At 58.4% G+C, this 55732-nt stretch carries 56 protein-coding genes, 1 tRNA gene, 1 pseudogene and 1 riboswitch (1 of these 59 cut by a window edge); of the genes and pseudogenes, 31 read left to right on the top strand and 27 right to left on the bottom strand.

Translation table 11 applies throughout. The features are described from left to right. Positions 1–545, top strand: partial view of a phosphoribosylamine--glycine ligase gene (purD, locus tag ACR0ES_RS08730; protein WP_480870304.1) — the 3' portion only. The gene continues 724 nt to the left of window position 1, outside the view; the window shows 545 of its 1269 coding nt (coding positions 725–1269); the start codon falls outside the window, past its left edge; its stop codon occupies positions 543–545. Positions 546–680: 135 nt separating this feature from the next. Here purD and ACR0ES_RS08725 read toward each other — a convergent pair whose 3' ends face one another. Together ACR0ES_RS08725 and ACR0ES_RS08720 are read right to left on the bottom strand one after the other, a co-directional pair. Then, the gene (locus ACR0ES_RS08725) at positions 681–1424 is read right to left on the bottom strand and encodes an FG-GAP repeat domain-containing protein (RefSeq protein WP_480870301.1); all 744 of its coding nucleotides are present in this window, start codon (positions 1422–1424) and stop codon (positions 681–683) included. After that, positions 1424–1747 (bottom strand): 2Fe-2S iron-sulfur cluster-binding protein, encoded by a 324-nt coding sequence (locus tag ACR0ES_RS08720; RefSeq protein WP_209504265.1) that lies wholly within the window; start codon positions 1745–1747, stop codon positions 1424–1426. The genes ACR0ES_RS08725 and ACR0ES_RS08720 overlap by 1 nt, the downstream gene beginning before the upstream one ends. Before the next feature lie 127 nt (positions 1748–1874). Between ACR0ES_RS08720 and ACR0ES_RS08715 the strand changes: the two genes are divergently transcribed. Both ACR0ES_RS08715 and ACR0ES_RS08710 read left to right on the top strand, forming a co-directional pair. Beyond that, on the top strand, positions 1875–2246 hold the full coding sequence (locus tag ACR0ES_RS08715) for an OB-fold nucleic acid binding domain-containing protein (RefSeq protein WP_209595858.1): 372 nt from the start codon (positions 1875–1877) through the stop codon (positions 2244–2246). Positions 2247–2487: 241 nt separating this feature from the next. Further along, positions 2488–2985, top strand: a complete 498-nt coding sequence (locus ACR0ES_RS08710) for a hypothetical protein (protein WP_480773581.1) — start codon at positions 2488–2490, stop codon at positions 2983–2985. Positions 2986–3196: 211 nt separating this feature from the next. Here the strand turns inward: ACR0ES_RS08710 and ACR0ES_RS08705 are convergent, their stop codons facing one another. Further along, positions 3197–4075: a LysR substrate-binding domain-containing protein gene (locus tag ACR0ES_RS08705; RefSeq protein ID WP_480537492.1), complete on the bottom strand. Its 879-nt coding sequence runs from the start codon at positions 4073–4075 to the stop codon at positions 3197–3199. A 98-nt stretch (positions 4076–4173) separates the two neighbouring features. On the opposite strand from ACR0ES_RS08705, the gene ACR0ES_RS08700 reads away from it, so the two are divergent. Both ACR0ES_RS08700 and ACR0ES_RS08695 read left to right on the top strand, forming a co-directional pair. After that, positions 4174–4878 carry an SDR family oxidoreductase gene (locus ACR0ES_RS08700; protein ID WP_480537491.1) on the top strand — a complete coding sequence of 235 codons (705 nt, stop codon included), beginning with the start codon at positions 4174–4176 and terminating at the stop codon, positions 4876–4878. After that, positions 4868–5119, top strand: a complete 252-nt coding sequence (locus tag ACR0ES_RS08695) for a DUF6552 family protein (RefSeq protein ID WP_480508603.1) — start codon at positions 4868–4870, stop codon at positions 5117–5119. Before ACR0ES_RS08700 ends, ACR0ES_RS08695 begins: the two co-directional genes overlap by 11 nt. A 68-nt stretch (positions 5120–5187) precedes the next feature. Here the strand turns inward: ACR0ES_RS08695 and ACR0ES_RS08690 are convergent, their stop codons facing one another. Next, positions 5188–5886, bottom strand: coding sequence for a glutathione S-transferase N-terminal domain-containing protein (locus ACR0ES_RS08690; RefSeq protein WP_480493443.1), 699 nt, complete (start codon positions 5884–5886; stop codon positions 5188–5190). Between the two features lie 123 nt (positions 5887–6009). Continuing rightward, positions 6010–6087, top strand: a riboswitch (SAM riboswitch). Between the two features lie 61 nt (positions 6088–6148). Between ACR0ES_RS08690 and metZ the strand changes: the two genes are divergently transcribed. The 5 genes from metZ to ACR0ES_RS08665 all read left to right on the top strand — a co-directional run bounded on the left by metZ (position 6149) and on the right by ACR0ES_RS08665 (position 12692). After that, positions 6149–7339 (top strand): O-succinylhomoserine sulfhydrylase, encoded by a 1191-nt coding sequence (metZ, locus tag ACR0ES_RS08685; RefSeq protein WP_480557305.1) that lies wholly within the window; start codon positions 6149–6151, stop codon positions 7337–7339. A gap of 245 nt (positions 7340–7584) precedes the next feature. Then, complete coding sequence (folE2, locus tag ACR0ES_RS08680; RefSeq protein ID WP_480481445.1) at positions 7585–8688, top strand: GTP cyclohydrolase FolE2; 1104 nt, start codon at positions 7585–7587, stop codon at positions 8686–8688. 283 nt (positions 8689–8971) lie between these two features. Next, positions 8972–9610 carry a hypothetical protein gene (locus ACR0ES_RS08675; protein WP_480870298.1) on the top strand — a complete coding sequence of 213 codons (639 nt, stop codon included), beginning with the start codon at positions 8972–8974 and terminating at the stop codon, positions 9608–9610. Between the two features lie 59 nt (positions 9611–9669). Continuing rightward, on the top strand, positions 9670–11118 hold the full coding sequence (locus ACR0ES_RS08670; RefSeq protein ID WP_480870295.1) for a TrkH family potassium uptake protein: 1449 nt from the start codon (positions 9670–9672) through the stop codon (positions 11116–11118). Continuing rightward, on the top strand, positions 11118–12692 hold the full coding sequence (locus tag ACR0ES_RS08665) for a thiamine pyrophosphate-binding protein (protein WP_480870292.1): 1575 nt from the start codon (positions 11118–11120) through the stop codon (positions 12690–12692). The genes ACR0ES_RS08670 and ACR0ES_RS08665 overlap by 1 nt, the downstream gene beginning before the upstream one ends. Before the next feature lie 70 nt (positions 12693–12762). Here the strand turns inward: ACR0ES_RS08665 and ACR0ES_RS08660 are convergent, their stop codons facing one another. Further along, the gene (locus tag ACR0ES_RS08660; protein ID WP_480870289.1) at positions 12763–14502 is read right to left on the bottom strand and encodes a serine protease; all 1740 of its coding nucleotides are present in this window, start codon (positions 14500–14502) and stop codon (positions 12763–12765) included. A gap of 207 nt (positions 14503–14709) precedes the next feature. On the opposite strand from ACR0ES_RS08660, the gene ACR0ES_RS08655 reads away from it, so the two are divergent. After that, complete coding sequence (locus ACR0ES_RS08655) at positions 14710–15642, top strand: glycine--tRNA ligase subunit alpha (protein WP_267363360.1); 933 nt, start codon at positions 14710–14712, stop codon at positions 15640–15642. A 5-nt stretch (positions 15643–15647) separates the two neighbouring features. On the opposite strand, the gene ACR0ES_RS08650 is transcribed toward ACR0ES_RS08655, so the two are convergent. After that, entirely contained in the window at positions 15648–16280 is a 633-nt protein-coding gene (locus ACR0ES_RS08650) for a MarC family protein (protein ID WP_480870286.1), read from the bottom strand. Between the two features lie 78 nt (positions 16281–16358). On the opposite strand from ACR0ES_RS08650, the gene ACR0ES_RS08645 reads away from it, so the two are divergent. The 9 genes from ACR0ES_RS08645 to glmM all read left to right on the top strand — a co-directional run bounded on the left by ACR0ES_RS08645 (position 16359) and on the right by glmM (position 28631). Beyond that, complete coding sequence (locus ACR0ES_RS08645; protein ID WP_480831787.1) at positions 16359–16880, top strand: DUF6446 family protein; 522 nt, start codon at positions 16359–16361, stop codon at positions 16878–16880. Then, on the top strand, positions 16856–18103 hold the full coding sequence (gltS, locus tag ACR0ES_RS08640) for a sodium/glutamate symporter (protein WP_480870284.1): 1248 nt from the start codon (positions 16856–16858) through the stop codon (positions 18101–18103). Before ACR0ES_RS08645 ends, gltS begins: the two co-directional genes overlap by 25 nt. A 9-nt stretch (positions 18104–18112) precedes the next feature. Next, positions 18113–20332, top strand: coding sequence for a glycine--tRNA ligase subunit beta (gene glyS, locus ACR0ES_RS08635; RefSeq protein WP_480870281.1), 2220 nt, complete (start codon positions 18113–18115; stop codon positions 20330–20332). Between the two features lie 89 nt (positions 20333–20421). Continuing rightward, positions 20422–22962, top strand: a complete 2541-nt coding sequence (locus ACR0ES_RS08630) for a putative PEP-binding protein (RefSeq protein WP_480537580.1) — start codon at positions 20422–20424, stop codon at positions 22960–22962. Positions 22963–23149: 187 nt separating this feature from the next. Further along, positions 23150–23791 (top strand): cell wall hydrolase, encoded by a 642-nt coding sequence (locus ACR0ES_RS08625; protein ID WP_480485995.1) that lies wholly within the window; start codon positions 23150–23152, stop codon positions 23789–23791. A 73-nt stretch (positions 23792–23864) separates the two neighbouring features. Beyond that, positions 23865–25238, top strand: coding sequence for a multicopper oxidase family protein (locus ACR0ES_RS08620; protein WP_480870278.1), 1374 nt, complete (start codon positions 23865–23867; stop codon positions 25236–25238). Positions 25239–25338: 100 nt separating this feature from the next. Beyond that, positions 25339–26259 (top strand): dihydroneopterin aldolase, encoded by a 921-nt coding sequence (locus ACR0ES_RS08615; RefSeq protein WP_480870275.1) that lies wholly within the window; start codon positions 25339–25341, stop codon positions 26257–26259. Next, a complete protein-coding gene (folP, locus tag ACR0ES_RS08610) occupies positions 26256–27254 on the top strand; it encodes a dihydropteroate synthase (protein WP_480870272.1) in 999 nt (332 codons plus the stop codon). Before ACR0ES_RS08615 ends, folP begins: the two co-directional genes overlap by 4 nt. Positions 27255–27287: 33 nt before the next feature. Further along, entirely contained in the window at positions 27288–28631 is a 1344-nt protein-coding gene (glmM, locus tag ACR0ES_RS08605) for a phosphoglucosamine mutase (RefSeq protein ID WP_480485988.1), read from the top strand. On the opposite strand, the gene ACR0ES_RS08600 is transcribed toward glmM, so the two are convergent. Continuing rightward, positions 28628–29530 (bottom strand): DMT family transporter, encoded by a 903-nt coding sequence (locus tag ACR0ES_RS08600; protein WP_480481417.1) that lies wholly within the window; start codon positions 29528–29530, stop codon positions 28628–28630. The genes glmM and ACR0ES_RS08600 overlap by 4 nt on opposite strands. Positions 29531–29608: 78 nt before the next feature. Here ACR0ES_RS08600 and ACR0ES_RS08595 point away from each other — a divergent pair, with 78 nt between their 5' ends. Beyond that, on the top strand, positions 29609–29920 hold the full coding sequence (locus ACR0ES_RS08595; RefSeq protein ID WP_480870269.1) for an ArsR/SmtB family transcription factor: 312 nt from the start codon (positions 29609–29611) through the stop codon (positions 29918–29920). Further along, positions 29917–30372 carry an SRPBCC domain-containing protein gene (locus ACR0ES_RS08590; RefSeq protein ID WP_480537592.1) on the top strand — a complete coding sequence of 152 codons (456 nt, stop codon included), beginning with the start codon at positions 29917–29919 and terminating at the stop codon, positions 30370–30372. Before ACR0ES_RS08595 ends, ACR0ES_RS08590 begins: the two co-directional genes overlap by 4 nt. 46 nt (positions 30373–30418) lie before the next feature. Here the strand turns inward: ACR0ES_RS08590 and ilvC are convergent, their stop codons facing one another. Continuing rightward, positions 30419–31441 (bottom strand): ketol-acid reductoisomerase, encoded by a 1023-nt coding sequence (ilvC, locus tag ACR0ES_RS08585; RefSeq protein ID WP_209504241.1) that lies wholly within the window; start codon positions 31439–31441, stop codon positions 30419–30421. Between the two features lie 131 nt (positions 31442–31572). Here ilvC and ACR0ES_RS08580 point away from each other — a divergent pair, with 131 nt between their 5' ends. Both ACR0ES_RS08580 and ACR0ES_RS08575 read left to right on the top strand, forming a co-directional pair. Further along, positions 31573–32028 carry an Lrp/AsnC family transcriptional regulator gene (locus ACR0ES_RS08580; protein ID WP_267363387.1) on the top strand — a complete coding sequence of 152 codons (456 nt, stop codon included), beginning with the start codon at positions 31573–31575 and terminating at the stop codon, positions 32026–32028. Then, entirely contained in the window at positions 32025–32483 is a 459-nt protein-coding gene (locus tag ACR0ES_RS08575; RefSeq protein WP_209504239.1) for an Lrp/AsnC family transcriptional regulator, read from the top strand. Before ACR0ES_RS08580 ends, ACR0ES_RS08575 begins: the two co-directional genes overlap by 4 nt. Positions 32484–32489: 6 nt before the next feature. Here the strand turns inward: ACR0ES_RS08575 and ACR0ES_RS08570 are convergent, their stop codons facing one another. Beyond that, the gene (locus tag ACR0ES_RS08570) at positions 32490–33191 is read right to left on the bottom strand and encodes a GntR family transcriptional regulator (protein WP_209595877.1); all 702 of its coding nucleotides are present in this window, start codon (positions 33189–33191) and stop codon (positions 32490–32492) included. A gap of 230 nt (positions 33192–33421) precedes the next feature. Between ACR0ES_RS08570 and ACR0ES_RS08565 the strand changes: the two genes are divergently transcribed. Beyond that, the gene (locus tag ACR0ES_RS08565) at positions 33422–34549 is read left to right on the top strand and encodes an aminotransferase class V-fold PLP-dependent enzyme (protein WP_480773613.1); all 1128 of its coding nucleotides are present in this window, start codon (positions 33422–33424) and stop codon (positions 34547–34549) included. 12 nt (positions 34550–34561) lie between these two features. On the opposite strand, the gene ACR0ES_RS08560 is transcribed toward ACR0ES_RS08565, so the two are convergent. The 3 genes from ACR0ES_RS08560 to ACR0ES_RS08550 all read right to left on the bottom strand — a co-directional run bounded on the left by ACR0ES_RS08560 (position 34562) and on the right by ACR0ES_RS08550 (position 36812). Further along, complete coding sequence (locus ACR0ES_RS08560) at positions 34562–35758, bottom strand: UbiH/UbiF family hydroxylase (RefSeq protein WP_480870266.1); 1197 nt, start codon at positions 35756–35758, stop codon at positions 34562–34564. Between the two features lie 74 nt (positions 35759–35832). After that, positions 35833–36081 carry a hypothetical protein gene (locus ACR0ES_RS08555; protein ID WP_209504235.1) on the bottom strand — a complete coding sequence of 83 codons (249 nt, stop codon included), beginning with the start codon at positions 36079–36081 and terminating at the stop codon, positions 35833–35835. An 86-nt stretch (positions 36082–36167) separates the two neighbouring features. Continuing rightward, on the bottom strand, positions 36168–36812 hold the full coding sequence (locus ACR0ES_RS08550) for a pyrimidine 5'-nucleotidase (RefSeq protein ID WP_480476564.1): 645 nt from the start codon (positions 36810–36812) through the stop codon (positions 36168–36170). Positions 36813–36912: 100 nt separating this feature from the next. Between ACR0ES_RS08550 and ACR0ES_RS08545 the strand changes: the two genes are divergently transcribed. Continuing rightward, on the top strand, positions 36913–37560 hold the full coding sequence (locus tag ACR0ES_RS08545; RefSeq protein WP_267363400.1) for a GntR family transcriptional regulator: 648 nt from the start codon (positions 36913–36915) through the stop codon (positions 37558–37560). A 3-nt stretch (positions 37561–37563) separates the two neighbouring features. On the opposite strand, the gene ACR0ES_RS08540 is transcribed toward ACR0ES_RS08545, so the two are convergent. Together ACR0ES_RS08540 and carA are read right to left on the bottom strand one after the other, a co-directional pair. After that, entirely contained in the window at positions 37564–39441 is a 1878-nt protein-coding gene (locus tag ACR0ES_RS08540) for a glycosyltransferase (protein ID WP_480870263.1), read from the bottom strand. An 81-nt stretch (positions 39442–39522) separates the two neighbouring features. Beyond that, positions 39523–40689, bottom strand: a complete 1167-nt coding sequence (gene carA / locus ACR0ES_RS08535; protein WP_480870261.1) for a glutamine-hydrolyzing carbamoyl-phosphate synthase small subunit — start codon at positions 40687–40689, stop codon at positions 39523–39525. A gap of 183 nt (positions 40690–40872) precedes the next feature. Here carA and ACR0ES_RS08530 point away from each other — a divergent pair, with 183 nt between their 5' ends. Further along, positions 40873–41358 (top strand): GatB/YqeY domain-containing protein, encoded by a 486-nt coding sequence (locus ACR0ES_RS08530; RefSeq protein ID WP_267366166.1) that lies wholly within the window; start codon positions 40873–40875, stop codon positions 41356–41358. 21 nt (positions 41359–41379) lie between these two features. Here ACR0ES_RS08530 and ACR0ES_RS08525 read toward each other — a convergent pair whose 3' ends face one another. The 4 genes from ACR0ES_RS08525 to ACR0ES_RS08510 all read right to left on the bottom strand — a co-directional run bounded on the left by ACR0ES_RS08525 (position 41380) and on the right by ACR0ES_RS08510 (position 45994). Next, a complete protein-coding gene (locus ACR0ES_RS08525; RefSeq protein WP_209504230.1) occupies positions 41380–41871 on the bottom strand; it encodes a DUF2244 domain-containing protein in 492 nt (163 codons plus the stop codon). Positions 41872–41915: 44 nt separating this feature from the next. Further along, positions 41916–42515 carry a DsbA family protein gene (locus ACR0ES_RS08520; protein WP_480773599.1) on the bottom strand — a complete coding sequence of 200 codons (600 nt, stop codon included), beginning with the start codon at positions 42513–42515 and terminating at the stop codon, positions 41916–41918. A gap of 122 nt (positions 42516–42637) precedes the next feature. Beyond that, a complete protein-coding gene (gene ctaD, locus ACR0ES_RS08515) occupies positions 42638–44296 on the bottom strand; it encodes a cytochrome c oxidase subunit I (RefSeq protein WP_267366169.1) in 1659 nt (552 codons plus the stop codon). Positions 44297–44755: 459 nt separating this feature from the next. Beyond that, complete coding sequence (locus ACR0ES_RS08510; RefSeq protein WP_480481396.1) at positions 44756–45994, bottom strand: metal-dependent hydrolase family protein; 1239 nt, start codon at positions 45992–45994, stop codon at positions 44756–44758. 561 nt (positions 45995–46555) lie between these two features. Here ACR0ES_RS08510 and ACR0ES_RS08505 point away from each other — a divergent pair. Continuing rightward, positions 46556–46969, top strand: a complete 414-nt coding sequence (locus ACR0ES_RS08505) for an HIT family protein (protein ID WP_480537602.1) — start codon at positions 46556–46558, stop codon at positions 46967–46969. Positions 46970–47472: 503 nt separating this feature from the next. Here the strand turns inward: ACR0ES_RS08505 and lipB are convergent. Beyond that, positions 47473–48129: a lipoyl(octanoyl) transferase LipB gene (gene lipB / locus ACR0ES_RS08500; protein ID WP_480870258.1), complete on the bottom strand. Its 657-nt coding sequence runs from the start codon at positions 48127–48129 to the stop codon at positions 47473–47475. Between the two features lie 41 nt (positions 48130–48170). After that, positions 48171–48830 (bottom strand): DsbA family oxidoreductase, encoded by a 660-nt coding sequence (locus ACR0ES_RS08495; RefSeq protein ID WP_480485965.1) that lies wholly within the window; start codon positions 48828–48830, stop codon positions 48171–48173. Between the two features lie 141 nt (positions 48831–48971). Here ACR0ES_RS08495 and ACR0ES_RS08490 point away from each other — a divergent pair. Both ACR0ES_RS08490 and ACR0ES_RS08485 read left to right on the top strand, forming a co-directional pair. Continuing rightward, positions 48972–49058: transfer RNA gene (locus tag ACR0ES_RS08490), tRNA-Leu, on the top strand. Positions 49059–49281: 223 nt separating this feature from the next. Next, positions 49282–49707, top strand: coding sequence for a hypothetical protein (locus tag ACR0ES_RS08485; protein ID WP_480773601.1), 426 nt, complete (start codon positions 49282–49284; stop codon positions 49705–49707). Here the strand turns inward: ACR0ES_RS08485 and ACR0ES_RS08480 are convergent. The 4 genes and pseudogenes from ACR0ES_RS08480 to ACR0ES_RS08465 all read right to left on the bottom strand — a co-directional run. Further along, a pseudogene (locus tag ACR0ES_RS08480) lies at positions 49609–50580 on the bottom strand (recombinase family protein); the annotation flags it as partial. The gene ACR0ES_RS08485 and the pseudogene ACR0ES_RS08480 sit on opposite strands and share 99 nt — an antisense overlap. After that, positions 50568–50840, bottom strand: a complete 273-nt coding sequence (locus ACR0ES_RS08475) for a hypothetical protein (protein ID WP_480773602.1) — start codon at positions 50838–50840, stop codon at positions 50568–50570. The gene ACR0ES_RS08475 and the pseudogene ACR0ES_RS08480, both read right to left, overlap by 13 nt. 257 nt (positions 50841–51097) lie before the next feature. Beyond that, positions 51098–51394, bottom strand: coding sequence for a type II toxin-antitoxin system RelE/ParE family toxin (locus tag ACR0ES_RS08470; RefSeq protein ID WP_480773603.1), 297 nt, complete (start codon positions 51392–51394; stop codon positions 51098–51100). Beyond that, the gene (locus tag ACR0ES_RS08465) at positions 51391–51642 is read right to left on the bottom strand and encodes a type II toxin-antitoxin system ParD family antitoxin (protein WP_480773604.1); all 252 of its coding nucleotides are present in this window, start codon (positions 51640–51642) and stop codon (positions 51391–51393) included. Before ACR0ES_RS08465 ends, ACR0ES_RS08470 begins: the two co-directional genes overlap by 4 nt. Before the next feature lie 64 nt (positions 51643–51706). Here ACR0ES_RS08465 and ACR0ES_RS08460 point away from each other — a divergent pair, with 64 nt between their 5' ends. Continuing rightward, positions 51707–52426 carry a hypothetical protein gene (locus ACR0ES_RS08460; RefSeq protein WP_480773605.1) on the top strand — a complete coding sequence of 240 codons (720 nt, stop codon included), beginning with the start codon at positions 51707–51709 and terminating at the stop codon, positions 52424–52426. A gap of 53 nt (positions 52427–52479) precedes the next feature. On the opposite strand, the gene ACR0ES_RS08455 is transcribed toward ACR0ES_RS08460, so the two are convergent. The 3 genes from ACR0ES_RS08455 to ACR0ES_RS08445 form a co-directional block, all read right to left on the bottom strand. After that, entirely contained in the window at positions 52480–53634 is a 1155-nt protein-coding gene (locus ACR0ES_RS08455) for a hypothetical protein (protein WP_480773606.1), read from the bottom strand. Next, positions 53631–54608, bottom strand: coding sequence for a hypothetical protein (locus tag ACR0ES_RS08450; RefSeq protein WP_480870255.1), 978 nt, complete (start codon positions 54606–54608; stop codon positions 53631–53633). The genes ACR0ES_RS08455 and ACR0ES_RS08450 overlap by 4 nt, the downstream gene beginning before the upstream one ends. 243 nt (positions 54609–54851) lie before the next feature. Further along, entirely contained in the window at positions 54852–55619 is a 768-nt protein-coding gene (locus ACR0ES_RS08445) for a hypothetical protein (protein ID WP_480870252.1), read from the bottom strand. Between the last annotated feature and the right edge of the window lie 113 nt (positions 55620–55732).

The raw sequence follows: 55732 nt of genomic DNA, 5'->3' as shown, positions 1-55732 counted from the left end.
CGCGTGCGATGGAAGAGATCGTGCGCCCCACCATTGCCGAGATGAAGCGCCGGGGCACGCCGTTTCAGGGAATTCTCTATGCAGGGCTGATGATCAAGGACGGCCAGCCGCGCCTTGTGGAATATAACGTCCGTTTTGGGGATCCGGAATGTCAGGTCCTGATGATGCGTCTGGGCGCGCAGGCGATGGACCTGTTGCATGCCACCGCCGAAGGGCGGCTGGGCGAAATGCGGGTCAACTGGGCCGATGATCACGCGATAACGGTCGTGATGGCGGCCAAAGGTTATCCGGGAACCTACGAGAAGGGCACGGTCATCAAAGGGTTGGACGGCTTGCCCGAGGACAGCAGCAATATGGTGTTTCATGCGGGCACAAGCGAGGCTGCGGGGCAGGTGCAGGCCGTCGGCGGGCGCGTTCTGAACGTGACCGCGCGCGGAAAAACGCTGCAAGAGGCGCGCGACCGGGCGTACCAGATGGTTGATGCCGTGGATTGGCCTGAAGGGTTCTATCGCAGCGATATCGGCTGGCGCGCTTTGGAGGGATGATCGGGCAGGGGGCTTTGCCCCCTCGGCCTTGCGGCCTCCCGGCACTGCGCGGGTTCGCGGTCGAAATCGTCCGCTGGACGATTTCTTTTCAACCACTCACCCTCCAGGATATTTTTGGCCAGATGAAGAGGCTGATCAGCACTTCAGGGCTGATGTGAGATTGTCGCGCTGTTTGAGCGGGCGCAAGTCCGTCAGGTGCCAGCCATCCTGATAGGAAACACGGATGATCCGCGACCAGTCGGCGCTGGCGAGGATCATTTCGGGATGGTCGCCACAGCTCCTCAGGCCGCCGGAAATGAAATCCTCACCGATCTTGTGGTTGGTCAGGCCGGGCAGAGCAGCGATTTCGGTCAGTCCACCATCTTTGAAGCGCCAGATTCGCAGGGTTTTGGCCAGGTGGGGGCGGTCGATATAGGCGATCTCGATATTGCCGTCACCATCCAGATCAGCAGCACCGACCGGGGCGAGCCAGCGGAAACGTGCGCCGATATGAGGAGTGGCCGCTATTTTTTCGCCAGCGGCGTTGTAGATCGCAAGCTGAGCGCCTGTTGTGTCCTGCGTTTCGACGACAACTGCTTCAACCGCGCCGTCCCTGTCGATGTCTGCCAGACGCGGCGCGAGGTCTTCGAATACACGGTCCTGTGGCAGGCGAACCGTTACGACTGTGTCATTGACCACAAGTTCCAGCGCGCCGTATTCGATATTGTCACCCAAAACGCCATGCGCGTATCGCGTGGTTGGTTCCGCGAAGCGGGCGTCGGTGATGGTATCCGCCGCGACGGCGATTGGCAGCGCGCACCACAGGCCAAAAGGGAGCAAAGCGCTGCGCACCCGACATTGCCACAGGCGGGCGGGCTGACGCGGCGCTTTGTTGGGCATCAGATCTGCTTTTCAGGCATCTGGACAATCAGGCCGTCCAGCGCGTCGGTCACCTTGATCTGACAGGTCAGGCGCGAGCGGGCCGGGTCGGGCTCATAGGCGAAATCCAGCATGTCCTCTTCCATGTCGTCCTTGGCCGGGATTTTCTCGACCCAGTCGGGGTGAACATAGACATGGCAGGTCGAGCAGGCGCAGGCACCGCCGCAATCGGCCTCGATGCCGGGAATGTTGTTGTCACGGGCCCCTTCCATGACGGTCAGTCCGTTGGCGACCTCGACAGTGTGCTCGGTACCGCCATGCTCGACATAGGTGATCTTTGCCATTGCGTGCGTCTTCCTTTTGCGATGTTCGAAACCTTCCTTAGTGAAGGGAGTTAGGTGTTTCCAGCCTCATTTGCGACTCCTTACGCCGTGTCTGGACTTTCCTGTATTTTGTTCTATTTTTGTTCTCATGCTTGTTGCCCCTTTTCACCACGCGGTTTCAAACCGGAACTGGCCGCGACCGCCGTCCTGTCTGCCCTCCGCCCAGCTGGAGGCCCCGCCCGAAGGGGCGCGTGTGGCCGTGGCCGGGCTGGTGATCCTGCGGCAGCGGCCGGGGACGGCCAAAGGCGTGATCTTTCTGACGCTTGAGGATGAGACCGGGATCGTCAACGTGGTGGTCTGGCGCAAAATCTACGAACGCTTCCGCCGTGCGGTGATCTCGGGGCGGTTGCTGAAGGTGACAGGCCGGATGCAGCGGGCGCATTCGGTGACCCATGTGATCGCGGAAGAGATCGAGGATATCTCGGACATGCTGGACCTGCTGGTGCAGGGGCAGGGTTAGGTCTGTCGTGCGGATCAATCCAACATTGTTCGTCACAGTGCCACAAACCCGCGCCTGGAGAGCGGGGCGATATGTTTTCTTTGCCTCAAATGTGTGTTTAAGGCGCTTTTCCGCCACTTGAACGCGGGATGGTCGACTCTCCGGCGCCGGGCGCGTAGTGACACGCATCTTTGCGCATCGGCTTGCGTCAAAGCTCGGGCCGGATTGCGCATCACTCAACGTCTTTTCAGAGTCAGTTCGGATGCCCAACGCAACACACCAAGGATCGCTCGAAAAAACCGTCTCACGGGACGAAAGCCGGATTTCCGACCGTCTGGCAGAGCTCTCGGAACTCACACGTTCTGCGGGGTATGTTCACACCGCCCGAATGATTGATGAGGCGTTAAGCGCTTATTCCTTTGAACGCAGGCAGGTTGAGACTGCAAAAAAGCTTCGGTCGGAGTTGCAGCAACTCAAGCGGATTGAAGTGTCGCGCTCGTCTGACGAAACGGATCGAAAGCCGCATTTGGTTCCGAACTTTCGGTCCCGGCGGTCGGCAAAACCCGATGGTATGCTTTTCGACGGGGCCGAGCGTTCTGACGGCGCAGCCCAGAAAGCCGGAGCGAACAAAGGGCAGGCCGCATTTGTCCTGACAACCCGGATGCGTGTTGACGGGCGGAACGTTGCAAGGCTGCGCAATGGGCACTGGACAGGTATTTCCATGTCTTTCCCCGCGGAACCTGAATTCCAGTTTCGCTGACAGGTCGCCCCACGCCAAGGATTCTCCGCCGGGGGCGTTGCAGGGCCGGATGCAGAGGGCGCATTTGGTAACCCATGCGATCGCGGCAAGGATCGAGGATATGCCGGGGATACAGGATGTGTTGGTGTGGGGGAGAGGGTTAGTCCGCTTAGCGGGACCTTACTGCCATTCGTCCCAATGATTTGAATGACCGCTCATGGTTCCAATGTAGTCAGGCATCTTCGGCTGAGCGCGCCGTTAGCCATGTCACGACATTGACGACCGATTCATTGGTTTTGGCGGTTCGTGGCATGAGGACATAGAAATCATTTCCGCTCGCGTCCCAAGCTGCACCAACCTCGATCAAACGTCGGGCTTCAAGGTCATTAGCCACCAGAAACCGGCTTACCAACGCCAAACCTTGCCCGGCGATTGCTGCATCGACCGCAAGGGAGGTTTGGCTCAGACGAAGGTGACGAGGAGACTGGTCCCGTACGCCTAAATGCGCAAGATAGCTGGGCCATAGGTCATGGGTATCATGGACCTTCGGCTGGTTGGCGAGGTTTTCTGGGTCAAGATGAGCCTCACCTTTGGCCGCAAACTTTGGCGCGGCGACAGCGATTAGCGACTGCTTGAACAAGAGCGTTACGTCCAGCGATGCGCCAAATGGCGGCGATCCCTGGCGCACTGCAAGGTCTATCCCGTCGCTGTGGAAGCTGGAAACTCTTTCGGTCGCCATAATCCGCAAATCGATATCCGGGTGCGCTGCGGTGAAGTCCGGTAGGTTGGGGATCAGCCATTTCGCAGCAAAGGTCGGTGTGACACTGATAAGAACTTTATTCGGCTCTGGTTTCAGTTCGGCAGTTGCGGCTCGAAGGTCTACGAACACTCCGGCAATGCGGTTGTGATAGCTGCGCCCGACTGGCGTAAAAGCCAAGCCTTTCGGCACCCTTTCAAACAAGACCACATCAAGATGCGCTTCGAGCTGGCGTACCTGTTGTGCAACGGCCCCTTGCGTAACGCCCAATTCATCGGCGGCTGAGCGGAAGCTGAGGCGGCGACCGGCTGCATCGAACGCACGCAAACTGTTGAGCGGGGGAAGTTCGGTCATTTTTCAATAGTAATTCTACTGTCATGCAACATCAATTCTGAATCGAATTTCACCAAAAAAATAACCATGTATGGTTCAATCAAGAAAGGATACTCGACATGACAGTAGAAAAAGTAGCTTTGATCACGGCTGGCGGCAGCGGCATGGGCGCGGATGCAGCCCGCAAATTGGCAGAAGATGGGTTCAAAGTCGGCATCCTGTCCTCGTCCGGCAAGGGTGAGGCGCTCGGCGGAGAACTCGGCGGCTTTGGCGTGACTGGCTCTAACCTTGATGGAGAAGCGCTGAACGCTCTGGTCGAGGGTGCGAAGGATCGTTGGGGCCGTATCGATGTCTTGGTGAACTCTGCTGGCCACGGACCGAAAGGACCGGTTCTCGAAATCAGCGACGACGATTGGCATCAAGGGATGGAAGTCTACCTGATGAACGTGATCCGTCCGACAAGGCTTGTCACACCCACAATGCAGGCGCAGCGCGGCGGGGCGATCATCAACATCTCAACCTTTGCGGCATTTGAACCTGACCCTCTTTTCCCAACGTCGGGGGTCTTCCGGGCCGGGCTTGCTGCATTCACGAAACTCTATTCGGATAAATATGCGTCCGAGAACATTCGCATGAACAACGTCCTTCCGGGATTCATAGACAGTCTGCCCGAAACCGATGACCGCAAAGCGCGTATTCCCATGGGGCGCTACGGTTTCGCTTCGGAGGTGTCTTCTCTCATTTCGTGGCTCGCCTCGAATCATGGTGGCTACATGACAGGACAAAACTTGCGTCTCGACGGAGGATTGACACGTGCAGTCTGATACCTTGGCGCTCGCGTCATCGCGCGAGCGCCTTGTCTTCGCGGTCAAGTGGGGCGCATCCGCAGTTCAGATCATGGGATACACCGCGACCGGGTTTGGCTGGACACCATGGAACCTCTACCTGTTTCTTGTCGGAGTCGTGGGTTGGTTCGCCGTCGGCGCTCTATGGAATGACAAGGCGCTCATGCTGGTCCACCTTGTCGCGCTAGGCGCAATGATTGCAGGTATGGCAAGCGGCTGACACAAAAGAGCGGTCATTAGTGCGTCTTGCAGCATCGGTCAAAGAGGGCTCAAAGCAGCCCATAAGTCTTACCGCTTGAACAAAACGCTCTGCGCCTGCTTGTCCCGGTGATCCCCTCGCAACTCGGCATACAACGCGCGTCCGGCCTGAACGGCTGGGCGGGCGCTGACGGTCTCCAGCCAGCGGGCAAAGTGCGGCTTGTCCTCCAGCACCTGCTGCTGGCCTTCCCACAGGCTGGCCCAGCCCCAGATCGACATGTCGGCGATGGAATAGAAATCGCCCGCGACATACTCGTTTTCGGCCAGCCGCCGGTCCAGTACGCCGTAAAGGCGCGCGACCTCGGCGCGGTAGCGGTCCTTGGCATAGGGCAGGTCCTGTGGCGGGTCCAGTTGCGGGGCGTATTTCAGGAAGTGATGCGCCTGACCCGCCATCGGGCCAACGCCTCCCATCTGCCACATCAGCCATTCCTCGACCGCGATCCGGTCGCGCTCGGTCCTGCCATAGAACCGCCCGGTCTTGCGGGCCAGATACATCAGGATCGCGCCGCTTTCGAAAACCGAAATAGGTGCGCCGTCCGGCCCGTCGGGATCGACGATGGCGGGCATCCGGTTGTTGGGCGCGATCTTCAGGAACCCGGGGTCGAACTGGTCACCCTTGCCGATATTGATCAGATGGGTGGTGTAGGGCAGCTCCATCTCTTCCAAGGCGATGGAAACTTTCCAGCCATTCGGCGTCGGCCAGAAATACAGATCAATCGGGTCAGCCATGTGTTCTCCTGATGTTGACGGGGATCATGCGGGTTTCTGCCGGTTCGGCAAGTACCGCTTACGAAAGCGTGACCGAACCGCAGGCCGGGCTTGACCGAGAACCGCCCGAGGCGTATTGCGATCCTGAAGCTACGTGGCGATTTGTTACCGGATTGCGGGCCACGCTAAACAACACCGCTAAAAGGTCAGGATGAAAGACCCCTTTCGCTTGGCCGCGTCTGGGGTTTTTTGTTTGCCTCCACCCGAGGCTGAAAGGATTGAGATGAGCGAGAACTGGAACAAACGCACCCAAGCCGTCCATGGCGGCATCCGTCGCAGCCAGTATAACGAGGTGAGCGAGGCGATTTTTCTGACGCAGGGTTTCGTCTACGAAAACGCTGAACAGGCCGAGGCCCGGTTTCTGGAATGTGGCCCGGACGAGTTCATCTATGCCCGTTACGGCAACCCGACCGTGTCCATGTTCGAGCAGCGCATCGCGGCGCTGGAAGGCGGCGAAGATGCGTTTGCGACGGCCTCGGGTATGGCCGCCGTCAACGGCGCGCTGACCTCGATGCTGAAGGCCGGGGACCATGTCGTTTCGGCCAAGGCGCTGTTCGGCTCGTGCCTCTATATCCTTGAAAACATCCTGAGCCGCTATGGCGTGGACGTGACCTTTGTTGACGGCACCGATCTGGAACAGTGGAAGGCTGCGATCCGCCCGGACACCAAGGCCGTTTTCTTTGAATCCATGTCGAACCCCACGCTTGAGGTGATCGATATCGCCGCCGTGGCCGATCTGGCCCATGCGGTCGGAGCCGTTGTCGTGGTGGACAACGTGTTCTCGACCCCGGTGTTCTCGCGCGCGATCCAGCAGGGTGCGGATGTGGTCGTCTATTCAGCGACCAAGCATATCGATGGGCAGGGCCGTGCGCTGGGCGGTGTGATCATCGGAACCAAGGACTTCATCCGAGGAACCGTTGAACCCTATCTTAAGCATACCGGCGGCGCGCTGAGCCCGTTCAATGCGTGGATCATGCTCAAGGGTCTTGAGACGATGGCGCTGCGGGTCAATGCTCAAGCCGAAAGCGCGCAAAAGATTGCCGAGGCGCTGGAAGGGCACCCGGCGCTGGAACGTACACTTTACCCCGGTTTGAAAACCCATGCCCAGAACGCACTGGTTCAGACCCAACTGGGCGGCAAGGGCGGAACCGTGTTGTCGCTGGACATCAAGGGCGGCAAGGATGCGGCTTTCGCCTTCCTGAATGCGATGACCATCCCGGTGATTTCGAACAATCTGGGCGATGCCAAATCCATCGCGACACACCCGGCGACAACAACGCACCAGCGTCTCAGCGACGCGCAGAAGGACCAGCTGGGCATTACACCGGGCCTGATCCGCTTTTCCGTCGGGCTTGAGGATGCCGGTGACTTGCTGGCCGACCTTCGGCAAGCGCTGGAAGCCTCGCAGAAATAAACCAAAGCCCCCCGCGTCCTTTTTGTACTGGGGGGCAGGCTGCGTGCCTAAGCGGCCACTTTGTTTCGGGCGGCAGCCAGGCGTGCCGCCCGCTGTTCCCACCTTCAAAAGGCGCTAACTGTTGCAAGATGACGGTTTTGCGCCGGATTTTTCAATCCGGGCTGCTATTGCCGACGTATCGGGTTAGACTGGTATTAGACCATCAGTCATATATAGTCCGACGACCAACCAAGGAACCGCCGCTGATGAACGTTCACCCGCGTGACATTGATGAAAAACCGGATCGGGACAAGGCTGCCGAGGCTTTGAACGTTCTGCGGCAATGGGCCAAATCTGCTTCGGAAGCCGAGATAAACCAGCTTGACCCGGCTGTGGCCCGGCTGCTGCCCGGTTTGGCAGCGGGCAACTATCCGCCTTTTTCGCGCGCCTACCCCGATGACTTTACCGTCGATGCGGCGTACCGCGCATCCTTGCCGGATTTGCAGAACGGCCCGTCCAGCCTGATCCGTGGGGCCAAACAGCAGATCCAACATGTGGGTATTTCGAACTTCCGCCTGCCGATCCGGTTCCACCGGAAAGAGGGCGAAGACCTGACGCTGGAAACCTCGATCACCGGCACGGTCAGCCTTGAGGCCGAGAAAAAGGGCATCAACATGTCCCGGATCATGCGGTCTTTCTACAAACATGCGGAACGGACGTTCAGCTTTGAGGTTATGGAATCCGCTCTGGACGATTACATGTCCGATCTGGACAGCTTCGACGCCCGTATCCAGATGCGCTTTTCCTACCCGGACAGGATCAAAAGCCTGCGCTCGGGCCTTGAAGGCTACCAGTATTACGACATCGCGCTGGAACTGGTCGAACAGAACGGTGTGCGTCAGAAGATCATGCACCTTGACTATGTCTATTCCTCGACCTGCCCCTGTTCGCTGGAACTCAGCGAACATGCCCGGTCGATGCGTGGTCAGCTGGCGACGCCGCATTCGCAGCGCTCCGTCGCGCGGATTTCGGTTGTCGTGGATTGCGATGCGGATTGCCTGTGGTTTGAAGACCTGATTGCGCTGTGCCGCCGTGCGGTTCCGACGGAAACGCAGGTCATGGTGAAGCGCGAAGATGAACAGGCTTTTGCCGAATTGAACGCAGCTAATCCGATCTTCGTCGAAGATGCCGCGCGCCTGTTTTGTGCCGAGTTGCTGGCAGATCATCACGTCGGTGATTTTCGCGTTGTCGCAAGCCATCAGGAAAGCCTGCACAGCCATGACGCCGTGTCGATTCTGACCGAAGGCCCAACCTTCGCCGCGTCCAGCCTTGACCCGAAACTGTTCACGACCCTGTTTCACGTTGGCTGAACGTCTCGGGTAAGTGGCTAGAATTTAATCAGAGATTTACCTGATCGGCGCTCATTCGCCGCAGCGCAGCAAAAATGCTGCAATTGCGTGAAGAACTCCTGTATCCTGACGGGGAATGCAGCTTCGGCACACCGGCGCGCTCAATGGTGTGTCACCCGAAAGGAAGCCGAGACGTGAGACGCCTTGGACTGCAAGACCCCAACCTCCGCCCGGACCCCCCGAGCGGGCAGGGCGCTTTACCCTTACTTTTCTGGCTGCATCGTTTTCACAGGAGATCTATGGAATGAATCCGATTACCCAACCGCTGGAGCTTCAGGCCGCGGCTATACGCATGGCTGGCTATGCGATCGTCAACCAGATCAAGATTGCACAGATCATGACCCGTTCGGCGCTTGAACTGCCGATGGTGCCGGTCCACGCCCTGCATCTGGCAGCATCAGCACCGGGTCCAGTGGTGGAAGCTCCGGCGGAAAAACCGGCGGCCAAACCCAAACCTGCCGTGGCGCGTGCGAAACGCTTGCCGGTGAAATCATCAACGGCCAAGAAAAAGCTGGCCCGCAAACCTGCGCCGGCCAAGCCGGTAGCCAAACCTGTTGAGTTTTCAGCCAGTCCGCGGCCCACGGCGGCACCCCCGGCGGCAGCCAAACCGACACCAGCGGTTAGTGATGAAAAAGCAGTGAAGCCTGTTGAATCCGCGGCGACACCTGCGACCGAAAGCGTGTCGCCCGTAACGCCCAAGCCCACCCCTGCGACACCGGCGGCTGTTCAGGCAGCGCAGGTCAAGCCGACACAGGCCGATCCTGCCCCGGCCAAGGTGCAGGCGAAACCAGCCCCGGAGACGGAACCGCGCAAACCGCAGGCGCGAAAATCACGCGCCCCGTCAAAACCGCCTGTGATGCCCGGAACAGATGTCAAAAACTGACGGGTAAACCGGGATCATCTGCTTGACACGGTCGAGTTGGCACGCCAACCCTGCGCGTCATGATGGATCTTCGCCCGGTCGGATATGTGATTGGCTTGCTGGTCGCCATTCTTGGGGCGACCATGCTGCTGCCTATGCTCGCGGACCTGATCGAGGGGCGCGGCGAATGGCCGGTATTTCTGGAAAGCGCCATTATCACGACGCTGACCGGGACCGTTCTGGCGATGAGCTGCTCGAACGGTGTGGGCGAAGGGCTGACCATCCGCCAGACCTTCCTGTTGACAACCGGTGTTTGGGCGGCGTTGCCCCTGTTTGGGGCAATTCCGTTTCTGTTCGGTGAAACCGAGCTGCGCTTTGTCGATGCGTATTTCGAGGCGATGTCCGGCCTGACAACAACAGGTTCAACGGTGATTTCCGGGTTGGATACCCTGCCGCAGGGGCTATTGCTGTGGCGTGGTATCCTGCAATGGCTGGGGGGTATCGGGATCATCGTTGTCGCCATGGTGTTCCTGCCCGAACTGCGTGTCGGCGGCATGCAGATCTTCCGCTCGGAAGGCTTTGAAACAATGGGTAAAATCCTGCCTCGCGCGCAAGAGATCGCGGGTCAGATTTCGCTCATCTATGTTTTCCTGACACTGGTTTGCGCGCTGGTTTACGCCGGTCTGGGAATGAACTTTTTCGATGCGCTGGTACATGCGTTGACAACGCTTTCGACCGGTGGGTTCTCGAACTATGACGCTTCGTTCGGAACCTTCTCAGGCCCCGCTGAATATGCGGCGTCGGTGTTCATGATTTTGGCGGCGCTTCCTTTTGTGCGCTATGTCCAGCTGGCAAACGGCCATACAGCGTCCCTGTGGAAAGACAGTCAAATTCGCGCGTTTCTGGCGACCATTCTGGTTCTGGTCATCATCATGTCGATTTTCCTGACAACGGTCTTTCCGCATCACTGGGAACAGGCGTTTCGGGAATCTCTGTTCAACATCACCTCGATCATCTCGGGCACCGGCTATGCCAGTGTCGATTACATGGGCTGGGGCAGCTTTCCGATCATGATGTTCTTCCTGATCGGCCTGATTGGCGGCTGCGCAGGATCGACCGCATGTTCGATCAAGATATTCCGCTACCAGCTGCTGTTTGCCTCGATCAAAAGCCAGATCAAACGGATCAGGTCTCCGCATGGCGTGTTCGTGCCGCTCTACGATGGGCGGCCCGTGGGGCAGGGTGTTCTGACCTCGGTGATGAGCTTTTTCATGTTCTTTGTCCTGTCGATGGGCGTGCTGTCCTGGGCGCTGGCGCTGACAGGTCTGGACTTCATCACAGCCGTTTCCGGGGCGGCGACCGCGCTGGCCAATGTTGGTCCCGGTCTGGGCGATCAGATCGGACCAGCGGGCAATTTTGCAAATCTCAACGACACCGCCAAATGGTTGCTGACAATCGGGATGCTGGTCGGGCGGCTCGAGCTGTTGGCCGTTTACGCGATCTTCACCGTTCAATTCTGGAGAGGCTGATGAAAAGACCCCTTGGCGCGCAGATTTCGCATATGCTCAAGGATCGTGGCGTGGACGTGATTTTCGGCATACCCGGCGTTCACAATCAGGAAATGTACCGCGGCATCGAAGAGGCTGGCATTCAACATGTTCTGGCCCGGCACGAACAGGGGGCGGGGTTCATGGCCGATGGGTATGCCCGCGCAACCGGCAAGCCGGGGGTTGCCTATGTGATCACCGGACCCGGCCTGTGCAACATCATGACGCCAATCGGGCAGGCCTTCAGCGACTCGGTGCCAATGCTGGTGGTGTCGTCCTGCCTTGATGAAACACTGGCCCTGCGCGGCCAGTTGCACCAGATGAAGGACCAGTGTCTTGCGGCCGGAACCGTTGCCGACTGGTCGGCACAGGCCAACTCGGCCGAGGCCGCCTATGCGCTGGTCGAACGCGCCTTTGAAGAATTCGAGCTGTTGCGCCCGCGTCCCAAGCATATTCAGGTGACTATCGCGCAGTTGCAGGCCGAGGCTGACCCGGCACCTTTCCCCAACCAGCCCGCGTTGCGCACCAAGGCGTTGCCGCCTGACGTATCGCCTGTTGTCTCGATGCTGAACCTTGCGCACAGGCCGCTGTTCATTCTGGGGGGCGGTTGCAAATCCAGCGACTGGCGGCAGATTCTGACGCAGCTAGGGGCTGCCTGCTTTACCACTTATGCAGGGCGCGGGTTGCCGGGCGCAAACTATCCGCTGGACTTCGGCGCATCCCTGCCGCGCCCTGGCAGCGCCGAGGTTATCGCTTCGGCGGACCTGGTCATCGCGGTCGGCGCAGAACTGGGCGAGGTCGATCTGTGGCGCAGCGACCTTGGGCATTCGGCAACATTGATCCGGGTTGACCTTGATCCCGAAGTCCTGTCCGACCACCATCGCGCCGCGATCAAACTGCAAACTGACAGCGAAAGCTTTGCCCGCGCTTTGTGGCAGGCGACCGAAAACCTGAAACCGGCAACCGGCTGGTCGCCCGACGAAATATCCGAAACCCGCGCCCGGTGGCGGGCCGAGGTGGATGCCGAACGGCCCGGAATTGTAGCAGTGGCCGATGCGCTGCGCGCGGCGATGCCCGCTGATACCATGATCTATTCCGACATGACCCAATTCGCCTATGTCGCGAAAGAGGTGTGGGACATGGCCTATCCGCATCACTGGCACCATCCCACCGGGTTCGGAACGCTGGGCTATGGTTTGCCGGCCGGAATTGGCGGCGCGGTGGCGCGGCGCGGCAAACCAACGGCGGTTATCGCCGGGGATTACGGGTTCCACTATACGATGCAGGAACTGGGTGTTGCGGTCGAACTGGGTTTGTCGCTGCCGATCATCCTGTGGGACAATGGCAAGCTGAAAGAAATCGAAGACAGCATGGTCCGCAGCCAGATCGCGCCAAATGCGGTGGTGGCGCATAACCCGGATTTCTGCAAACTGGCCGAGGCTTTTGGCGCGCGCGCCTCAGCCCCTTCATCTCTGGCTGAGATGCAGAGCGCAGTTCGCGCGGCTTTCGATGCACCTGTCCCGACCTTGATCCACATGACCCCGGACATTCTGTAAAAAAAAGAAGCGCCGCAAGTTCATGCGGCGCTTTGGTGTTTCAATGTCTGGTTTCAATATCTGCGCGGGCTCAGTCCCAGCAGTGCACCAGAACCGTCATTCCGGTCGCGCGCCGGTTCAGCTCGTTGGGGGAAATCCGGGTGGTTTCCTCGCTCGACTGACCGGAAACACCGGCTTTCGTCAGGATTTCTGTCAACCGCTCGACCGTTGCCGCAAGGCTGACTGACGCGGGCAGGGTGCGCCCCTCGGACGGTGTGGGCAGCAGCATGCCAACCACGTTGCCGCTGTCGTTGAAGACCGGCCCGCCCGCATCGCCGGGCTGTGCGTTCAGCGCCAGCCGTTTGACACCCGTCTCGCCGTTCAGGCCACGGATATCCGCGATTTGGCCGTAGGTCAGCGTCGGTGCGCCCAAAGCCCCCTGGTAGGAAAAGCCGGATACGGCCACTTCGGACTGGATGCGCGGTTGGGTGGTGCTGAAAGCAGCCACACTCATAGGGGCAAGAGCTTTTGCAGGACGCAGAACCGAAACACCAAGCTCCGGGTCCGTCAGCGCCAGCTGAACCTCCTGATCCCCTTCCAGAGTGATCCGGGTGCAGCTTTCGGCGGCTTCGGACACCGTCAGAACCGTGCCGTCCGCACCAGCGAAAAAGCCCGACCGCGACAGCCGCGGCTTGCGGATCTGAAGACCCGAGACCAGATCGATGCGCTGTTCCGCATCCGCACCGGCGGCGGCATCCAGAACCGCGTCCGTTGTGCTCAGGCTGGTCGCCATCGCAGCCAGAACACGCAGGCGGCGCGCCTCGTCCCCTTCGGGCCAGACCAGCGTAAAGCCCTTGATCATTCCATCGGCCAACCGCGCCTGCGTGAATGAAACGATCCCATTGCCGCGCCCTTCAAGGGTAAACTGGTCGCGGCCAAGCTCACGCGGGCCGTTCAGCGGAACAATTTCAAGCGACTGCATCACCTGGTAAAGGGCGCGCAGCGTGTTCTTGTCACCCTCCTGACTGATCAAAAGGGCCTGGGCGTTCAGATCCGAGGCGCTTTTGAAATGTACGAACGGAGCTTCATAGCGGTCAAAGCTGACTGTACCCAACGGCATGTCCAGCGCAATTCCGGCCGCGTCGTCGGAATACCGGTCCATCCCGGCCGAGATCAGCGGCGCGTTGTATTCATCCATCAGGGCCTTGCGCTGCACCGTGGTCAGAACGCCCGTCGCCTCATAGCCGTTGAACCGCTGCCAATCGCCCATCGACCGGCGGGTTCCCTGGCCGAAAGCGCCATCGATGGTCGAATTATAGAAACCCGCCGCCTGAAGGGCCGTTTGCAGGTCTTTCCGTTCCTGCGCGGTCAAAAGGCGCTCGGATTGCAGCGCCTGTGCGCGGGTTTCATCCGCAACCTGTGGGGTCGTAACCGCCACGGGTTCTTCCGCCTGTGCTGCCGGTTCCGTTGGCGCGCTTACGACGTCGCGGTTTACCGCGTTTTCGCCGACGGGCCAGAATTGCTGCCCCAACGCGCTTGAAAACGCGACAAAGCTGTCACGCGGGATCTGCCCCTCGGCCCGGTATACGCGCAAAACCTGCTCGGCATCGCCGCGCGAATAGGGGCCAATGACGATGGCATACCAGCCACTGTTCAGCCGAAACCCGTTCACATCGGGCAGGGTGCTGGCATAGGCTTGCGCCCGGTCCTGCGCTTCGCGCAGCGAGGGCTGCGCCTCGACCTGAACCCAGACGCCGGGGTCTTGTTGTGCGGTCGCGGCGCGCAGGCCGACCAGAAGAAACAAAAGAATTGCTGAAAATACGCGTGTCATTGTCTGCCCGTGTTATGCGGTGTTTGTACTGAGGTGCAGAATACGCGATTTCATTTGCCAAATACCATGCTGAGAATGTGGGGAATTTGTGGTGTGGCCGCGCAGATACAGCCACAGCCCAAAGCCCCGTTGACGCCCCTCGGCCCCTTGCATAGGAAGGGCCAAACCGACCGGAACCGGGCGCACGGGGCGCCCAGAGGGAATGTCATGACCGAACCGACCAGCGCACCGCGTTCATTTCAGGAAATCATCCTCAGGCTTCAGTCCTACTGGGCCTCGAAAGGCTGTGCGATTCTGCAACCCTATGACATGGAGGTCGGGGCAGGGACGTTCCATCCCGCAACCACCTTGCGGGCGCTGGGATCCAAGGCATGGGCCGCAGCCTATGTTCAGCCGTCGCGCCGGCCCACGGATGGGCGTTATGGCGAAAACCCCAACCGGCTTCAGCATTACTACCAGTATCAGGTGCTGATCAAACCCAGCCCTCCGGATTTGCAGGAGCTGTATCTGGGCAGCCTTCAGGCCATCGGCATCGACATGGACCTGCACGACATCCGCTTTGTCGAAGACGATTGGGAAAGCCCCACACTGGGCGCATGGGGGCTTGGCTGGGAGGTTTGGTGTGACGGAATGGAAGTCAGCCAGTTCACCTATTTCCAGCAGGTCGGCGGCCATGACTGCACGCCTGTCTCGGGCGAGCTGACTTATGGTCTCGAGCGTCTGGCCATGTATGTGCTGGGCATCGACCACGTAATGGACATGCCGTTCAACGATCCGCAATCGCCCAGCCCACTGAAATACGGCGATATCTTCAAGCAGACGGAAGAGGAATACGCCCGCTGGAACTTTGACGTGGCCAATACCGAGGTTCTGTTGCGCCATTTCGAAGAGGCCGAGGCTGAATGCGCCACTATCCTGGCGCAGGCGCATGACGATCCGAAAACTGGCAAGCGCATCATCATGGCGCACCCGGCTTATGACCAATGCATCAAGGCGTCACACATCTTCAACCTGCTGGATGCGCGGGGCGTGATCTCGGTCACCGAACGACAGGCCTATATCGGACGCGTGCGGGCGCTGGCCAAGCAATGCGCGGATGCCTTTGTGCAGACCGAGGCCGCCGGGTTCAGCGCCGGATGAGGCGATCAGGCCAGCCCCGGCAACAGGGCTTTCAGGCCGTCCGCGATCATGCTGACGGCGATAGCCGCCAGAATCATCCCCATAAAGCGGCTCATGATCACGCGCGCGGTGTCGGACAGGCGTTGGGCCAGCCAGGCCGCGTTCCAGAACGTGATCAGAAGCAGGCCAACAACGGCAAGGAATACGCCTGCATAAACAATGGCTTCTATGGGCTTCTTGATCTGGTGTGCATACAGGATCAGCGTGGTGATGGTACCGGGGCCTACCAGAATTGGAAAGGCCAGCGGATAAAAGGCGACGGTGTCGGCTTCGGGGTAAGCGTCCTTCTCCCCCTTCGTCCCGTGATGAGAGGTGCTTTCGTGCCCGTTCAGCATGTTCAGACCGATCATCATGACAACCAGACCACCGGCGACGCGCAGATGATTGACGCTGATGCCAAAAAGGCCAAGCGCCTGACTGCCGACCAGGGCAAAGGCACCGCCAAGGATCAGGCAGTAGATCACGGTTTTGACCGCAATCTTGCGCTGTTCGGCGGCAGACAGGTCCTGAGTGACGCTCAGAAACACCGGCAGGTTGGTGACCGGGTTCATGATCGCAAACAATGCGCCGAAAAATCCGACGGCAAGGGTGGATTCCATCGTGTAGACCTCGTTTCTGCCTGTTCCCCGATGAAACCTGTCCCATTTTACAAGAACTTGAAAGAGGCGGCCTGAAAGATGACGGGAAAACTGCTGGCAATTCTTCTGCTGCTGTCGGCCATCGTGGCAGGCGTCGGCATGTATTATCTACAGGTCTACGGCTATTATTATGAGGTCGAACCGCAACCGGGGCAGGACGTTGCCCTGATGACGGATGCAGGCGGTGTGCCGGAACCCATCGCCTATTCCGGGTTTCAGGCAATCGACGCCGACAGTTCGCCTATCCGGTATCGCGCCTGTTTCGAGACCGAATTGTCGCCGGACCAGATGGCTGGATACGTGCCTGTCGAAAACTCCGAACCCCTGACCGCACCGGGATGGTTTGATTGCTACGATGCGGTGTCTTTGGCGGAAGCGCTTGAATCCGGGCAGGCGCGGGCGTTCATGGGGGTGAAGAACATCCATTTCGGTGTCGACCGGATTGTGGCGATCACCGCGGATGGCAAGGGCTATGTCTGGCATGCGTTGAACAATTGCGGTGAAAAAGCCTATGACGGTACCGTCGTGGGCGAGGAATGTCCACCGCGCCCGGAAAACTGAAGGAGCAGACCGTGGGCCATGTCATAGAAATCCCCGATTTCCTGACGGCCACTCTGGGGTTTGCGGTCTATCTGATCGGGGCCGAGATCAACGCACGTGTGACAACCCTGCGCAATTTCAACATCCCCGAACCCGTAACAGGGGGCCTGCTGGCCTCGCTGGTGGTTCTGACGCTCTATCTGGTCTTCGGGATCGAACTGTCCTTTGGCTTGACAGCCCGCGATTTCCTGCTGGTCCTGTTTTTTGCCGGGATCGGCCTGAACGCCCGTCTGTCTGACCTCATTGCGGGCGGTAAGCCGTTAATCTTGCTTTTGATTCTCACTCTGGCGACGATTATCTTTCAGAATGTGATTGGCGCGGCTGGGGCGGTGATCTTCGGCTATCCCGCACAGGCCGGTGTGTTGTTCGGATCGGCCGCTCTGATCGGTGGGCACGGTACGGCAATCGCATGGGCGCCGGACGTGGCGCAGGCAACGGGCCTTGACGGCGCGACCGAACTGGGTGTGGCCGTCGCCACCCTTGGATTGGTGCTTGCCGCGCTGGTTGGCGGCCCGATTGCGCGCCTGCTGGTCGAACGGCGCGGCCTGACGCCTGACCGCCCCGACGAAGAACACAGCATCGGATTGCCGGATGAGCATGACGGGCACACCGCAAACATCGATCATCTGACCGTCATGCGCGTCTTGCTGCACCTGAACCTGGCGATCATCTCGGGATATGCGCTGAATGAATCAATTGCCGCCGCCGGGCTGAAACTGCCGCTGTTCGTGCCCTGCCTGATCATGGGCATCGTGATCGCCAATCTGCGGGACGCGCTGTTTCCCGGCGCTCCGAAAGTGTCGCGCACACCATCGCTGGCGCTGATTTCGGAATTTGCGCTGGGCGCGTTTCTGGCAATGTCGCTGATGAGCCTGCAACTCTGGACCATTGCGCAGCTTGGCATGGCCATTGCCGTGATCATGACAGCGCAGACGGTGTTCGCGGTGCTGTTCGTCCTCTGGGTGCTGTTCCCGGTCATGGGGTCCAACTATCGCGCTGCTGTACTGGCCGCCGGGTTTGGCGGCTTTGCGTTGGGGGCCACACCCACCGCAATCGCAAATATGACAGCCGTGACCAAGCGATATGGCCCATCGCCTATTGCCTTTATCGTGCTGCCCCTTGTATCCGCCTTCTTTGTGGATATCGCCAATGCCATCGTCATTCAGACGATCGTCAATTTCTAAGGACCGACAATGCCCGACCTGCTGATCGAACTGTTCTCCGAAGAGATCCCCGCACGGATGCAAGCCCGTGCCGGCGAGGATCTGAAAAAGCGGATTACCGATGGTCTGGTCGAGGCCGGTTTGACCTATGCAAACGCAGCCGCTCTGACCACGCCCCGCCGCCTGACGCTGGCGGTCGAAGGGCTGCTGGCGAAAAGCCCCACCATCCGGGAAGAACGCAAGGGCCCAAAGGTCGGCGCGCCCGACAAGGCAATCGAAGGGTTCCTGCGCGGCGCGGGCCTGACCCGTGATCAGCTGGAAGAACGCGAAACGCCCAAGGGGGCCATCTATTTCGCCACCATCGAAAAGGCCGGTCGCCCCGCGGCCGAGATCATTGCCGAAGTGCTCGAAACCACCATCCGCAATTTCCCTTGGCCAAAATCCATGCGCTGGGGCAGTGGCAGCTTGCGCTGGGTGCGCCCGCTGCATTCGATCCTGTGCATTCTGACGGATGAGGCCGGGGCGCAGGTCGTGCCAATGGATGTCGATGGCATTTCGTCCGGCGACACCACAGCAGGCCACCGCTTTATGGCGCCCAACCGGTTTTCGGTCACGTCTTTTGACGATTACGCGGCCAAGCTGAAGCGGGCTTTTGTCGTCCTGTCCCCCGAGGAACGCGCCCGGCACATCTGGAACGACGCCCAGAACATGGCCTTTGCCGCCGGTCTTGAACTGGTCGAAGATCAGGGCCTGCTGGCCGAGGTCGCCGGTCTGGTCGAATGGCCGGTTGTCCTGATGGGGCGGATCGACGACGAATTCCTCGACCTGCCACCCGAGGTGCTGCAAACCTCGATGAAAGAACACCAAAAGTTCTTCTCGGTCCGCAATCCCAAAACGGGCCGGATTGAACGGTTCGTCACTGTTGCGAACCGCGAAACCGCTGACAATGGCGCGACCATTCTGGCGGGCAATCAGAAAGTGCTGTCGGCCCGTCTGGCCGATGCCAAGTTCTTTTGGGAAAATGACCTGCGCATTGCCAAATCGGACATTGCACAATGGACCCGCGCGCTGGAAAACGTCACCTTCCACAACAAACTGGGAACGCAGGCCGACCGGATCGGGCGCATCGCCGCCCTGGCCCGCGAACTGGCCCCAGTGACCGGAGCTGATGCCGATCAGGCTGAAAAATCCGCGCGCCTGGCCAAGGCCGACCTCAGCTCGGAAATGGTCTACGAATTCCCCGAACTTCAGGGCCTTATGGGGCGGTATTACATCAAAGCGGCAGGTGAAGATGCCGCCGTGGCTGCTGTCGCGCAAGAGCACTACTCGCCTTTGGGGCCGTCGGATGATGTGCCCACGGCTCCGCTGTCGGTGACCGTTGCATTGGCCGACAAGCTGGACACGCTGGCGGGGTTCTGGGCGATTGATGAAAAGCCTACCGGCTCGAAAGACCCGTTTGCCCTGCGCCGTGCGGCACTTGGGGTTATCCGGTTGGTGCTCGACAATGACCTGCGCCTGCATCTGGATCGGTTTTTCGACGGACAGCTGCTGCGTGCTGAAAGCGCTGCAAACGAGGCGCTGGCGGCGGAAAACGTTGACGAACTTTTAGAAGAAATCGCAGATCACGGCGTGTTTGGCGCAGCCTTCCAGACTGTCAAGGAAAGGCTGGGCGAAGTGTCGGGCGCCGATTTCCTGAGCCTTGAAAAGAAGATCCCCGACGCATCCGACGATCTCCTCTCCTTCTTCCACGACCGCCTCAAGGTCTTCCTCCGCGACGAAGGCATCCGTCACGACGTCATTGACGCCTGTATCGCGATGGACGGCAATGATGACCTCAATCTGCTGGTCAAACGCGCCCGCGCGCTGAACGCGGTGATCGCGACTGAAGATGGCGAAAACCTTGTGCAGGGTTTCAAGCGCGCAAACAACATCCTGACCCAGGCCGAGGAAAAGGATGGGGTGGAATATTCCTATGGTGCGGATGTGAAATTCGCCGAAACCGACAGCGAAAAGGCATTGTTTGCGGCCTTGAACGCAGCTCAGGCAAAAATCGAACCCGCGCTGAAATCCGAAGATTTCCCCACGGCCATGGCCGCCATGGCGGGGCTGCGCGGGCCGGTGGATGCGTTCTTTGAGGATGTGCAGGTCAACACCGATAATGACATTGTTCGCCGCAACCGGCTGAACCTGCTCAGCCAGATCCGTCAGATCTGCTCCAGCGTGGCCGATCTGACCCGGATCGAAGGGTAAACGACCGGGCGCGCTGGCACGCGCGCCCACAACGCTCTTGCGTGAAGGGCGCAAGCGCTTATGCTGCAGGCAAACCAAAAGGTGCTGCAGTGCAGAATAATCCGAATACGACGCTCATCACATCCGACGCGCCTGTCACCGCCCATACACATGGCGGGCGGGCCAAATGTCTGCAACGTCTGGTCCGGCTGGACCTGCCGGTGCCCCGAACCGTTGCGTTGTCATTTGATGCCGTTCACCAGATCGCAGAAGGGACAACCCCGGATATTGCGGCGATCCTCGAACAGTTCGATCCGACCTCGTTGCTATGCGTCCGGCCCAGTTCCGAAGACCCCGATTGGGGTGGTCCCGGCGCGGTTCTCAATATCGGAATGAACGATGCCCGTTATGTCGACCTGTCCGACACCATGGGGGCCGAGGCCGCCGCAGCCCTGTATCTGAGGTTCGTTCAAAGCTATGCGATCCACGTGGCGCGGCTGGATGCGGATGTGTTTGATGACATTGACGCTGATGGCCGCGAGGGGCTGCGCCATTCGCTGCGCGCCTACGAGGATGAAACCGACGAGGTCTTTCCGCAGGACAGGGGCGAACAGCTGATCGGCGTTCTGCGCTCGATGGCACGTGCATGGGACGGGACGTCCGCGCGCTTGCTGCGGCAGGCCAAGGGGGCACCCGCTGACGCCGGGCTTGGGTTGGTCATTCAAGAGATGATCCCCGGCGTCGGCAAAGGGGAATGCGGATCGGGCGTTCTGCAACTGGTTGATTCCACAACCGGAATGCCACAGATCACCGGTCGCTACCTCAGCCAGAGCCAGGGGCGCGATGCGTTGGGCAAAGATGTGGCCGCCCTGTTTCTGGAAAAAGACCCGCGCGGCCCCTCGCTGGAAGAGGTCGCGCCCAATGCTTTCGCCGATGTCAAAACGCATGCTGCCCTGATGCGCGAGAAACTGCGCGAAGAGATGCAGGTCGAATTCGTCATTCAGGACGGCACTGTGCATATTCTGGATGGCGTCCGGGTGCAGCGATCGGCTCGCGCGGCCATGCGCATTGCCGTACGTCTTGCCGAAGACGGTATCATACCGCCGCAAGAGGCGGTGATGCGTGTCGACCCGCACGCGCTGAACGAACTTCTGCACCGTCAGGTCCACCCTGATGCGCGCCGCGACGTGCTGACCACCGCCATTGGTGCCAGCCCCGGTGCCTCGACCGGCAAGATCGTGTTCACCTCGGCCGAAGCACAGGCCAGTGCCGCCCGTGGCGAGGCGTGTGTTCTGGTGCGCCGGGAAACCTCGCCCGAGGATGTGCGCGGGATGCACGCTGCTGTTGCGGTTCTGACGGAAAAGGGCGGCATGACCAGCCACGCGGCCGTGATCGGGCGCGGATTGGGCCTGCCCTGTATCGTCGGGGCCTCGGAAATGCGGTTTCAGACGAAAGACAAGATGCTGACCGCACCGGATGGGCGGGTATTTAAAACCGGCGATATTGTCACCATTGACGGCAGCTCGGGTCAGGTTCTGGCCGGTCAGCCCGCCATGCTCGAGGCCGCGTTGGATGACTGTTTCCAGACGCTGATGGGCTGGGCCGATGCCGAGCGTGACATCGACATCCGTGCCAATGCCGACACACCGGCTGATGCGCAGACGGCCCGGAACTTTCAGGCTCAGGGGATCGGTCTGTGCCGGACCGAACATATGTTCTTTGATCCCGGCCGTCTGATCGTGATGCGCGAAATGATCTTTGCGCAAACCTCGGCGGGCAGGGCGGCAGTGCTGGAACGCCTGCTTCCGATGCAGCGCGAGGATTTTGTTCAGCTGTTCAGGATCATGGAAGGTCAGCCTGTCTGCATCCGCCTGTTCGATCCACCCTTGCATGAATTTCTGCCGACAACGCGCACCGGGCAACGGGAGTTGGCCGAGGCGCTGGACCTGCCCGTGTCCGACGTCGAACGCCGGGTTGAGGCGATGACCGAATACAACCCCATGCTGGGCCTGCGCGGCGTTCGTCTGGGTGTCACCGTACCCGAGATCTACGACATGCAGGCGCGCGCGATTTTTGAAGCCACGCTTGACGCACGAAAAAACGGTGCTCCGGTGGTGCCCGAAGTGATGATCCCGCTGGTATCCGCCAAGCGCGAGGTTGAACTGGTCAAATCCCGCATCGACTCGGTCGCCGCCGCCGTTGAATCGGAACGCGGGCAGAAGTTCGAATATCGGCTGGGCGTCATGGTCGAAACGCCACGCGCCTGTCTGCGCGCGGAAGAGATCGCGCCGCAGACCGCGTTCATGAGTTTTGGAACGAACGACCTGACGCAGATGACCTACGGCCTGTCCCGCGACGATGCCGGTCGTTTCATGTCCGCTTACGTGCGGCAGGGGGTCTTTACCGAAGATCCGTTCCATGTCCTTGATCCGGACGGGGTGGGCGAGCTGCTGAAACTCGGGGCGGAACGCGGGCGTGCCGCGAAGCCGGATGTGACCCTTTCGGTCTGTGGCGAACACGGCGGGAACCCCGAATCAATCGCCATCTGTCGCGATCTTGGGTTCGACTATGTGTCATGCTCACCGTTCCGGGTTCCGGTCGCTCGGCTGGCTGCCGCTCAACTGGCGATTTCCTCCAGACTTGGGGGTTGACACCGCGCCGAACCCCAAGGAATAGTGGGTTATACGGTCACTCGTAGGCGAAAAATATTTTCGCTACGGGCGATTTTCCACTTGCTTTTTTCAAGATACTGGACCTTTGCGTCAGTCTGGGGTATCAGCCTCGTCGCGCCCGCCGGGGGAGGGTAAGGCGCGTGATGTGCCTGTGCGAGGTTATCTGATGCTACGTTACATATTGGCTGTTGCCGCAGTGGCGGCAACCGTTCTGCCGAGTGCATCCTTCGCTGAGAAGGAAGCGACTGATACTGCAAAACAAGAACTTGTCGCCCGCAGCGAGCTGCCAGCGCAAAGTTTTCGGGACTATTTCAAGCTGTTCCAGCCCCGCAAGGCGGCTGAACCTGTCGAAGTGTCCTTCTCCAAAGACTGGCTTGACCAGCAACCAAAGGCCTCCGGTGGTGAAAACTGGAAATGCCTGTCCGAAGCCCTGTACTTCGAGGCGCGCGGCGAAAGCGTGCGCGGCCAGTTCGCGGTTGCCGAAGTGATCCTGAACCGGGTCAAAAGCAGCCGTTTCCCGGATTCCCTGTGCGGGGTGATCCATCAGGGGACCGGCAAGAAATACCAGTGCCAGTTCACATACACCTGCGATGGCCGCAAAGAGGTCATCCACGAGAAAACGGCGTATGAGCGTGTGGCAAAAGTCGCGCGGGCAGCCATTGATGGCGTGGCGGATGAGTTGACCGAAGGGGCGACGCACTATCACACGACGTCGGTTCGCCCATCCTGGTCGCGGGTCTATAAACAGACGGCGAAAATCGGCGTGCACGTTTTTTACCGCCACAACTACCGGACAGCGAGCAACTGATTGACGCACCCGCGCTGGAAGCTTGCTGGCGCGGGGCAGGTTGCATCCTATATTGCGGGCCAGGAGGCCCGTAATGATTTTGAACCGCAGACACCTTTTGCAAACGGCTGCAGCAGCATTGCTGATGCCGCGTGTGGCCAGCGCGGGTTTTGCACCGCTTAATGCGCGTGTAACCAAACACCCGATCGCGCCTGCAAGTTATCCTGAAACGGAAGTCTGGACATATGACGGGTCTGTCCCCGGCGTTGAACTGCGCGTCAGGCAGGGCGACCGCATCCAGCGCACCCTGATGAACCAGCTTCCGCAAGCAACTTCGGTCCATTGGCACGGCATTCGCATTGAAAACGCCATGGACGGCGTGCCCGGCCTGACGCAGGACGCGGTCGAGACGGGCGCAAGCTTTGATTACTCCTTCGTCGTTCCCGACGCAGGGACCTATTGGTATCATGCGCATAACCAGTCGATGGAACAGGTTGCGCGCGGGCTTTACGGGCCGCTGATCGTCGAAGAAACCGCGGCCTCCGATGTGGATCAGGATCTGGTGCTGATGCTGGACGACTGGAGGCTTGATCCTGAAACCGCCCAGATCACGGATGATTTCGACAATGGCCATGATCTCAGCCACGCTGGCCGACTGGGGAATATCATCACTGTTAACGGATCCCTTGACCCGCGCGTTCAGGCGCGACGGAACGACCGTCTCCGGCTACGCCTGATCAACGCCTCCAACGCGCGGATTTTCGACCTGGATCTCGACGGGTTGTTTGGTTGGATCGTCGCCCTTGACGGTATGCCACTGGGAACGCCGATCCCATTGTCGGGGGCTTTCCCAATCGCCCCCGCACAACGTATCGATCTGGTTGTGGATGTCGTGGCTGCGGGCGATACGGCAAGTCTGGTGAGTGTTGAACGCGACGGTGCCTTTGGCATCGTTCGGTTCGATGTCGACGAACCTCTCTCACCCGCGCCACGACAAGGCGTGGCAGCGTTGCCGCCCAACCCTTTGCCAGTCATCGAGGATGTCTCATCCGCTCCATTGCACCGGATGTCCCTGCAAGGCGGGGCGATGCGCTGGCTGGACAACGCCCGGATCGGGGACACTGAATTGTCAGGCCAGGAATTGGCGCAGTTGGGCCGGTTCTGGGCCCTGAACGGTTATGCGGAACGCCCGTCCGACCCGTTTCTGGACGCCCGGACCGGCGGCCTTCACAGGATCGAGTTTGTCAATGAAACAGTCTTTCCACATGCCATGCATTTGCATGGCCACCACTTCCGACTGATCCAGCCGGACGGATCGCTTGGCCCGTGGCGCGACACTGTTTTGGTTGATCGCGGACAAACCCGCCAGGTCGCGCTGGTCGCGGATAATCCGGGGGACTGGCTGTTGCATTGCCATATGCTGGGACATGCCGCTTCGGGTATGATGAGCTGGTTTCGCGTCACCTGACGCCGCATTCGGCGGTTGGAATGGCGTTTGTTTGAATGTTATAGGCCCTTGCAACGCCTATAGTGGGCAAGCCCTGCAACAAGCCGAAAAGGCCGGACCCATGAGTTCTGAAATCCGACTGGCATTTGCGCACCCGTCCGAACGGTCCGAGGCGACCTCGCCCCGAGAGCCGCTGGACCGCATTTCCCTGCGCGACCATATTGTCGAGGTTGAAATCGGTGCGTTTCAGGCCGAGCGGGGAACAACCCAGCGGATCTGTTTCAATATCGTCGTCGAAGTCCGGCCTCTTACTGACCCCATTGACGACGATGTGGATCGCATCCTGTCTTATGACCGGGTGACGGAATCCATTGCCTATGAGCTCGCGGCCGAGCGTCTGAACCTGCTTGAAACCCTGGCCGAACGTGTGGCCGAACGTATCTTGCATGAACCTCAGGCTGTAAGGGTCTTTGTTCGCATCGAAAAACTGGATCGTGGTCCGGGCGCTCTTGGGGTCGAGATCGTGCGCGGGAAAGACTCGGTTCATCACGACGTGACCGAGGAAGACCGCCCGCATCCCCGTCTGGTCTATCTATCGAATGACGCCATCGCCTCGGACAATCTGACCGGGTGGATCGACCAGTTGCAGAACCGCCAGCGCCCGCTGATCCTGTGTGTGGGGGCGTCAGACCTGGCTGCGCCGCAAACCGGCCACGCAATGACACAGCGCCGGATTGACCTGCTTGCGATCGAGCAAAACGCGTGGGTTCTGGCCGCACGCGATCACCGCTGCAAGGTGGTTTCAACTCGGACGGAACTGGACTGGGCCATGAAGAACGGCCAGATCTGCGTCTGGGCCCCGTCCAAGATCGTTCTGGACGCGGTGGATGGCCCTTCTGCCGCGCCCTCCGACGCCGTGGCTCTGGCCGCATGGTTTGCCGCGACCTTTGAAGCCAGTGAAATGATGGTTATCGGCGGCGAATTGCCGAAAGCGCCCAAAACCCCGCTGCGGGCTGTGGCCGTGGATCAGGCCCAATTGTGAGCATCTATTTCAGACCGCTGGTTCAGCACGGCCAGACCCGGCCCGCTGGCGCGCACTCTCTGGCCGGTCAACCCCTGTGGTTTACCCATGTCGAAGCGCTTGGGCGCGATACCGCTCCGCAGATCATGGCGGCATCGGACATTCCCGGTGGGGCGTTGGAGCGCTTGACCGGCCCGCGCGCACCCATCGCCGGGCTGGATATGCAGGTGCCGCATATCATGGGCATTCTCAACACTACGCCTGACAGTTTCTCGGACGGGGGCGTTCACAGCTCGGTCGAGGCCGCCCGCGATGCCGCCGCCCGGATGGTGGCGCATGGGGCCACCATTCTGGATGTCGGCGGGGAATCAACGCGCCCGGGTGCGGATTTCATTCCGGCAGATCAGGAAATTGCCCGCACCCGCCCGGTGATCGAGGCGATTCGCGCGCAAACGGATGCCCTGATTTCAATCGACACCCGCAAAGCCAGCGTCGCTAAAGCGGCGTGTGCGGCGGGCGCTGGGCTGGTCAACGATGTCTCGGGGTTCACGTTCGATCCCGAACTGGCACCGTTTTGCGCCGCCAAGGGCACACCGGTCTGCGTTATGCATATGCAGGGTGATCCGGCCACGATGCAGGAAAACCCCAGCTACGACAACGTGTTGCTGGATGTTTACGACTTCCTCGAAACCCAGATCACTCTGCTGGAAAGCCTGGGGCTTCGGCGCGACCTGATCATCGTCGATCCGGGCATCGGTTTCGGCAAGACCGAAGACCATAACCTGACCTTGCTGCGCAATCTCAGCCTGTTTCACGGGCTTGGCTGCCCGATCCTGCTGGGCGTGTCCCGCAAGGGCTTTATCGGAACAATTGGACGGGAACCGGACAAGACTGCCCGCGCTCCGGGTTCAATTGCCGTGGCTTTGGCCGGATTGTCCCAGGGCGTGCAGATCATTCGCGTTCACGACGTCGCCGAGACCGCTCAGGCCTTGCGCCTATGGGCTGCTGTCCGGTAATCCGGTCTCACGGAAAATCACGGAGTGACACCAATGCGCAAGCTGTTCGGAACCGATGGGGTGCGGGGCACGGCCAACACGCATCCGATGACGGCGGAAATGGCGTTGCGCATCGGGGCTGCGGTGGGGCGCTATTTCCGGCGCGATGCGACCGGTGTGCACCGGGTCGTCATCGGCAAGGACACGCGCCTGTCCGGCTATATGCTGGAAAACGCGCTGACCGCCGGTTTGACCTCAACAGGAATGAATGTGCTGTTGCTGGGGCCGGTCCCCACGCCTGCGGTGGGTCTGATGACGCGCTCGATGCGGGCCGATCTGGGTGTCATGATCTCGGCCAGCCACAACCCGGCAGAGGACAACGGTATCAAGTTCTTTGGCCCCGACGGCTATAAACTGTCCGATCAGGCCGAGATAGACATCGAAAAGCTGATCGACGAAGGTGTCCGGCCTGCTCAGGCCCAGAACATCGGACGGGCGCGTCGTGTTGATGACGCCCGGTTCAGATACGGCGAGCGTGTGAAATCCTCGCTGCCGCGCGATGTGCGTCTGGATGGCCTCAAGGTGGTGATCGACTGTGCCAATGGCGCCGCCCACCGCACCGCGCCCGAGGTTCTTTGGGAACTGGGCGCAGACGTGATCCCGGTTGGCATTGCGCCCAACGGAAAGAACATCAACCTCAACTGCGGATCGACCAAGCCGCAACTGGCCGCCGAAACCGTCGTGGCGCATGGCGCTGACGTTGGTGTCTGTCTGGACGGCGACGCGGATCGGGTCGTTATCGTCGACGAAACCGGTCAGGTCGCCGATGGCGATCAGCTTATGGCATTGCTGGCGACGGCCTGGAAAAAATCCGGGCAGTTGAAAGGCAATGCCCTTGTGGCCACTGTGATGTCCAATCTCGGGCTCGAACGGCACCTGTCGTCACACGGTATGCGACTGGAACGCACGGCGGTCGGCGACCGCTATGTGGTCGAACGTATGCGCGAAGGTGGCTTCAACCTGGGCGGTGAACAATCCGGTCATATCGTGATGAGCGATTATGCCACCACCGGCGATGGCCTGATGGCCGGTCTGCATTTCCTGGCCGAGATGGTTCTGTCTGGTCGCAAAGCCTCGGACCTGTCCAAGCAGTTCGAAACCGTGCCGCAGCTGTTGAAGAACGTCCGCTATGCCAACGGTCAAACTCCGCTTGAAGTTCAAAGCGTTAAAGCGGCCATTGCCGATGCCGAGGCGCGGCTGAACGGGCAGGGACGGTTGCTGATCCGTAAATCCGGCACCGAGCCGCTGATCCGCGTTATGGCCGAATGCGAGGATGACGCGCTGCTGGTCCAGGTCGTCGACAGCATCGTGGCCGAGGTCGAAGCCGCCGCAGGCTAGCGCCCGAACAGAACTCTGCGCAGGCTGAACCACTGGCTGATGGCCATGCCCGTCAGGATCAGGGCCAGGGCGACGTAGAATCGCAGGGGCAGGGCCTCGGACAGGATCCAGGCCCCGAACACCATCGACCAGATCGGCACCTGATAATTCACCAGTGTCAAAAACACCGATCCGGCGCTGCGGGTGATCGAAACCCGCAGCAAATTGGCGAATGCTGTGGGGATCAGGCCAAGCACGATCAGGGCCAGCGATGGGCGGTTGCCCTGCCATGTGGGGATGCCTTCGACCAGCAGCATGATGGGCACCAGCAGAACAGCGCCGACCAGCAGGGTCAGCGCGGCCAGCGCCAGCGGCTCGACCGGCGGGCAACGCCGCGTCAGGATCGATGTCGAGGCATAGCAGAGGGCAGCCGAGACACAGGCCAGCTGCGCCAGCGGCTCGGTCCCCTGGCCCAGCTTTGCCAGACCGGGTCCGATCAGGACCAATGCGCCGGAAAACCCAAGGCACACGCCCAGAAACCGTCGCAGGTTCAGCGGCTCGTCAGAAAAGAAATGCGCCAGCGGCAGCACCATCAGCGGAATTGCAGCCATGGACAACCCTGCAAAAGCCGAGGGCACATATTGCTGCCCCCAGCTAAGCAGCATGAAAGGCACCGCAGTCGACAGCACGCCAATCAGCAGGATTGATGTAGTCAGCGCGGGTGTCAAAACCGGCATGCGGCGCCCGGTGATCCGCATCAGGACAAGCAACGTCACCGCCCCTAATGTGGTGCGCGATGTCGCCACGGTAATCGGGCCATAGCCTTCCAAAGCCATCGCGACGACCATGAATGTGCCGCCCCAAATAAGCCCCAGCGTGAAAACGCCGCTCCAGTCCTGTTTCGTGGGTTGTTCAACCATTCCATCCCCTTATCCCGCGTGCGCGCCGGTGTCACGGGCTGATCTTGACTTAACGTTAGTTTGTACTTACCGTAAGCAATGACTTACGATTTGACATTTTCAGCTTTGGGCGATGCAACCCGCAGGCAGGTGTTCGAAGCCGTCGCCAGCCAGCCTCAGGCAGTGGGCGAACTTGCGTCAAAGCTGCCGGTAAGCCGACCGGCCGTCTCGCAACATCTCAAGGTGCTGTCGGATGCCGGGCTGGTGACATGCCACGCGAAAGGGACGCGCCGGATCTATGCGGTGCGCCCCGAGGGGCTGGCAGAGCTGCGCAGATGGCTCGACCGGTACTGGACCGACGTGATGAACAGCTTTGCAGATGAGGTGACCAGAGCCGGAGAGAGGCCATGACAGACCCGATTGTCAAAACAATTGCCGTAGGTGCCTCAGCTGCGCGTGCTTTCGACATCTTCGTCAACCGCATCGGTACATGGTGGCCGCTGGACAGCCACGCGGTGTCCGCATCGCAGGGACAACCGGCAAGGGACGTGGTTATTGAACCCCGGATCGGTGGCGCGGTCTATGAGGTCATGTTCGACGGAACCCGTGCCGACTGGGGTCAGGTGCTGGCGATCGATCCCGGCCGATCCGTGGCATTCACCTGGCATCCGGGCACCAACAAGGGGTCTCCTACGCGCGTCGATGTGCGTTTTGAGGATTGCGGTTCGGGGCAGGCAAAAGTCACCCTGACGCATTCCGGCTGGGATGTCTGGGCAGATGAAGCGCCCCAAAAGCGCGGCGGCTACGATACGGGATGGGATATCGTTCTGGGTGAATGCTTTGCCAAAGCGGTCTTAAAATGAAAAAGGGCGACCGCCTGGGCCGCCCTTTGCCTGACATCGGTCAGGTTTAGTTCTTTTCTTTGTCGACCATCTTGCCGGCCGAGATCCACGGCATCATGCCGCGCAGCTTGGCGCCGGTCTCTTCGATCATATGCTCGTCATTGGCGCGGCGCGACGCTTTGATGGTCGGCTGGCCAACGGCGTTTTCCAGCATGAAGTCACGGACGAATTTGCCCTGCTGGATGTCGTCCAGAACCGCTTTCATGCGGGCTTTGGTCTCGTCGTATTTCAGGATGCGCGGACCGGTGACATACTGGCCATACTCAGCCGTGTTCGAGATCGAGTAATCCATGTTGGCAATACCGCCTTCATAGATCAGGTCAACGATCAGCTTCACTTCGTGCAGACACTCGAAATAGGCCATCTCGGGTGCGTAACCGGCCTCGACCAGAGTTTCAAAGCCGCAGCGGATCAGTTCGACCAGTCCACCGCACAGAACGGCCTGTTCGCCGAACAGGTCGGTTTCGCATTCTTCGCGGAAGTTGGTCTCGATGATGCCCGAACGGCCGCCACCGATGGCCGAGCAGTAGGACAAGCCGATTTCCAGCGCCTTGCCGGTTGCATCGTTGTGAACCGCGACCAGGCAGGGCACACCGCCGCCTTTGGTGTATTCGCCGCGCACGGTGTGGCCAGGGCCTTTGGGGGCCATCATGATGACGTCAACACCGTCTTTTGGCTCGATCAGGCCGAAGTGGACGTTCAGGCCGTGGGCAAAGGCGATGGCGGCACCAGGCTTGATGTTGTCATGGACGTATTTCTTGTAGGTTTCGGCCTGCAACTCGTCGGGCATGGTGAACATGATGACGTCGCACCAGGCAGCCGCTTCGGCGATGCCCATCACTTGTAGACCTTCCGCTTCGGCTTTCTTGGCCGAGGGCGAGCCTTCGCGCAGGGCGATGACCAGGTTCTTGGCACCCGAGTCGCGCAGGTTCAGCGCGTGGGCGTGACCCTGGCTGCCATAGCCCAGGATAGCCACTTTCTTGTCTTTGATCAGGTTGATGTCGCAATCGCGATCGTAATAGACGCGCATTTTGCCGGTCCTTTCTGGTTTGGTTGGGGCGGTTCTACCTGCCGTGCGTCGGATTGGCGATAGGGTTGGGCTTGAGTATTTGTAAAAAAGATGAAGAATAATTCTTGAAAACGGAAAATACTGAAAAAATCATGCTTGACGATATCGACCGGCGCATTTTGCGTCACTTTCAGGCGAACCCCAGCCTGACCACCGCGGAACTTGCCGATCTGTGCCGGATCAGCGCAGGTGTCTGTTGGCGCAGGCTGGAAAAGATGCAGGCAGCCGGGATCATCGAAGGGCAGGAGGCGGTGATCGACTGGACCGCGATGGGCTATGCTGTCGAAGTCTCGCTTCGGATCACCCTGGACAAGACACAGGCCCGCGCCTTTGACGAGTTTATGGAAGAGGCCCGCAACGTGGCCGAGGTGATCGAAATCCAGACATTTCTGGGACGGGTGGATGTCCGGCTGTCCGTTATAGCGCGGGATATGAAGCACTATCAGCAGCTTTATCGGGACCGGATCCTGACCCTGCCGCATATCGCCGATATCGAAGCGCTGATGCATATCGCGCGGGTCAAGCGGGACGAGGTGTTACCGGTATGATCGAGCTGGACGAGATTGACCGCCGTCTGCTGCGTGCGTTGCAACAGGACGCCACCCAAAGCGCAGGTGCCCTGGGTCGGAGGTTCAACCTGTCTCAGCCCGCCACCTGGCGGCGTATCCGCAGGTTGGAGGACGCCGGGATCATCAAGGGCCGGCGGCTGCGTCTGAATGCCGAGGCGCTGGGATTCGGTGTGACCGTGTTTCTGGGGGTCAAGCTGGCGCGCAAGGGACAGATCAGCCTTGAGGATTTCGAACGCGCCGTAAGTGCCATCCCCGAAGTGCAGACCGTCGAGCATGTTCTGGGATTGTACGACTACCGCTTGCGCGTCGTGGCGCGGGACCTGTCCGATTTCGAACGCGTGTTGCGGCGCCGGATCATGACGCTGCCCGGCGCAGGCGATGTCGAGGCGAACGTCCTGCTGAGCGAGGAACGGCTGCCCGGTCCGATTGGGTGACGTGCCTTAATATCTGGTGCGGATGTAATATCCGGGATGATGGGTCAGGCGGGCAAACGTGATCGGTTTGTCTTCTTTCCAGGTGGTGCGCTCCATCTGGATCATCGACGCGCCCGCCGTGGTGCCCATGAATTCCGCCAGCCTTGCGTCAGCGGAAATCGCGCAGAACGCAACCTCGGCATCGTTGAACGGAGCGGCATTCAGCAACCACTCATGCGGTCCTTGCTGGGTCAGGTCGGCGTTTTCCACATCGGGGACGGTTTCGATATTGATCCAGCGCTCTTCAAGCTGGAACGGGCGGTTGTCCGCGTAATGCATACAGACGACATGCAGAACCCGCGTCTCGGCGGGGACATCAAGCTGAGAGGACAGCCAGCGGGGGCAGGCCTCGACAGTCCGTTCCACCAGCGCATAGCGATAGACGGCATTCTGGCTTTCGACCATCTGCCGCGCCAGCGAGAATTCCAGCTTGGCGTGTTTGCTGGGCTCTTTCTTGACCCGCGTCCCGCTTTTGCGCTTGCGTTCGATGAAACCCTGATCGGCCAGTTCCCTGAGGGCACGGTTCACCGTCGCGCGGGCGCAATTGAATTCTTCGGCCAGTTGCGTTTCGGTCGGCAGTAATGATCCCTGAGGCCACACGCGGCTTTCAATACGTCGTTTTACTTCATCTCGAACGGACTGGAAGTTAATACGCTTTTGTATCGTCACAGGAAAAATATCCCTTCAAGTAAAAAGTGTGCGCATCTGTTCAGAAGCAAGCAGAAGTGTAAAGGGGAAGTGACACTGGTTGGCGTCATTTTCTTGTGTTCCCAGTGTTATACAGCACCGAATGGGTCGATTTTACCCGCATTCCGTCGCGTCACTTTTTGTCGCGAAATGGCTTTACTGGCCAAGGTAAAGAGACCAAGACTGCACTGACGATATTGAAAGGACGCCATATGCCTGCCTTGCTGAAGAACGTTGACCCGAACGGGCTCGAAGAATTCTCGGTCGTATTCACCGATCGCTCGCTGAACCACATGTCCCAAAAGTTTCAGGGGGTAATGCGCGACATCTCGGCCATGCTGAAAGAGGTGTACAAGGCAGACGGGGTGGCCATCATTCCGGGCGGCGGTACCTATGCGATGGAGGCGGTTGCCCGGCAATTCGCGCGCGGGGCGGGTGTTCTTGTGGTCCGGAACGGGTGGTTTTCGTACCGCTGGAGCCAGATCATCGAAAGCGGCGCCCTGACCAGCTCGACCACCGTGATGAAGGCGCGCGAGACCGGAAATGCCAGCCCGTCCCCCTTTGCGCCCGCACCGATTGACGAAGTCGTCGCAACGATTCGCGAACAGAAACCCGGCGTTGTGTTCGCACCGCATGTTGAAACGGCGGCGGGTGTCATCCTGCCGGATGACTATGTGACCGCCCTGGCCAGCGCGGCGCATGAGGTGGGTGCATTGATGGCGCTGGATTGCATCGCATCCGGGTGTGCCTGGGTGGATATGAAAGCCACCGGCGTCGACGTCCTGATCTCGGCCCCGCAAAAGGGCTGGAGCGCATCGCCTTGCGCCGGTCTGGTCATGCTGTCCGAACGGGGCGAGGCGCGTCTGGAACAGACAAGCTCGGACAGTTTCGCCATCGACCTGAAGAAGTGGCGCCAGATCATGCAGGCCTATGAAAACGGTGGTCACGCCTATCACGCCACAATGCCCACCGATGCGCTGCTGGCTTTCCGCGATACCATGGCAGAAACCAGGGGGTACGGGTTCGAAAAGCTGCGCAAGGCGCAATGGGCATTGGGCGACGGCGTGCGGGCGATGTTGAAGGAGTATGGTATTGTCTCGGTGGCGGCTGACGGTTTCGGCGCGCCCGGCGTTGTGGTCAGCTACACCTCGGACCCCGAAATCCAGAACGGCAAGAAATTTGCCGCTCTGGGGATGCAGATCGCGGCCGGGGTGCCGCTGCAATGTGACGAACCCGAAGGCTTCAGCACCTTCCGTCTGGGCCTGTTCGGATTGGACAAGCTTTATGATGTGGACGCCACCATCGCGCGCCTGAAGCGTGTGCTGGATCAGGTTCTGTAAACGGGCCGGGCCTTAGCGAACGCCAAGGCCCATCTGCATCAGCGTCTTGCGCACAGGCTGCAGGGAATACAGCGCGCTCAGCCCCATTGCGCGCGCATCCCGCAGCGGGCGCGCCTCGATCATCGAGGCGCGGTTCAGCAGATCAATCCCTTTGACCCGCATCTCGATCTCGGTGTGGCGCGCCTTGTGATAGGCGTCCAGCATCTGCGCGTCGCCCAGATCTTCGGGCCGGGACTGCGCCAGATCCAGCAGGCAGCGCAGATCGCCCAATGACATGTTCAGCCCCTGCGCGCCGATCGGTGGCACCACATGCGCGGCCTCGGCCATCAGGGCAATGCGCTCACCCGCCAGCCGTTCCGCGGACTGGCTGATGATCGGCCAGATCGTCCGGCGCGATGCCAGCCTCAAGGGGCCAAACAGGCCACAGGACCGTTCCGTCATCGCAGCCTCAAACGCTTCGGCATCAAGGGTCAACAGGTCAACGGCATTCGGCCCGCGTTCCATCCAGACAATGGCGGACGAAGGCTGCCCCTGCCAATCGGGCAGCGGAACCAGCGTGAACGGCCCGCCAGACCTGTGTATCTCGGTCGAGACATTCTCGTGAGGAATAGGATGCGTCACCGCAAACGCCAGCGCTTTCTGCCCATACCGTGTTGTATGCACTTTGATACCGGCGGCCTCGCGCATGGGAGAGTTGCGCCCATCTGCGGCCAGCACCAGCTTGCAGCGGATGCGGCTGCCGTCGCTCAGGCCAACGCGGGCTTCGGCAGTGCGGGTGAACAGGCTGACGGTCCCGGTGCCGGGGCGGAAATCGACATTCGGCAGCTCTGCCAGCCGTGCGACCATCTCCCGGCGCAACAGCCAGTTGGGCAGGTTCCAGCCAAACGGTTGCTCGGAAATGTCGGCTGCGTTGAAATCGCGTATGACGCGGGGTTCGGGCACGTCCCCGCCGGCATCGACAATACGCATGATCTGCAAGGGGGCCGCATGGGCATCCAGCCGCGCCCACAGGCCGCATTGCTCCAGCAGGCCGCGCGCAGGTTGCAGAAAGGCGGTGGTGCGCAGGTCAGACCCGTCCACATCCCGTTCGGTGATCGGTGGCGCGGGATCTACACACACCACGTCAAACCCGGCGGTTCCAAACGCCGCCGCTGCGGTCAGACCGGCGATTCCACCGCCGGAAATCAGGATGTCACAACTGTCAGTCATGGCGCCTCTCATCAGTTCGGGCAGACCCTAGTTCGGTTCCACTCCCTGTGCCAAGTGACATCCTGTCCCGTATCTCAGCCGCGTGAGATCAGGATCAGGACCAGGAACATCACCGGCACCATCATCAGGGCAGGGATGTAAAGGCCGGGAAGACCAAACACCATGGCCGAACAGCCCCACATGCTGAGGACCGCGCCGACGGTATAATACAGGTCCTCCGCCTTGGCGTTGGCGGCGTCGCGGGCCAGCCACCCGAAAACCGGAATTGCAAAGAATAGGCGCTGCCAAACCGGCAGGCGTCCGGGCATCTCGATCGCACTCATGGGGCTCTCCGTTCTGTTCGTCGCTCCAGCGCATATAGGGCTGCGCATGCGGGTGCAGAACGTACGGATCGTCGCAGTGTGACAGGCTACCGCAGGCGGGCCAGAAATGCGGTCAGATCATCCGTGTGATGGTGGATGTGATCGGCCTCATGCGGGTCCGGGGCGACATGAACCGTGCGCATTCCCATCTCATGCGGGGCGGCCAGATTACGCGGGTCATCCTCGAACATGGCGGCCTTGTCAGCCTGAATGCCATCCTGTGCAAAGATGGCTTCAAAGGCGGCTTTCTCGGGCTTTGGCCGATACCCGGCATGTTCGACGCCATAGATTGCATCAAACAGCCCCGAAAGCCCGCGCGCCTGCAAAACCCGCTCGGCGTAGGGTGCGCTGCCATTGGTGTAGACGATGCGCCGTCCGGGCAGGGCGCGAATGTGATCGGCCAGCTCTGCATCCGGGTCCATATGGCTCATGTCCACCTGATGCACCGCGTGCAGATAGGGCTCGGGGTCCAGATCATGTTCGGCCATCAACCCGGCCAGCGTAGTGCCGTATTGGCGCCAGTACTGCCCGCGCAGCCTGTCGGCCTCGGCCCGGTCCACGCCGATGGCCTGCACCACGTAATCCGTCATCAGAACTTCGATCTGATCGAACAGCTGCATATGCGGCGGATAGAGGGTGTTATCCAGATCGAACACCCATTGCGTGACATGACTGAAGGACGGTTTGACCATGGCTTGGGTTTAGGGCGCGGGCGGGGTGTTTTCAATGCCGTACTTGATTGACGCCCCCAGAGACGGATAGACATGTCCGAACGAGGAGACAGAATACCCCATGAGCCAGACCCGATCCCCCACCAAGGATGCCTATAGCCTGATACTCGAAGCCATTGATGTCGGCGTCTACAAGCCCGGCGATCGTCTGGTGGAAAGCGAGCTGGCAGAACGGTTCGGGGTGTCGCGCACCCCGATCCGCGAAGCGTTGCAACGCCTGGAAACCCAGTCTCTGCTGGAACGGGACGGTCGGTCACTGATCGTGGCGTCGCTGGACCACAACCAGATGGCCGAGCTTTATATCGTGCGGCGCGAACTGGAAGGGCTCGCCGCGCGACTGGCTGCCAAACACGCCACCGAAGAAGAGATCAGGGTTCTTCAGGACATGGTTCTCGAAGATGACAAGCTGGTGGGCGATCCGATGGCGCTGTCACGTGCCAATCGGCGCTTTCACGAACAGATCCATCTGGCCTCGCACAACCGCTACCTTGTCCAGCAGCTTGATCTGGTGCACCGGACTATGGCCTTGATGGCGACCACGTCGCTGGCCGTGCAGGGGCGCGGAGAAATTGCCCAGAGCGAACATAAAGGCATCGTCGAAGCCATTGCCGCGCGCGATGAAGAGGCGGCGGGGCGGGCGCTCAAGGACCATATCTCGATCGCATTCATGACGCGCCTGAAGCAGGACGCAAGCCGCCGCGACAAGTGATTGTCAGGCCAGCGGCTCGTCTTCGCTGGCCTGTCCGTGCTGGGTCTTGTCCCAGAAAAACGGGTTGGTCGCCAATTCCCACAGCGCCTTGTAACCGGCAATCACGCCCAGCGGGAAATATAGAAACATCGTCGGAACCCAAGGCAAAAGAAACCGCCGCTCGCGTGCGGATACAGCGATCAGACCAACACCGATACTCAGCCCCTCTGCCATCAAAAACAGCCCGATCAGCGCGGTAGAGGTTGAATGCGGCACGATATTATCCATCGGATTGGCCAGCCCCAGGCTTGACAGCCAGAATACCCAGAGAACGGGCGCCAGCAGAAATTGCCCCAACGTGCCCAGAAAGAACGCCTGAAGGCCCAGAAATCTGGCACCTCCAAGGTCACGCCACAGCTTTTGCGGGCTGCGCATATGCACCAGATACGTGACCATGAACCCCTTGAGCCAGCGCGAGCGCTGTTTGACCCAGGGCCAGGCCCGGAAATTCGCCTCTTCATATGTTGTGGTATCCACCATTTCGGTCCGGTACCCGGCCCGGTACAGCCTTACGCCCAGATCAGCATCCTCGGTGACGTTATGGGCATCCCAGCCGCCCAGTTCCAACAGCTTGTCGCGACGGAAAAAGAACGTGGTGCCCCCAAGTGGCACCACCAGCCCCATGCGGGCGATCCCCGGCAGGATCACGCGGAACCAGCTGTTGTATTCGATGGTAAAGCAGCGTGACCGCCAGTTGGTGCGCGGGTTGTAGTAATCCAGAACCCCTTGCAGGCACACCACATCCGGCGCGGCCTGGGTGAAATGCGCCACCACGCGCTCGATCTGATCCGGTTGTGGGGCGTCCTCGGCATCCCAGACGCCGACGAAGTCGCCCCGGCAGAAATCCAGCGCGTAATTCATGGCGCGCGGCTTGGTGGTCAACCCGTTCAGCTCGGGCACCTCGACGATGCGAAACCAGCTGGGCAGGCTCACCTGCGCAAGGGCATTGCGCGTCACGTCATCCTTTTCCTCAAGCACAAGGATGACATCCAGCAACGCCTTGGGATAGGTCAGTCGCTGTAGTCTCTGTACCAGAGCGTTCGCGATCTCGCGCTCCTTGTACAATGGCACCATGATCGATACGCAGGGTTGCCGCAATGTGATGGCAGCTTCGGTGTGGTCCGGCTGCGTTCTCAGGCGATGCCAAAGGTAAGCCAGCGTGCCAGCCATCCGAAAGGCTGCAAAAAGCACTAAAGTTCCCACAGCCATGCCCAGCACCGCCAGCAGGCCAAACGCCGGGAACATGGCAAACAGCCCCAGCACACACAACAGGGCCACCGAAGGCCCCATGCGCGACCTAAGGGTCCAGTTGCGGCAGCTTTGTGCGGGATCAACCCGCGTTTCCGCCGATCTGGCCAAAGATCCCGAGAATTGCCGCGCAATTGTGCGGTCGATCTGATCGGATGCCGCCAGCACCGGGATCACGGCATATTCGCATTCGCGCATTTCGGCGGTCACGGTTGCGAACCGGTCGGGCCGGGCCGTGGCCACCAGAACGAGGGGGCCAATCCGCATCCATGGGATGACATTGTGCTTCAGCCAGAAGTCGACCGGCATCAACCCGCTCAGTTCCGGCATCGGCGGGATCTGTTCAAGATCCGCAATCTGCCAGCCGGATTGCGCAGACAGCGCGCTCAACACGTCCTGCCGGGTGGCATAGCCTTCGCCGACCAGTATCTCTCCCAGCGGAGCGTTCTGTCTGGTTTGCTGGCTCAGCGCATGGTCCAGCTGGGAACGGGTTATGGCCCCGGTTTCCAGCAGGCAGATGCCCAGCGGCTTCCGATACCCGGGCGCGGGGATCGGTGCGGCGGACGTGAAATCCAGAAGATTAAGCTCAGCCATAACAAAACCCTGGCGCAGTTACCTGCACTCAGGGTTGTTCGATCAGGGTTAACACCCGGTTAACACTGCACAGACAAGCAGTTATGCTTGCTCTTTCTTCTTTTCCATGGCCTCGGCAAAGCGCTCGAACAGATAGAAACTGTCCTGCGGTCCGGGCGATGCCTCGGGGTGGTGTTGCACCGAATAAACCGGCCGGTCCGCCATGCGGATACCGCAGTTCGAGCCGTCAAACAGCGACCGGTGGGTTTCCACGACGCCATCGGGCAGGGATTGCGCATCGACAGCGAAACCGTGGTTCATCGACGTGATCTCGACCTTGCCGGTTTCCAGATCCTTGACCGGGTGGTTTGCGCCATGGTGGCCATGGTTCATCTTGACCGTCTGACCTCCCAGCGCCAGCGCCAGCATCTGGTGTCCAAGGCAGATGCCGAACACAGGCAGGTCTGTCGTCTCCAGAATCTCTTTGATCATCGGCACGGCGTATTCACCCGTTGCCGCCGGATCGCCGGGGCCGTTCGACAGGAACACACCGTCAGGTTGATGCGCCAGCACGTCGGCTGCGGTGGCAGTCGCGGGCAGAACGGTAACGTCACACCCAGCGGATGCGAGGCAGCGCAGGATGTTGCGCTTGGCGCCATAGTCAACGGCAACAACCTTGTGGGCAGGGGCCTTCTGACGCTGGTACCCATCCGGCCAGGCCCACCGCATCTCATCCCAGCGATAGCTTTGGGCGCAGGTGACTTCCTTGGCCAGGTCCATGCCTTCCAGCCCTGCAAAACCACGCGCCGCGGCGACCAGCGCCTCGATGTCAAAATTTCCCTCGGGATCATGGGCCAGCGCTACATGCGGCGCGCCCTGCTGGCGGATGGCACGGGTCAGGCGGCGGGTATCGACACCCCCGATGGCGATGCGCCCCCGACGCGCCAGCCAGCCCTTGAGCTCCTCGGCCGAGCGCCAGTTCGATGGCTCGGTCGGATCCCATTTCACGACCATGCCCGCCGCGACCGGATCACCGGTTTCGTCATCTTCCGGGTTCACGCCGACATTGCCGATATGAGGGAATGTAAAGGTCACGATCTGCCCGGCATAAGACGGGTCGGTCATGATCTCCTGATATCCGGTCATCGCCGTGTTAAAGCACAGCTCGGCCACGGTTTGCCCGGTCGCGCCGAAGCCTGCGCCGTAAAACAGGGTTCCATCGGCCAAAGCCAGACATGCGGTGGGCTTGGACGGGGCATTCGGGGCCATGGCGCGACTCTCCTGTAGGGTAAATCGGCGCATACCTAAGGGGGTTGCGCGTCTGGGTCAAGTCTGTTCAATTTTTGGGCTATTGTTGTTTTTCAATAGGTTAGCTGTATTCACCCCCGGTTGTGTCAGGCTTTTTGTTTCGATATGGTCGGGGTTCCGTTGTCATGGGGATGGACAAACCAAATGGACATGCGATCACGGGTGAATGCCGCCCTGAAGCAAGCAATGAAAGACAAAGCAGCCGAGCGTCTGTCGACGCTGCGGTTGATCAACGCCGCCATCAAAGACCGCGACATCGCGGCACGTGCGTCCGACAATGAAGAAGCAAAGGGATGCAGCGACGCAGAGGTTCTTGAAATCCTTGGTAAAATGACCAAGCAGCGCAAGGAAAGCGCCCGCGCCTACGAAGAGGGTGGTCGCCTGGATCTGGCCGAACGCGAGATTCGCGAAGTCGAGGTGATCGAGGAATTTCTACCCAAACAGCTAGACGACGATGAGGTCAGCAAGGCCATTCAAACCGCCATCACGGCAACCGGCGCGGGTTCGATCCGCGATATGGGTAAGGTGATGGGCGAGTTGAAGACGCGCTATACCGGCCGGATGGATTTCGGCAAGGTCGGTCCGATGGTCAAGGATCATCTGTGCGCAGCCTCAAACGGCGATTGCTGAGGCACTGGGCCCCGTGAATTGCTACTGCGCGACTGGCTCGCGCAGTCTTAGGACCAGCTCGTCATAAAGCGTGATCCGCTCATCTTCGGACAGAAACGCCCCGATTTCGACCTCGCGCCCGTCTCCGACAAGGGTGACATAATGCGGAACCGGGCCGCCTTTCTCGTGCATCGCGGGCCGTGCCCAATAGCGGTTGCAAGACCATTCGTGTTGCTCTTTGCCGGGGGTGTGGTGCACCAGCCGCGCATGTGTGCCCGACAGGGTCAGAACCTCGAAAACACTGCGGGCGCGGTAGTTGGTCTTGATGGCCAGCCACAGCCCCAGCACAGTGATCAGCAGGAACGGCAGCAACCCCCACAGGATCACGGAACCAAGCGTGGCCAGCAGCGGGATCAGGCCAAATAGGAACACCGACAGGATCGTGATCATCGCCCCCCGCGGCGGCAGCGAGTTATGCGGCCAAAGCCGCAGTTCCTGTTCGGTTTCCGAGGTCTGATTCCACGTATAGGGCATACCGCGAACATAGCGCAGCGCCGCCTCATGTCGACGGGTTTTGATCAGACGACGTGGCCGACCCGAGACCAGGACAGGGCGTCATCCAGACGATCGTCACCCCAGAACACCTCTTGCCGGACAACAAAGCTGGGGGCGCCGAAAACACCCAGTTTGACGGCGGTTTCGGTTTCCGCCTCAAGGGCCGCGACGATGTCGTCGCCCTGCGCGCGTGCCAGGGTCAGTCGGGGGTCCTGCTGACACCGCAAAAGCGCCTCGGACAGCGCACTTTCGCGACCGGCTTCCACCCCTTCCTCGAACCAGATGCGATAGAGCGTTTGGGTGAACGTCACGCCCCAGCCATCCATCATTCCAAGCAACGCAACCTGATTGGCCAGTGGCAGATTGGAAATCGGATAGGGCGCGGGCAGGTTGGCGTGGATGTGGTACTTGGCACAGCGGCGTTCGATGTCGCGCCACATGTAAGCCGATTTCACAGGCTTTCCGGCAAAAGGGATGTTCTGCTGGGCCGACATCACCGTGCGCACATTGAACGGGCGCCAGTTCACCGTGGCGTCATGCTGGGCACACCATTCGTCCAGACGCATCACGGTCAGGAAGCTGTACGTGCTGCCAATGGAATACCAAAAGTCGATCTCGGGCATTGCCGACCCTCCGACTGTTCCGTCCGCACATCATAGCCGATTTCGGGGCAGTTGGCGAACGCGGGGTGAGGGCAAAGAAAAACCCCGCCACCTGGGCGGGGTTTTCTTGGTTCAGATCGGGATCAGTGCGCGTGGCCCTTGTCCCAGTCTTCCTGCTTGGGCAGCTGCTCGAACGTGTGCTCGGGCGGCGGGGTGGGCAGGGTCCATTCCAGCGTATCGGCATACTCGTTCCAGTAGTTGGGCCGTGTCTCGCGTGCGCCACGCAGCAGGGCGTAGATCACGATGCCGAAGAACAGCAGGAACGAGGCGAACGAGATAAACGCACCGATCGACGAAACATAGTTCCACTGCGCGAACGCTTCGGGATAGTCGATGTAGCGGCGCGGCATGCCCTGACGACCCAGGAAGTGCTGCGGGAAGAAGGTCAGGTTGGCGCCGATGAAGAACATCCAGAAGTGAACCTTGCCCCAGAACTCGGAATATTGGCGACCGGTCATTTTTGCGAAGTAGAAATACATCCCCGCAAAGATCGCAAAGACAGCACCCAAGCTCATCACATAGTGGAAGTGTGCCACCACATAGTAGGTGTCGTGATAGGCACGGTCCACGCCAGCCTGCGACAGAACCACACCGGTCACACCGCCAACGGTGAACAGGAACAGGAAGCCGAAGGCAAACAGCATCGGTGTCTTGAACTCGATGGAACCGCCCCACATGGTCGCGATCCACGAGAAGACCTTAACACCCGTCGGAACCGCGATGACCATCGTGGCCAGCATGAAATAGGCCTGCTGACGCAGCGACATGCCGACGGTGTACATGTGGTGCGCCCACACGACAAAGCCCAGCACACCGATTGCGATAATCGCCCAGACCATCGGCAGATAGCCAAAGATCGGCTTGCGCGAGAAGGTCGCGATGACATGGCTGATGATGCCGAAACCGGGCAGGATCACGATATACACTTCCGGGTGGCCAAAGAACCACAGGATGTGCTGATACAGGATCGGATCGCCGCCACCGGCCGGATCAAAGAAGGTAAAGCCAAAGTTGCGGTCCATCAGCAACATGGTGATCGCGCCCGCCAGAACCGGCAGCGACAGCAGAATCAGCCACGAGGTGACGAAGATCGACCAGCTGAACAGCGGCACCTTGAACAGGGTCATGCCGGGGGCACGCATGTTCAGGAAGGTGGTGATCATGTTGATCGCGCCGAGGATCGAGGAGGCGCCCGATACGTGCACGGCAAAGATCGCAAGGTCCATGGACATGCCGCCCTCGGTCGTGGACAGCGGCGGGTACAGAACCCAGCCCACGCCCGAACCCATCTGATCGTTACCACCCGGGCTCAGCAGCGAGGCCACACCCAGCGAGGTACCGGCAACATAAAGCCAGAAGGACAGGTTGTTCATCCGCGGGAACGCCATATCCGGCGCGCCGATCTGCAACGGCATGAAATAGTTGCCAAATCCGCCGAAAAGGGCAGGGATGACAACAAAGAACATCATCAGAACACCGTGATAGGTGATCATCACGTTCCACAGATGCCCGTTGGGCGTACACGGGTCGGCCATGAAGCCTTCCAGGCACATGTACTGAACACCGGGGTGCATCAGTTCAAGCCGCATGTAAACGGTCATCAGAACCGAGATCAGACCGGCCAGAGCCGAAACGATCAGGTACAGAATCCCGATGTCCTTGTGGTTGGTCGACATGAACCAGCGCTGGAAAAAGCTGCGCTGGTCTTCATGGTCGTGACCATGAATGGCTGCGTCTGCCATTATAGGTGCCTCCTGTTGCAACTACACCGCGCAGCCGGACCTCTCCAACGCGCGGGATTCCTGCTGGTTTTAGAATGCGTAGGGGCGACCTTCAATGGCCGAGTTTGATCTGGATCAAGATAAATGGCCGCACCCCCCTTGAAAACGGGTGTTCGAGAAGCCGGGATCTGAGCGTTCGGGGGGGCTGGTGATACAGCGGGCCTAGCGCCTGTGTTCAGGTCGCCCGCAATGGGTCCGTCTCTCAAAGCTGACCGGAAAGGCGTGAACCTTTGCCTCTGGCCAATCACCCGAACCGAGGACAGGGAAGGGGGGAGCCCCGAGACCTTCTAAGACATTCGTGCTTGCGCAGCGAACTACCTGTGGCCCACCCCGCCCTTGTCGCGCACCTTGAGGCGCATCGAGTTAGCCTGCCATCTAATAGGCTCACACAGCGTTCGGAACACCTTGAAGAAATGCTGATCACTCGATCTCGTTTTTGAATATCCTGCCGTCCTTCATGATCAGGTCGAAGTTTGCATCGGGGTCCGCGACCAGATCGATATCGTCCATAGGATTGCCATCGACGAGGATCAGATCAGCATAAGCGCCTTCCCGGATCACACCAAGCGGGCCTTCCTGGTACGGGTGGCGCGGTCCGGCGAGTTCTATCAATTCAGCATTTGTCGAGGTCGCCATTTTCAGAACCTCGTATGGCGTGTACCAAGTCTTCATCTTCGCCAGGAATTTGCCTTGTTTTTTCGCAAGCTCCGCATCGAAAAGCATATCTGTGCCGAATGCGACCTTCACGCCGATCTCTTTGGCCATATCGATTGAGGTCGTGGTGCCATCAGTAACCTCCACCCATTTCGCTGTGCTAACTGGGTCGCTGAATGAGAAAGCGTCCTCGTCGTCAAGCAATGGCTGGACAGACAACCAGACGCCGTTGTCCTTCATCATCTGTAGGGTTTCCCTGCTGAGCAAATTGCCGTGCTCAATGGTTTTGACCCCGGCTTCAATCGCCATTTGGGCAGCTGCATCGGTAAAGATATGCGAGGCGACGTAGGTATTGTAACTTTCTGCAACCGCGACGAATGCCTTCAACTCTTCGAGCGTGTATTGGCTCATGTCGAGCGGGTCATAGACCGACGAAACACCGCCACCGCCAGAAATCTTGATTTGCGAAGCGCCCATGCGCATGACTTCGCGGGCGCGCAGTGTGACGTCGTCAACCCCGTCCGCGATCAGCATCAGCCCCACACGGTTCCAATACCAAAGCGAGTCACCCGGGTTTGAAGGCGCGTCCTGGTAGGCACCGTAGTCAAAATGACCGCCCGTCTGGCTAATCGGAGGGCCAGAAGGCACGATTCGTGGGCCGGGAATTTCGCCCGCATCGATCATCTTCTTTGTCGCGAAGGGATTGCCGCCGACGTCTCGCACCGTCGTGAATCCGCGCATCAGCGTGTCTTCCGATCCCATGGCACCCCGGATTGCGATCTCGAGTATATCTCCGGAAATCACGGTGGTTTGAGCCGCGCAACAATATGAAGTGTGCCAGTGGACGTCGATGAGCCCCGGTATCATCGTGCGCCCGCCACCATCGATGACTGTCCCGCCCGCTACAGCGAGAGGTTCCGTGGTAACCGCAGTAATCAAGTTGTTGGTTACGACGACATTCGCACCTTCCAGTAGTTGTTCGCTTTCGCCGTCAAACACGTTCACGTTGGTGAACAGGATGGATGATCCATCCTGAGACATTGCCGGTGACCAGGCCAAGGCTAACGACAGCACGGTTATTGGAATACGGAAGAGAGCCGGCATTTACGAAATCCTTCTGAAGTCTGAACGGTCTGAAGATGCTCTTTCACGCTATACCTGTATATAACTCTGATCAACTTCACGTTCCGACCGTCGGAAATCCCAAGAGCCGCTCTGACAACGTTAAAAGGCGTCGGCGCGGCCTAGTTGACGAACGTCAGCTTCGTCCATCTGGCGGACCTTTGACTCGACCTGGATGAATTTCTCAAAAACTTAACCAGTTTACGTCCGATTAAGAATTACGAAACCCGTGCTCTGCTGCGTAGGCAGGCATCACCTGTGGGGAACGTGCCGCATCTGTCTCTGATGATGTGATCTCATGCCAAATCCAAGTGTACAAAACGTACAACGCCCTCTGAAAACCCGGTACATTTTGTACATTCAGCCTTCAATCCCCCGGCTTGACCCGGCGGGGCGGGTGGACCACAACTCGGTCAAAAGCCCCTCAAGGAACGGATGGCAACCATGGATTATGATCCCGACAACATCTTCGCCAAAATTCTGCGCGGCGAGATACCTTCGTCAAAAGTTTACGAAGACGCCGACACACTGGCCTTCATGGACATCATGCCTCGTGCCGATGGGCATTTGCTGGTGATCCCCAAAACGCCCTGCCGCAATGTACTGGATGCCACGCCCGACCAACTGGTGGCGGTCATGAACACCGTTCAAAAGATGGCTCGTGCAGTGATGAAAGCCTTCGACGCGGACGGTGTAACCATTCAGCAATTCAACGAAACCGCAGGCGGGCAGGAGGTTTTCCATCTCCACTTTCACGTCCTGCCGCGTCATGACGGAGTGTCGATGCGCCCACCTGGTAAAATGGGTGATTTCGACCTGATTGCCGAACATGCGGAGAAGATAAAAATCGCTTTTTAGTCAATATCTTACGGTCTTTTTGTGAGGTGATAGTTCGGACAATTACCCACACTCGCCCGCGCATATCGCCGTGACCGGAGACAAGAACACCCGAAACCCTTCCTTGGGACCGACCAAGTGACTCCATAGCTGGACTACGCAGAAATCGCCTGCTCCCTTGCAACGCGAATTGGCCATAAGATTAAGCGGGAAGGGGGAAATGAATTGCCGTTCCGATTTGGGGTCGGAACGGCAGACTCGTAACCAAACACTTCTCGGATTTCGAGGGCGAGCCCTTGATCACCGGTTTAACATACCACTCACTCTTGATTGGCAGTTTCATATTACTCGTTAACAACTCCGGTGTATCCCAGAGAATTAAAATTTGCCTAAAGAATACCGTAAAACTGGATCGTTCTTGGTAAATTGCGACGTGTTTCGGAAACAGAGCCTTCCGCCCATCCATATTGTTGTATCAGGGAGCGACAGAATCTGATTCGACGACTGCTGAACCCCAGACAGAATCAGGTTTCCGAAGCGCCAAAAACCTCTTCAAAGGTTTTCTTCAAGGCCGCATCAAGATCATCCATTGTGACCGGAAGCCCCAGATCCACCAACGAGGTCACGCCGTATTCGCTGATCCCGCAGGGAACAATGCCCGAAAAATGCTCCAGGTCCGGTTCGACATTGACCGAAATGCCATGAAAACTGACCCATTTTCGCAAACGCAAGCCAATTGCCGCGATCTTGTCCTCTGCCGGTTTGCCGGTCACGGTCAGCGGTTTGTCGTCGCGCCGCACCCAGACACCAACGCGCCCGTCGCGTATTTCGCCGTGCACGTTGAATTCGGCCAGTGCTGATATCACCCAGTTTTCCAGCTGCTTCACAAATTGGCGCACGTCGCGCCCGCGCTTGTTCAGGTCCAGCATGACATAGGCCACACGCTGACCGGGCCCGTGATAGGTGTACTCGCCGCCGCGTTTGCTTGCATAAACCGGAAAGCGGTCAGGATCGGTCAGGTCTTCGATCTTTGCCGACGTGCCTGCCGTATAAAGTGGCGGGTGTTCCAGCAACCAGATGCACTCCGCCGCGTCACCGCGCGCAATCCCGGCGACGCGCGCCTCCATAAAGGCGGTGGCGTCGTCATAACTGGTCAGACCATCGGTGATTTTCCATTCCATGGCGGCCTCATATCCGCCCAAAGCGGGCAGGGGAAGAGAGGTCAGGCCGCTTCGGCCAAACACTGTTGCAGCACCCGAGAATAGGTATCGACCCCTTGTGCGCCCGTCAGCAGGTATTTTCCGCCAAATACCATGGACGGCACACCAGAGATCCCCCGGCTGGTCCAGAACTGCTGTTTCTCTCGCACCAAAGCGATATGCTCCCCGGTCTCAAGCACCTGCCGCGCAGTATCAGGGTTCAGCCCGGCAGAAGTAACAGCCTGCAACAGAACCTCAATGTCGGAAACGTCCTGTTGCCGAGTGAAATACGCGTCGAAAAGCGCAAGTTTCAATTGATGTTGCAGGCCCTGACCTTCGGCCCAATCCAGCAACTGATGCGCCTTGAATGTATTCACGATCCGGCTGTCTTCATCAAAGTTGAAGGTGAACCCCAGTTCCGCCCCGATCGCCGTTAGCCTGTCGCGTGCCTGCTGGCTTTGTTCAGGGGTCGAGCCATATTTCTCAGTGATGTGTTCCCGCAGGTTCTGCCCTTCAGGCGGCATGTTCGGGTTCAATTCGAACGGGTGCCAGCGAAGTTGGGTTTGGATGCCCTGCTGTTTCAAAGCCGCATCAAGCTGGCGAAACCCTACTATGCACCACGGGCACACGACGTCTGACACGATATCGACTTGGATGATTGGGCGGGTGTCGGGCGAGGTCATCTGCGGCTCCTGTCAGATCGAAACTGTGTTGTTTACCGGCTTAGATAAGGCTGCCGCGTGGGATTTTAAACCAGCGTGTTTTTGCCTCTTCACATCGCGCGCGCCAACGTCTATACGCCGCTCTACCAAGTCACTGGCAGTGCGGTCGTGGCGGAATTGGTAGACGCGCAGCGTTGAGGTCGCTGTGGGGTAACTCCCGTGGAAGTTCGAGTCTTCTCGACCGCACCATTTCACATTTTGATATGAAATCCGCTAGAAACTCAAAGATAACAGATGTTTGCGGAGTTCGATAACCATTTTCGCGGTCATAGGCCAATGGGGCTTTGAAGGCCGCTTTTATGATGGTTTTCTTCACGAGTAGTGATCCGTTTACATAGATGTTCCAAGGGCTTGAGAGGAATTCTCGCAAGAGTTCGATAATTTCACTAAGGCTGCGTGTGGGTTTGGTGGTGTGGGACAGCTTATCGGTCAGCAGCAGCTTGTCTTCTTCCAGCTTGGCGATCTTGGCTTCAAGCGCGGCCATTACCTTGGGATTCGAAGTCTCGATCATGCGCTCAACCAGCACATCTTGCTGCTTGTCCAACTCTTTGTGCTGGCGTTTGATTTCTGCCTTCGTCTGCTTGGCTTGATCCCCGCGCTGATCCCAAGCATCTTTCAACATGGACATCGCGATATCGAGCAAGTTTTTGCTTGGGGTCAGAGACCGCAAGATCGCCTCAAAGCCTGTGTCTATTTTCTCTGCACGAATACCTTTGCGGTACTCAGAACAGCCTTTCGTCTGGCAGTTGTAGTAGGGGTAGCGTCTGCCGGTAGCGCTCCGGGCATGGTACGCGGTCATGGGTTTGTCACAACACGCGCAGTTCACCGCGCCGCGTAGTGGGAAGTTTTCGTTGATGTCAGGACGCTTCGCCGCAACGCTCCTGCCACTACGCCGCTCTTGAATAACCTCATAGGTTTTGAGTGAGATCAAAGCCTCATGATGTCCTTCGCGGCGCGTGATGCCCCACGGCTCATGCTCAACATAGCCCGCATAGATTACGCGGTTCAGCATATCCGTCACCTTCTGCTGACGGATTTTCCCATCCGGCAGGTCTTTGGGAAAGTCAGGTTGGCTTTCTAAGAACCGTCGCACATCCGCCTGTGCCGAGAACCGACCAGAGGCATAGCCTTCCAATGCTTCCTTGATGATGGTCGCGACGGGTTCAACGCGGGTCAGCAATTTGCCATGCGATCCTGTCTTCTTGTACTCGTATCCGATAGGGGCAGCGAAGACGGAATAGCCGTTCATCATTCGCCCTTTCATGCGGTTGGAGGTTTGTTCCGCGTTCTTTTCGCGCTGATGCTGAGCCACAGACGCCAGCATGTGTTCCACGAGCCGCGAGTCGCTGTCCTCACCAAATTCAATGGACGGGCTTTCCAGAATGCCGCCCGCATCGCTGAGCGTTTCGCGCAGGGCAATATGAGCCTGCACGTTGCGGGCAAAGCGGCTGATGTCGTCAATGATGACCACAACGCTGTCCTTGGGGTGCAGACGCAGGAAGGCCAACATGCGATCCATTGCGGGGCGGCGTTCGAATTTGCCGGACATATCGTCCATGAACACCTCAACCACATCATAGTCTTTGTAAGTGGCGTATTCCCGACAACGGTTTTCCTGAGAGGCGAGGCCATCACCTTCGCGGACCTGCTTGGCCCCAGACACTCGCGCATAGATCACAGCCTTTGTTGGTTTTGGTGTTACTCCTGCCATTGGTCCTCCTCTGCGCGGGTCTGCGCCCATTTGTTGTTCAACAAGGATACCAAATCCGCGGAATCCTGATCCAATGCTTCTTCATCTTCTCCACAGATTTGCGGGATGGGGTGCAGGTCGTAACCGAGATCGACAAACATCACGACGATGGACCACAGAGTTTCGATCAGTTCCTGTTGCTGATCCAAAGGCATGTCGCTGTCTTCCAGCATTGCCGCGTAGACTTCCCAATCTACCGAGAGGCTGGGTCGAATAGGCATATCTTTTTTTTATCTGGCGGACAGGTCATGCACGCGCTCCTTTCTCTGAAATGTTTTGGTGATGGGTTCGTTCCACTATGGTCTCGCCATAGACTGAAATGAGAACAAATATAGAACATATAACCACATCATCTTGCCCCACGCAAGAATAATTCTTCAATCATCCTATGCGCTTAGATGTGACCTTACCGTGGCAGGCACACGATGGTCTCAGGTGAAAGGAGGGTGTAAACGGGTGATCGAGAGTGTTGAAACGATTATCCGATGGGGTTTTCCGGCCAGTTCTCACGGCCATGACGCACACGCAAAATTCTCACCATCCGGTTATCGTCAACCAGATAGATGATTACATGCGCATGCACCGGATGGATGCGGACGGGTGGGGTGATTTCATCTCGCAGACGAGCCATCTCTGGATTGTCGGCAATCAGTTCAATCGTTTGGTCTATTTTGTCCTGATAGGCTTCGGCCTGTATGACGCCAAAGTCTTGAACGCCATCAATATAGATTTGGATCAGATCGGCTTCCGCCTTTGCAGAAAGGCGATAGTTCATTCCGATGCAGCAATTCCAGCCTGTTGTCTGGCAATAGCGCGAATTTCCGAAAGGGATTTGTTGCTGTCTTCGCTGGCCATTGCTTCATCGACCAGACGTTGCATAGCTGCGATCTTGGAGGCACGGTCCTGATCATGGCGGATGAGGTCACGCATGTATTCACTGGCGTTGTCGTAGCGCCCGGATTTCATCTGCTGTTCCACCCAATCCCGCATGGGGTCGGGCAGGGAAATATTCATGCTGGCCATATCTGGTCCTCCTACGCATAGTATGTCACAAAATGACAAATATTGCCATAGGAACATAATCCTGATGTCATTTGAACCAAAGAGTAAGGCGCATAAAGCGAAGCTTTACAAAGCCCTAGTCGCGGCAGCGGAACTGGCAAATGAACCGTTTGATCAGTTCCTGCAAACTCCGTTCGATCCGGCTTGGAACCTTGCGGACAACTATCGGCGTAACCTGCAACGGGGGGAATATTCAGCGATACGGGCGAAGGTGCTGTATGACTTCCTGCTCAGTCATCACTTCAATATCGCGCATTTGGAAGCACCGGAGATATTCCCACAAACGCCTGAGATGAGGTGGCGAGAGATATTAGATGAAATGGCGACATCAGATCGGTTTCGATTGGCCTTGGTGTCGACGGCGATGGGGATCATTGAGCGCGAAAGCCACTTGAAATCAGCGGACACTGCTATTCGGCTTGGTGAGCGCTTTTGCTTCGAGCTCGATAGTGAGGCTGATGGGCACGTGGTTGCATTCCAGGGTGTGAGGGGGCAATGGCATAACATCCCGCTCGGCTCAGACGGTGAACCATGCGCTGAAATTCAAGCGGGTCAAAATCGCCTGCCAAAAACGATGGAAGGGAAACTTGATCCGCTGACTGAAAGCCAAGACCAAGGTTTGCATGAATTTGTACTTATTTCCAGCGATACCCCTGATATTCCAGCAAATATTGTTCAACTGAATATCTGGGTGAAAGAACACAACTGCTTAGTCCATAAAACTATGGCCAGATTCAGAGCGTAAAAGTACCAACCCAACGCGATTTACTGGCTGCGGGTTGGGTTCATTGAATTGAGTCAATATCCAAACAAGTTCTTTAGGCATACGAACAATGATGATGAAATAGCCCAAGTCAGCATCGCCACGGTTGCGACAGCCGCGAGCAGCAATACTCTTGCGAGACCCCGAATGATCTTCCAAGTGGGTCGCCAATTGGGGTGTTTTATTTCTGTCTGATCGCTAAATGTACCAAGAGGTGCCGTGAGGAAACGATCCCAAAGACCTCCACGATCCAGTTGAGTTCGTATATTTTTGGGTTCCAGTGCGGAGGAGTGAGAAAACAGCTGACTGTGCACGTTTTTTACACACAAACTATTGAAACCCAAGTAACCCGCAGGGCCTGAATCCGGGATAGCAAATTGTGCAACCCTCACGGGTAGGTCCTTCCCGCCGCTATGGCAAAGCACGGCTTCGACACGACCTGCGGCTATGTGTCTTTCCCAGTCATATTGGGGGGAGATTACTGATCCGACGCAAATCACTCTGCCGAACTTCTGATCCGAAAACTCCTGGGACAACAATAACTTTGAAAATAAGAGGCTACCGAAACTGTGGACGATCACATCGGGTGGTTCCGTTCGCGCTGACTTCTTTGAGTTCTCAATAGCAGATAAAATTTCTGCACCCAGCTTTCTGACCAGCTTTTCATGACGGAAACGAAAAAAAATCCCCAACCGTTCAAATCCATACTTGTAGATTAGAACTGGTGCGGCATACGCAAGTTTGTTTGAAATGCGCCAACTTAGTTCTTCTTGCCAAGGCCCCCTAGTGTTGAAGCCGTGAATGACTATCATCCAGCGAATGTCTCTACTTATTGGTGAACGAGTACTGTAGTGCCGCTGCTCAAGTGGTTCACCAGCATCTGCAAAGCTCTGGTCGCATACATTACATTTTTCTGCTTCAAGTTCTTCGCCTGTCAGCGGTCTCGATACTCCAGCTTTTTCACACGGTTCCGATGAGCAGTACTGGGCATCAGTGGAAAAGATTATTCCTTCTTCTAGAAGCTCCTCGAGAAGTGTAATCACTTCTTCAGTGCTGACTTTGTATGAGGCATCTTTTCTTATCAGGTCAGGGTCTAGTACTGATGATGTGTTGGTTTCCAATCTTGATTGAATAACCTCAACCAACTGTTCATCGTGACGACCAATGTATCTGGCAGGGTCAATTGTCATCTTGACGAATTCACTTCGTGTACAATCAAACTAACGTCTTCTCGTGTGCACTGAGCCCAAATTCTAATGCGGGAGTCCGTTCCTGAGCCCTCAACCTTTACTTGCCGAGAAAGGCCAGGCAGATTTTCTGAGTTGAAATGAAAAATTCCATCCGATGACGAAAACTGGTTTGCATCAATGCCGTTTTGAGCTTGCCGAATTGCCTCGATATCGTGAATCCCAGTTTGTGGAGCGGTTGCAACCAAATTGACATGACCTCCGTCCACGTTCATCTTGACTGAGTTAACCTTCAGCTCTGGTTTTTGATTGAGCTTGCTGAATGAGCTGCTTAGAGAAATTTTTTGCAACGGAGTGTCGGTCACAGAGAAGGTGTCCAGGTCTGACCAAATTTGTGCAAGAATCTCATCGTGGACCCCACTTTCATTAGGGTGCGTGATGAATACTGCGCAGAACGGGCTCTCAAACTCCCAAACGAAACGAGCAATTTTTCTTTCCGATTTCTCTCTATAGGCTCGAAATTCATACTCATCGCCATTGATGTCTTGTCTATAGTCTTTTGCCTTCGAACGTACCCAACTGTCTCTTCCTTCTCTCCACCCCAAGGACAGTTCTGTATCGCTCAGGGTTGCAGTTTTGAGGGTCAACTCATCTGGGAACTCGTAGTTCTCATGATCTTGTAAAATTGCGGAATGTGGTGACGCGTGCATGGCACCTGCAAGGTCCGCTTTTTCAATCTTAGGGAGTTCGAACAAATAAACATGCTGATTTCCCCAGCCTTCGATGTCGTGAAGCCACTTGTCGATCTTGGTTTGATCGATCAGACCTTCGTCAATCCCTTGACGAAGGTTAACAAGGAATTCCTCCTTGTTTTTCCCGATCCTCACACCGTTGTTGCGAAGAAGCTCCTTGATAAACTTGTTCCCTTGGGAAAGTACGATTTTTTCTGCAATTTCTTTTAGTTGAGCTGTATTCATATCCGCCGCGTACTACTCTATTATTATTCTCTTGTGTGCAAATGCATTCAAAGTATCCACTTACCTTGACACGGATGTGAGCACCTGTCGAGGTCTCTGGATTTTGTCAGGCTTAAGTGATCGGCTACTATACTTGGCTACCTTCTGTTCTATCTAGGGTCGAGTGATGCAAGCCGAGTACGAATGAATGATTTTGAGGCCCAAAGTTTATCGGGAAACTGCGTGGCTGAGGAGAAGAGAGCTTTAGGTTTGGAAGCTATCTGCAAGAAATGGTTTTAACGCTTCGTTAAAGGGCCACAATTTCGCCCACTCATTTGCACCCGTTGTAACCAGATCATCCCACTTGCCAAGTTTTGCACGGGTGATGTCAGCAAAGAAATCCTCGGGCGTGCCCAGATCGGTAGCGATGACTTGAGCACCCACAAAATTTGATAGCTCCACTACATTCCAGTACGCACGCAAGACCACGTCTGAATTGAACGCTTGAATTTCTGCGGGCGGGGGTAGGGGTACATCGCTTGTACTTGACTTGCTCTGTGGTGTGGTTTTCGTGTGTGCAGTGATTGACCACATCTCTGCTAGATGCCCCAATAGCTGAAAAATTCGCGTTGCTGCTTTCGGGTGGGTCACTTGATCGATGCCATTTTCGTTGTCGATCGTTTCGATGAAAATCATGATGAATGCTATGCTGGTGACTTTGGCCCGCAGCTCCGCCCAATTTTCGCGGGAGTACGCACCCAGCATTACTTCGATAGCTTCATGATCAGCTTGCAACTCAAAACACATCTGAGCGTTGGAACGAAGTTCTCCAGGATGAACGGTGTGTGAGCAGAGCTTTTTGATGGTGCGTTGGACGACACCAAAATTTTCTGCGAAAGAGAAATGCCCAAGGTGGGCGTGAGCAAATTCGTGCAAAAAAAGCCACGTGTACGCAATGGTATGATTGTACCCGTTAGGTTCCAGTTCTCGCCATTCATCTAGTCGTTCAACGAATGAAGAGGTGATTAGCATTTTCCGCCCATCATAGGTCAAAGAATGGACGTGTCGCGGTTTGCTGCCGCTCCTTTGATAGCATTTATTGCAGCAAAGGAGACGAACTATGGGACTGAAACGGACGGACGAAT

It is taken from the genome of Ruegeria sp. N7, from assembly GCF_056531345.1.
This window is presented reverse-complemented; position numbering and strand designations above follow the sequence as displayed.

What these genes read in the sequence shown, in the direction of transcription:
- ilvC (WP_209504241.1), bottom strand. Translation starts at nt 31,441, where the DNA reads ATGCGCGTCTATTACGATCGCGATTGCGACATCAACCTGATCAAAGAC.
- ACR0ES_RS08475 (WP_480773602.1), bottom strand. Translation starts at nt 50,840, where the DNA reads ATGCCTATTCGACCCAGCCTCTCGGTAGATTGGGAAGTCTACGCGGCA.
- lipB (WP_480870258.1), bottom strand. Translation starts at nt 48,129, where the DNA reads ATGGAATGGAAAATCACCGATGGTCTGACCAGTTATGACGACGCCACC.
- ACR0ES_RS08505 (WP_480537602.1), top strand. Translation starts at nt 46,556, where the DNA reads ATGGATTATGATCCCGACAACATCTTCGCCAAAATTCTGCGCGGCGAG.
- ACR0ES_RS08705 (WP_480537492.1), bottom strand. Translation starts at nt 4,075, where the DNA reads ATGACCGAACTTCCCCCGCTCAACAGTTTGCGTGCGTTCGATGCAGCC.
- ACR0ES_RS08655 (WP_267363360.1), top strand. Translation starts at nt 14,710, where the DNA reads ATGACCGAACCGACCAGCGCACCGCGTTCATTTCAGGAAATCATCCTC.
- ACR0ES_RS08620 (WP_480870278.1), top strand. Translation starts at nt 23,865, where the DNA reads ATGATTTTGAACCGCAGACACCTTTTGCAAACGGCTGCAGCAGCATTG.
- ACR0ES_RS08650 (WP_480870286.1), bottom strand. Translation starts at nt 16,280, where the DNA reads ATGGAATCCACCCTTGCCGTCGGATTTTTCGGCGCATTGTTTGCGATC.
- ACR0ES_RS08470 (WP_480773603.1), bottom strand. Translation starts at nt 51,394, where the DNA reads ATGAACTATCGCCTTTCTGCAAAGGCGGAAGCCGATCTGATCCAAATC.
- ACR0ES_RS08520 (WP_480773599.1), bottom strand. Translation starts at nt 42,515, where the DNA reads ATGCCCGAGATCGACTTTTGGTATTCCATTGGCAGCACGTACAGCTTC.
- ACR0ES_RS08530 (WP_267366166.1), top strand. Translation starts at nt 40,873, where the DNA reads ATGGACATGCGATCACGGGTGAATGCCGCCCTGAAGCAAGCAATGAAA.
- ACR0ES_RS08700 (WP_480537491.1), top strand. Translation starts at nt 4,174, where the DNA reads ATGACAGTAGAAAAAGTAGCTTTGATCACGGCTGGCGGCAGCGGCATG.
- ACR0ES_RS08590 (WP_480537592.1), top strand. Translation starts at nt 29,917, where the DNA reads ATGACAGACCCGATTGTCAAAACAATTGCCGTAGGTGCCTCAGCTGCG.
- ACR0ES_RS08550 (WP_480476564.1), bottom strand. Translation starts at nt 36,812, where the DNA reads ATGGTCAAACCGTCCTTCAGTCATGTCACGCAATGGGTGTTCGATCTG.
- glyS (WP_480870281.1), top strand. Translation starts at nt 18,113, where the DNA reads ATGCCCGACCTGCTGATCGAACTGTTCTCCGAAGAGATCCCCGCACGG.
- ACR0ES_RS08665 (WP_480870292.1), top strand. Translation starts at nt 11,118, where the DNA reads ATGAAAAGACCCCTTGGCGCGCAGATTTCGCATATGCTCAAGGATCGT.
- ACR0ES_RS08600 (WP_480481417.1), bottom strand. Translation starts at nt 29,530, where the DNA reads ATGGTTGAACAACCCACGAAACAGGACTGGAGCGGCGTTTTCACGCTG.
- carA (WP_480870261.1), bottom strand. Translation starts at nt 40,689, where the DNA reads ATGGCCCCGAATGCCCCGTCCAAGCCCACCGCATGTCTGGCTTTGGCC.
- ACR0ES_RS08615 (WP_480870275.1), top strand. Translation starts at nt 25,339, where the DNA reads ATGAGTTCTGAAATCCGACTGGCATTTGCGCACCCGTCCGAACGGTCC.
- ACR0ES_RS08560 (WP_480870266.1), bottom strand. Translation starts at nt 35,758, where the DNA reads ATGACTGACAGTTGTGACATCCTGATTTCCGGCGGTGGAATCGCCGGT.
- ACR0ES_RS08445 (WP_480870252.1), bottom strand. Translation starts at nt 55,619, where the DNA reads ATGCTAATCACCTCTTCATTCGTTGAACGACTAGATGAATGGCGAGAA.
- ACR0ES_RS08565 (WP_480773613.1), top strand. Translation starts at nt 33,422, where the DNA reads ATGCCTGCCTTGCTGAAGAACGTTGACCCGAACGGGCTCGAAGAATTC.
- ACR0ES_RS08545 (WP_267363400.1), top strand. Translation starts at nt 36,913, where the DNA reads ATGAGCCAGACCCGATCCCCCACCAAGGATGCCTATAGCCTGATACTC.
- folE2 (WP_480481445.1), top strand. Translation starts at nt 7,585, where the DNA reads ATGAACGTTCACCCGCGTGACATTGATGAAAAACCGGATCGGGACAAG.
- ACR0ES_RS08575 (WP_209504239.1), top strand. Translation starts at nt 32,025, where the DNA reads ATGATCGAGCTGGACGAGATTGACCGCCGTCTGCTGCGTGCGTTGCAA.
- ACR0ES_RS08450 (WP_480870255.1), bottom strand. Translation starts at nt 54,608, where the DNA reads ATGAATACAGCTCAACTAAAAGAAATTGCAGAAAAAATCGTACTTTCC.
- ACR0ES_RS08595 (WP_480870269.1), top strand. Translation starts at nt 29,609, where the DNA reads ATGACTTACGATTTGACATTTTCAGCTTTGGGCGATGCAACCCGCAGG.
- ACR0ES_RS08675 (WP_480870298.1), top strand. Translation starts at nt 8,972, where the DNA reads ATGAATCCGATTACCCAACCGCTGGAGCTTCAGGCCGCGGCTATACGC.
- ACR0ES_RS08690 (WP_480493443.1), bottom strand. Translation starts at nt 5,886, where the DNA reads ATGGCTGACCCGATTGATCTGTATTTCTGGCCGACGCCGAATGGCTGG.
- ACR0ES_RS08715 (WP_209595858.1), top strand. Translation starts at nt 1,875, where the DNA reads ATGCTTGTTGCCCCTTTTCACCACGCGGTTTCAAACCGGAACTGGCCG.
- ACR0ES_RS08725 (WP_480870301.1), bottom strand. Translation starts at nt 1,424, where the DNA reads ATGCCCAACAAAGCGCCGCGTCAGCCCGCCCGCCTGTGGCAATGTCGG.
- gltS (WP_480870284.1), top strand. Translation starts at nt 16,856, where the DNA reads ATGTCCACCGCGCCCGGAAAACTGAAGGAGCAGACCGTGGGCCATGTC.
- glmM (WP_480485988.1), top strand. Translation starts at nt 27,288, where the DNA reads ATGCGCAAGCTGTTCGGAACCGATGGGGTGCGGGGCACGGCCAACACG.
- ctaD (WP_267366169.1), bottom strand. Translation starts at nt 44,296, where the DNA reads ATGGCAGACGCAGCCATTCATGGTCACGACCATGAAGACCAGCGCAGC.
- ACR0ES_RS08495 (WP_480485965.1), bottom strand. Translation starts at nt 48,830, where the DNA reads ATGACCTCGCCCGACACCCGCCCAATCATCCAAGTCGATATCGTGTCA.
- ACR0ES_RS08455 (WP_480773606.1), bottom strand. Translation starts at nt 53,634, where the DNA reads ATGACAATTGACCCTGCCAGATACATTGGTCGTCACGATGAACAGTTG.
- ACR0ES_RS08580 (WP_267363387.1), top strand. Translation starts at nt 31,573, where the DNA reads ATGCTTGACGATATCGACCGGCGCATTTTGCGTCACTTTCAGGCGAAC.
- ACR0ES_RS08465 (WP_480773604.1), bottom strand. Translation starts at nt 51,642, where the DNA reads ATGGCCAGCATGAATATTTCCCTGCCCGACCCCATGCGGGATTGGGTG.
- ACR0ES_RS08660 (WP_480870289.1), bottom strand. Translation starts at nt 14,502, where the DNA reads ATGACACGCGTATTTTCAGCAATTCTTTTGTTTCTTCTGGTCGGCCTG.
- ACR0ES_RS08460 (WP_480773605.1), top strand. Translation starts at nt 51,707, where the DNA reads ATGTCATTTGAACCAAAGAGTAAGGCGCATAAAGCGAAGCTTTACAAA.
- ACR0ES_RS08720 (WP_209504265.1), bottom strand. Translation starts at nt 1,747, where the DNA reads ATGGCAAAGATCACCTATGTCGAGCATGGCGGTACCGAGCACACTGTC.
- ACR0ES_RS08710 (WP_480773581.1), top strand. Translation starts at nt 2,488, where the DNA reads ATGCCCAACGCAACACACCAAGGATCGCTCGAAAAAACCGTCTCACGG.
- ACR0ES_RS08625 (WP_480485995.1), top strand. Translation starts at nt 23,150, where the DNA reads ATGCTACGTTACATATTGGCTGTTGCCGCAGTGGCGGCAACCGTTCTG.
- ACR0ES_RS08525 (WP_209504230.1), bottom strand. Translation starts at nt 41,871, where the DNA reads ATGCCCTATACGTGGAATCAGACCTCGGAAACCGAACAGGAACTGCGG.
- ACR0ES_RS08645 (WP_480831787.1), top strand. Translation starts at nt 16,359, where the DNA reads ATGACGGGAAAACTGCTGGCAATTCTTCTGCTGCTGTCGGCCATCGTG.
- ACR0ES_RS08555 (WP_209504235.1), bottom strand. Translation starts at nt 36,081, where the DNA reads ATGAGTGCGATCGAGATGCCCGGACGCCTGCCGGTTTGGCAGCGCCTA.
- ACR0ES_RS08670 (WP_480870295.1), top strand. Translation starts at nt 9,670, where the DNA reads ATGATGGATCTTCGCCCGGTCGGATATGTGATTGGCTTGCTGGTCGCC.
- ACR0ES_RS08540 (WP_480870263.1), bottom strand. Translation starts at nt 39,441, where the DNA reads ATGGCTGAGCTTAATCTTCTGGATTTCACGTCCGCCGCACCGATCCCC.
- metZ (WP_480557305.1), top strand. Translation starts at nt 6,149, where the DNA reads ATGAGCGAGAACTGGAACAAACGCACCCAAGCCGTCCATGGCGGCATC.